The organism is Variovorax sp. UC74_104, from assembly GCF_044055375.1.
Classification (GTDB): Bacteria; Pseudomonadota; Gammaproteobacteria; order Burkholderiales; family Burkholderiaceae_C; genus Variovorax.
In genome coordinates, this window is sequence record NZ_CP171979.1 from 619375 (window position 1) to 674427 (window position 55053).

57 protein-coding genes and 1 pseudogene (2 of these 58 cut by a window edge) are annotated in these 55053 nt (G+C 66.2%); 18 read left to right on the forward strand and 40 right to left on the reverse strand.

The features are described 5' to 3' along the window. From ACHMXA_RS33550 to ACHMXA_RS33570, 5 genes are all read right to left on the reverse strand, one after another. Positions 1 to 701 carry the 5' portion of a putative zinc-binding metallopeptidase gene (locus tag ACHMXA_RS33550; protein WP_395322681.1) on the reverse strand. Its footprint begins 376 nt before the window's first position, so the window shows 701 of its 1077 coding nt (coding positions 1-701); it begins with the start codon at positions 699 to 701; its stop codon lies off the left edge, out of view. A 225-nt stretch (positions 702 to 926) separates the two neighbouring features. Then, a complete protein-coding gene (locus ACHMXA_RS33555) occupies positions 927 to 1274 on the reverse strand; it encodes a hypothetical protein (protein ID WP_395321698.1) in 348 nt (115 codons plus the stop codon). A 179-nt stretch (positions 1275 to 1453) separates the two neighbouring features. Then, positions 1454 to 3616, reverse strand: coding sequence for a glycogen debranching N-terminal domain-containing protein (locus tag ACHMXA_RS33560; RefSeq protein WP_395321700.1), 2163 nt, complete (start codon positions 3614 to 3616; stop codon positions 1454 to 1456). Then, positions 3613 to 4671 (reverse strand): glycosyltransferase family 4 protein, encoded by a 1059-nt coding sequence (locus ACHMXA_RS33565; RefSeq protein ID WP_395321701.1) that lies wholly within the window; start codon positions 4669 to 4671, stop codon positions 3613 to 3615. The genes ACHMXA_RS33560 and ACHMXA_RS33565 overlap by 4 nt, the downstream gene beginning before the upstream one ends. Before the next feature lie 63 nt (positions 4672 to 4734). After that, positions 4735 to 5142: a hypothetical protein gene (locus ACHMXA_RS33570; RefSeq protein WP_395321703.1), complete on the reverse strand. Its 408-nt coding sequence runs from the start codon at positions 5140 to 5142 to the stop codon at positions 4735 to 4737. Between the two features lie 415 nt (positions 5143 to 5557). Between ACHMXA_RS33570 and ACHMXA_RS33575 the strand changes: the two genes are divergently transcribed. From ACHMXA_RS33575 to ACHMXA_RS33605, 7 genes and pseudogenes are all read left to right on the forward strand, one after another. Further along, positions 5558 to 5779 carry a hypothetical protein gene (locus ACHMXA_RS33575; RefSeq protein ID WP_395321705.1) on the forward strand — a complete coding sequence of 74 codons (222 nt, stop codon included), beginning with the start codon at positions 5558 to 5560 and terminating at the stop codon, positions 5777 to 5779. Positions 5780 to 6008: 229 nt separating this feature from the next. After that, the gene (locus ACHMXA_RS33580; RefSeq protein WP_395321707.1) at positions 6009 to 6803 is read left to right on the forward strand and encodes a LuxR C-terminal-related transcriptional regulator; all 795 of its coding nucleotides are present in this window, start codon (positions 6009 to 6011) and stop codon (positions 6801 to 6803) included. A 246-nt stretch (positions 6804 to 7049) separates the two neighbouring features. Next, a complete protein-coding gene (locus ACHMXA_RS33585) occupies positions 7050 to 8174 on the forward strand; it encodes a sensor histidine kinase (RefSeq protein ID WP_395321709.1) in 1125 nt (374 codons plus the stop codon). Between the two features lie 39 nt (positions 8175 to 8213). After that, positions 8214 to 8465 carry a hypothetical protein gene (locus ACHMXA_RS33590; protein ID WP_395321711.1) on the forward strand — a complete coding sequence of 84 codons (252 nt, stop codon included), beginning with the start codon at positions 8214 to 8216 and terminating at the stop codon, positions 8463 to 8465. Positions 8466 to 8607: 142 nt separating this feature from the next. Next, positions 8608 to 9324 carry a Crp/Fnr family transcriptional regulator gene (locus ACHMXA_RS33595; RefSeq protein WP_395321713.1) on the forward strand — a complete coding sequence of 239 codons (717 nt, stop codon included), beginning with the start codon at positions 8608 to 8610 and terminating at the stop codon, positions 9322 to 9324. A 205-nt stretch (positions 9325 to 9529) separates the two neighbouring features. Next, positions 9530 to 10138: a Crp/Fnr family transcriptional regulator gene (locus ACHMXA_RS33600; protein ID WP_395321715.1), complete on the forward strand. Its 609-nt coding sequence runs from the start codon at positions 9530 to 9532 to the stop codon at positions 10136 to 10138. 42 nt (positions 10139 to 10180) lie between these two features. Next, positions 10181 to 10816, forward strand: a pseudogene (locus ACHMXA_RS33605) (NRAMP family divalent metal transporter); the annotation flags it as partial. Positions 10817 to 10872: 56 nt separating this feature from the next. On the opposite strand, the gene ACHMXA_RS33610 reads toward ACHMXA_RS33605, so the two are convergent. From ACHMXA_RS33610 to ACHMXA_RS33630, 5 genes are all read right to left on the reverse strand, one after another. Then, positions 10873 to 12411, reverse strand: coding sequence for an IS3 family transposase (locus tag ACHMXA_RS33610; RefSeq protein WP_395321717.1), 1539 nt, complete (start codon positions 12409 to 12411; stop codon positions 10873 to 10875). A gap of 46 nt (positions 12412 to 12457) precedes the next feature. Beyond that, complete coding sequence (locus ACHMXA_RS33615; RefSeq protein ID WP_395321719.1) at positions 12458 to 12829, reverse strand: hypothetical protein; 372 nt, start codon at positions 12827 to 12829, stop codon at positions 12458 to 12460. A 33-nt stretch (positions 12830 to 12862) separates the two neighbouring features. Then, on the reverse strand, positions 12863 to 13063 hold the full coding sequence (locus ACHMXA_RS33620; RefSeq protein ID WP_395321720.1) for a hypothetical protein: 201 nt from the start codon (positions 13061 to 13063) through the stop codon (positions 12863 to 12865). A gap of 54 nt (positions 13064 to 13117) precedes the next feature. Then, the gene (locus ACHMXA_RS33625; RefSeq protein ID WP_395321722.1) at positions 13118 to 13390 is read right to left on the reverse strand and encodes a hypothetical protein; all 273 of its coding nucleotides are present in this window, start codon (positions 13388 to 13390) and stop codon (positions 13118 to 13120) included. Between the two features lie 136 nt (positions 13391 to 13526). Continuing rightward, positions 13527 to 13748, reverse strand: a complete 222-nt coding sequence (locus ACHMXA_RS33630; protein ID WP_395321723.1) for an SDR family oxidoreductase — start codon at positions 13746 to 13748, stop codon at positions 13527 to 13529. Between the two features lie 482 nt (positions 13749 to 14230). Between ACHMXA_RS33630 and ACHMXA_RS33635 the strand changes: the two genes are divergently transcribed. Both ACHMXA_RS33635 and ACHMXA_RS33640 read left to right on the forward strand, forming a co-directional pair. Beyond that, positions 14231 to 14575, forward strand: a complete 345-nt coding sequence (locus ACHMXA_RS33635) for a hypothetical protein (RefSeq protein WP_395321725.1) — start codon at positions 14231 to 14233, stop codon at positions 14573 to 14575. Positions 14576 to 14631: 56 nt separating this feature from the next. Beyond that, positions 14632 to 15414, forward strand: a complete 783-nt coding sequence (locus ACHMXA_RS33640; RefSeq protein WP_395321727.1) for an exodeoxyribonuclease III — start codon at positions 14632 to 14634, stop codon at positions 15412 to 15414. Between the two features lie 134 nt (positions 15415 to 15548). Here ACHMXA_RS33640 and ligD read toward each other — a convergent pair whose 3' ends face one another. The 10 genes from ligD to ACHMXA_RS33690 form a co-directional block, all read right to left on the reverse strand. Then, on the reverse strand, positions 15549 to 18086 hold the full coding sequence (gene ligD, locus ACHMXA_RS33645; RefSeq protein ID WP_395321729.1) for a DNA ligase D: 2538 nt from the start codon (positions 18084 to 18086) through the stop codon (positions 15549 to 15551). Between the two features lie 31 nt (positions 18087 to 18117). Next, positions 18118 to 19056, reverse strand: a complete 939-nt coding sequence (locus tag ACHMXA_RS33650) for a Ku protein (RefSeq protein ID WP_395321731.1) — start codon at positions 19054 to 19056, stop codon at positions 18118 to 18120. A gap of 350 nt (positions 19057 to 19406) precedes the next feature. Beyond that, positions 19407 to 20003 (reverse strand): nuclear transport factor 2 family protein, encoded by a 597-nt coding sequence (locus ACHMXA_RS33655; protein ID WP_395321733.1) that lies wholly within the window; start codon positions 20001 to 20003, stop codon positions 19407 to 19409. Between the two features lie 30 nt (positions 20004 to 20033). Then, positions 20034 to 21101 carry an SMP-30/gluconolactonase/LRE family protein gene (locus ACHMXA_RS33660; RefSeq protein WP_395321735.1) on the reverse strand — a complete coding sequence of 356 codons (1068 nt, stop codon included), beginning with the start codon at positions 21099 to 21101 and terminating at the stop codon, positions 20034 to 20036. A 23-nt stretch (positions 21102 to 21124) separates the two neighbouring features. Next, positions 21125 to 22015, reverse strand: coding sequence for an alpha/beta fold hydrolase (locus tag ACHMXA_RS33665; protein WP_395321736.1), 891 nt, complete (start codon positions 22013 to 22015; stop codon positions 21125 to 21127). Next, a complete protein-coding gene (locus ACHMXA_RS33670) occupies positions 22012 to 22827 on the reverse strand; it encodes a shikimate dehydrogenase family protein (protein ID WP_395321738.1) in 816 nt (271 codons plus the stop codon). Before ACHMXA_RS33670 ends, ACHMXA_RS33665 begins: the two co-directional genes overlap by 4 nt. Next, positions 22814 to 23632, reverse strand: a complete 819-nt coding sequence (locus ACHMXA_RS33675) for a sugar phosphate isomerase/epimerase family protein (RefSeq protein ID WP_395321740.1) — start codon at positions 23630 to 23632, stop codon at positions 22814 to 22816. Before ACHMXA_RS33675 ends, ACHMXA_RS33670 begins: the two co-directional genes overlap by 14 nt. Next, the gene (locus tag ACHMXA_RS33680; RefSeq protein WP_395321742.1) at positions 23629 to 25056 is read right to left on the reverse strand and encodes an FAD-dependent oxidoreductase; all 1428 of its coding nucleotides are present in this window, start codon (positions 25054 to 25056) and stop codon (positions 23629 to 23631) included. Before ACHMXA_RS33680 ends, ACHMXA_RS33675 begins: the two co-directional genes overlap by 4 nt. A 52-nt stretch (positions 25057 to 25108) precedes the next feature. Beyond that, positions 25109 to 25927, reverse strand: coding sequence for an alpha/beta fold hydrolase (locus tag ACHMXA_RS33685; RefSeq protein ID WP_395321744.1), 819 nt, complete (start codon positions 25925 to 25927; stop codon positions 25109 to 25111). Positions 25928 to 25937: 10 nt separating this feature from the next. Beyond that, positions 25938 to 26951: a tripartite tricarboxylate transporter substrate binding protein gene (locus tag ACHMXA_RS33690; RefSeq protein WP_176666395.1), complete on the reverse strand. Its 1014-nt coding sequence runs from the start codon at positions 26949 to 26951 to the stop codon at positions 25938 to 25940. A 112-nt stretch (positions 26952 to 27063) separates the two neighbouring features. Here ACHMXA_RS33690 and ACHMXA_RS33695 point away from each other — a divergent pair, with 112 nt between their 5' ends. Beyond that, positions 27064 to 27954 (forward strand): LysR substrate-binding domain-containing protein, encoded by an 891-nt coding sequence (locus ACHMXA_RS33695; RefSeq protein WP_176666394.1) that lies wholly within the window; start codon positions 27064 to 27066, stop codon positions 27952 to 27954. A gap of 150 nt (positions 27955 to 28104) precedes the next feature. Here ACHMXA_RS33695 and ACHMXA_RS33700 read toward each other — a convergent pair whose 3' ends face one another. The 5 genes from ACHMXA_RS33700 to ACHMXA_RS33720 form a co-directional block, all read right to left on the reverse strand. After that, positions 28105 to 29040: a LysR family transcriptional regulator gene (locus ACHMXA_RS33700; protein ID WP_176666393.1), complete on the reverse strand. Its 936-nt coding sequence runs from the start codon at positions 29038 to 29040 to the stop codon at positions 28105 to 28107. A gap of 53 nt (positions 29041 to 29093) precedes the next feature. Further along, positions 29094 to 30500 carry an efflux transporter outer membrane subunit gene (locus tag ACHMXA_RS33705; protein WP_395322683.1) on the reverse strand — a complete coding sequence of 469 codons (1407 nt, stop codon included), beginning with the start codon at positions 30498 to 30500 and terminating at the stop codon, positions 29094 to 29096. Positions 30501 to 30544: 44 nt separating this feature from the next. Continuing rightward, on the reverse strand, positions 30545 to 31468 hold the full coding sequence (locus ACHMXA_RS33710; RefSeq protein WP_395321747.1) for a biotin/lipoyl-binding protein: 924 nt from the start codon (positions 31466 to 31468) through the stop codon (positions 30545 to 30547). A gap of 90 nt (positions 31469 to 31558) precedes the next feature. Then, positions 31559 to 31765 carry a DUF1656 domain-containing protein gene (locus tag ACHMXA_RS33715; RefSeq protein WP_176666391.1) on the reverse strand — a complete coding sequence of 69 codons (207 nt, stop codon included), beginning with the start codon at positions 31763 to 31765 and terminating at the stop codon, positions 31559 to 31561. Beyond that, positions 31762 to 33792, reverse strand: a complete 2031-nt coding sequence (locus ACHMXA_RS33720; protein WP_395321749.1) for an FUSC family protein — start codon at positions 33790 to 33792, stop codon at positions 31762 to 31764. Before ACHMXA_RS33720 ends, ACHMXA_RS33715 begins: the two co-directional genes overlap by 4 nt. A 145-nt stretch (positions 33793 to 33937) precedes the next feature. On the opposite strand from ACHMXA_RS33720, the gene ACHMXA_RS33725 reads away from it, so the two are divergent. Continuing rightward, positions 33938 to 34744: a helix-turn-helix domain-containing protein gene (locus ACHMXA_RS33725; RefSeq protein WP_256099076.1), complete on the forward strand. Its 807-nt coding sequence runs from the start codon at positions 33938 to 33940 to the stop codon at positions 34742 to 34744. A 75-nt stretch (positions 34745 to 34819) separates the two neighbouring features. On the opposite strand, the gene ACHMXA_RS33730 is transcribed toward ACHMXA_RS33725, so the two are convergent. Both ACHMXA_RS33730 and ACHMXA_RS33735 read right to left on the reverse strand, forming a co-directional pair. After that, positions 34820 to 35599: an SDR family oxidoreductase gene (locus ACHMXA_RS33730; RefSeq protein ID WP_395321752.1), complete on the reverse strand. Its 780-nt coding sequence runs from the start codon at positions 35597 to 35599 to the stop codon at positions 34820 to 34822. Next, positions 35596 to 36789: a 2-methylaconitate cis-trans isomerase PrpF family protein gene (locus ACHMXA_RS33735; RefSeq protein WP_395321754.1), complete on the reverse strand. Its 1194-nt coding sequence runs from the start codon at positions 36787 to 36789 to the stop codon at positions 35596 to 35598. Before ACHMXA_RS33735 ends, ACHMXA_RS33730 begins: the two co-directional genes overlap by 4 nt. 187 nt (positions 36790 to 36976) lie before the next feature. On the opposite strand from ACHMXA_RS33735, the gene ACHMXA_RS33740 reads away from it, so the two are divergent. The 6 genes from ACHMXA_RS33740 to ACHMXA_RS33765 all read left to right on the forward strand — a co-directional run bounded on the left by ACHMXA_RS33740 (position 36977) and on the right by ACHMXA_RS33765 (position 42389). Next, positions 36977 to 37333: a Zn-ribbon domain-containing OB-fold protein gene (locus ACHMXA_RS33740; RefSeq protein WP_395321755.1), complete on the forward strand. Its 357-nt coding sequence runs from the start codon at positions 36977 to 36979 to the stop codon at positions 37331 to 37333. 6 nt (positions 37334 to 37339) lie between these two features. After that, positions 37340 to 38476 (forward strand): thiolase family protein, encoded by a 1137-nt coding sequence (locus ACHMXA_RS33745; protein WP_395321757.1) that lies wholly within the window; start codon positions 37340 to 37342, stop codon positions 38474 to 38476. Between the two features lie 11 nt (positions 38477 to 38487). Next, positions 38488 to 39267 carry an SDR family NAD(P)-dependent oxidoreductase gene (locus ACHMXA_RS33750; RefSeq protein WP_395321759.1) on the forward strand — a complete coding sequence of 260 codons (780 nt, stop codon included), beginning with the start codon at positions 38488 to 38490 and terminating at the stop codon, positions 39265 to 39267. Between the two features lie 43 nt (positions 39268 to 39310). Continuing rightward, the gene (locus tag ACHMXA_RS33755) at positions 39311 to 40501 is read left to right on the forward strand and encodes a CaiB/BaiF CoA-transferase family protein (protein WP_176666385.1); all 1191 of its coding nucleotides are present in this window, start codon (positions 39311 to 39313) and stop codon (positions 40499 to 40501) included. Between the two features lie 13 nt (positions 40502 to 40514). After that, entirely contained in the window at positions 40515 to 41291 is a 777-nt protein-coding gene (locus ACHMXA_RS33760) for an enoyl-CoA hydratase/isomerase family protein (protein WP_395321761.1), read from the forward strand. A 114-nt stretch (positions 41292 to 41405) separates the two neighbouring features. Then, positions 41406 to 42389 (forward strand): Bug family tripartite tricarboxylate transporter substrate binding protein, encoded by a 984-nt coding sequence (locus ACHMXA_RS33765; protein ID WP_395321763.1) that lies wholly within the window; start codon positions 41406 to 41408, stop codon positions 42387 to 42389. Between the two features lie 18 nt (positions 42390 to 42407). Here ACHMXA_RS33765 and ACHMXA_RS33770 read toward each other — a convergent pair whose 3' ends face one another. The 13 genes from ACHMXA_RS33770 to ACHMXA_RS33830 all read right to left on the reverse strand — a co-directional run bounded on the left by ACHMXA_RS33770 (position 42408) and on the right by ACHMXA_RS33830 (position 54152). After that, on the reverse strand, positions 42408 to 43280 hold the full coding sequence (locus tag ACHMXA_RS33770) for a LysR substrate-binding domain-containing protein (protein WP_395321764.1): 873 nt from the start codon (positions 43278 to 43280) through the stop codon (positions 42408 to 42410). A 103-nt stretch (positions 43281 to 43383) separates the two neighbouring features. After that, complete coding sequence (locus tag ACHMXA_RS33775; protein ID WP_395321766.1) at positions 43384 to 44106, reverse strand: ABC transporter ATP-binding protein; 723 nt, start codon at positions 44104 to 44106, stop codon at positions 43384 to 43386. After that, positions 44087 to 44854, reverse strand: a complete 768-nt coding sequence (locus ACHMXA_RS33780; RefSeq protein ID WP_395321768.1) for an ABC transporter ATP-binding protein — start codon at positions 44852 to 44854, stop codon at positions 44087 to 44089. The genes ACHMXA_RS33775 and ACHMXA_RS33780 overlap by 20 nt, the downstream gene beginning before the upstream one ends. Further along, on the reverse strand, positions 44851 to 45864 hold the full coding sequence (locus ACHMXA_RS33785; RefSeq protein WP_395321770.1) for a branched-chain amino acid ABC transporter permease: 1014 nt from the start codon (positions 45862 to 45864) through the stop codon (positions 44851 to 44853). The genes ACHMXA_RS33780 and ACHMXA_RS33785 overlap by 4 nt, the downstream gene beginning before the upstream one ends. Continuing rightward, positions 45861 to 46730, reverse strand: coding sequence for a branched-chain amino acid ABC transporter permease (locus tag ACHMXA_RS33790; protein WP_395321772.1), 870 nt, complete (start codon positions 46728 to 46730; stop codon positions 45861 to 45863). The genes ACHMXA_RS33785 and ACHMXA_RS33790 overlap by 4 nt, the downstream gene beginning before the upstream one ends. A 15-nt stretch (positions 46731 to 46745) precedes the next feature. After that, positions 46746 to 47924 (reverse strand): ABC transporter substrate-binding protein, encoded by a 1179-nt coding sequence (locus ACHMXA_RS33795; RefSeq protein WP_395321773.1) that lies wholly within the window; start codon positions 47922 to 47924, stop codon positions 46746 to 46748. Between the two features lie 89 nt (positions 47925 to 48013). Continuing rightward, positions 48014 to 48658: an isochorismatase family protein gene (locus tag ACHMXA_RS33800; protein ID WP_395321775.1), complete on the reverse strand. Its 645-nt coding sequence runs from the start codon at positions 48656 to 48658 to the stop codon at positions 48014 to 48016. After that, positions 48655 to 49698: a peptidase M29 gene (locus ACHMXA_RS33805; protein WP_019657120.1), complete on the reverse strand. Its 1044-nt coding sequence runs from the start codon at positions 49696 to 49698 to the stop codon at positions 48655 to 48657. The genes ACHMXA_RS33800 and ACHMXA_RS33805 overlap by 4 nt, the downstream gene beginning before the upstream one ends. A gap of 23 nt (positions 49699 to 49721) precedes the next feature. Beyond that, positions 49722 to 50717 (reverse strand): amidohydrolase family protein, encoded by a 996-nt coding sequence (locus ACHMXA_RS33810; protein WP_176666373.1) that lies wholly within the window; start codon positions 50715 to 50717, stop codon positions 49722 to 49724. A gap of 17 nt (positions 50718 to 50734) precedes the next feature. Further along, positions 50735 to 51250, reverse strand: a complete 516-nt coding sequence (locus ACHMXA_RS33815; protein ID WP_395321777.1) for an aromatic-ring-hydroxylating dioxygenase subunit beta — start codon at positions 51248 to 51250, stop codon at positions 50735 to 50737. Next, the gene (locus tag ACHMXA_RS33820; protein WP_176666371.1) at positions 51247 to 52557 is read right to left on the reverse strand and encodes an aromatic ring-hydroxylating dioxygenase subunit alpha; all 1311 of its coding nucleotides are present in this window, start codon (positions 52555 to 52557) and stop codon (positions 51247 to 51249) included. Before ACHMXA_RS33820 ends, ACHMXA_RS33815 begins: the two co-directional genes overlap by 4 nt. A gap of 9 nt (positions 52558 to 52566) precedes the next feature. Continuing rightward, positions 52567 to 53838, reverse strand: a complete 1272-nt coding sequence (locus ACHMXA_RS33825; protein ID WP_395321779.1) for an NAD(P)/FAD-dependent oxidoreductase — start codon at positions 53836 to 53838, stop codon at positions 52567 to 52569. Then, positions 53835 to 54152: a non-heme iron oxygenase ferredoxin subunit gene (locus ACHMXA_RS33830; protein ID WP_395321781.1), complete on the reverse strand. Its 318-nt coding sequence runs from the start codon at positions 54150 to 54152 to the stop codon at positions 53835 to 53837. Before ACHMXA_RS33830 ends, ACHMXA_RS33825 begins: the two co-directional genes overlap by 4 nt. 431 nt (positions 54153 to 54583) lie before the next feature. Here ACHMXA_RS33830 and ACHMXA_RS33835 point away from each other — a divergent pair, with 431 nt between their 5' ends. Then, positions 54584 to 55053 carry the 5' portion of a xanthine dehydrogenase family protein molybdopterin-binding subunit gene (locus tag ACHMXA_RS33835; RefSeq protein ID WP_395321783.1) on the forward strand. Its footprint extends 1912 nt past the window's final position, so 470 of the gene's 2382 nt are visible here — the first part of the coding sequence; its start codon is at positions 54584 to 54586; the stop codon falls past the right edge of the window.

Sequence of the window (55053 nt, forward strand, 5' to 3'; positions counted from 1 at the left end):
TGAGGCCAATCGAGGGCCGGCCATACATAGTGGGTGTTCAATGCCGAGTCATAGTCCGCGCGCTCGTCTCCGAAGAGCGATCGGTACTCCGTGGCCCATGGCGTATCGCGCACCAGCCGATCCCAGTAGTAGTGGCCAATCTCGTGGCGAAAGTGACCCAGCAGCGTGCGGCTGGGCTCGTGCATCGAAAGGCGGATGTGCTCGCGGCAGGCATCGTCCGCCTCGGCAATGTTGAGCGTGATGACGCCTTCGTCATGTCCGGTGAGCACCTGCTGCTGCGGGTGCATCTGCTCGAGAAACTCGAACGACAAGCCATTGACGGGGTCTTCGTGCTTGTTGGGTGTCGGCAGCCCGAGTTCGATGAGCGTGTAGAAGAGCCGGCGCTTGGCCTGTTCGAGTGCCGCCCAGTAGCCATGGTTTTCCGACTTGGTCAGCGCAGGAATCGTCTGGGTTGTTCGGCACGACAAACAAAGGCCATGGTCGGAGAGAGAGAGCGCCATCCAGTTGCATCCATTCGCCTTGCGATTGGCGCAAGGCCTGTATGCGGGACCTTCCGAGCCCAGGCGGTGCCATGAATCCTCATCCGAAATCTCGAAAGCAAGCATGCGCTGCGCGTCCGGAGCGTAGCCAAGGAACGAGCTGCAAACTTCGCAGCGGAGGTTTTCGAAGAACACGCGATTGCCGCACTCCGAGCAGATCATCTGCTTCACGTGGGCACCCTGGTATCGGCATCGAGCGTGCTTTTCAACGACGCTTCCTGATGCGCGTCGGCTTCCATGTTTCGATTCACAGTGGGGTTCCGTTCCGAGGTTGCCGAAGACGCGGTCGTCCCGGCTGTGCGGCCTGCTTGCGCGGTGATTCATCCCCTGAAAGGATCTTCCTCGACCAGAAGTGGGTGATTTCGATCTTCGGTACTTGCGTGCGAATCATTCTGCGCTCCCAACCTTGATGACGTCAGAGAAATTGGATCGCGTTGATGTGGGATGCGGTGCCATCCGGTCTGCTGCGGTTGGGCGCTGCAGGTTGGACAAGGTGCAGAAATCCGTTCGGCTCTTTCCATCAGCACCCATGGTGCCAGTGCCGTTGCGCTGGTGTCCTCGCAGGTCCATCATGCATGAAGTCAAGCTTTCGCGAATGGATCGGCGATGGAACAAATACAAAATCTCATACAGGTCGAAACCGGACCGCGCCATGTCATTCAAGGCACATACCAAGGGATCCGCATAGAAGTTGTCGCTGGCTACAGCATCGATACGGACGAGTGGCTGTTTCATGTGCGTATTCACGACAACCAGGGGTGTGCTGATCGCTTGACGGATTGCCCGACCACCCATCGGGCCCATGGGTTGCAAGACGCCTTTGATCTGGGCCTCGAGCTCGCCGTGTCACACCTGAAAAACCGCTGAGCTCCTGGAGCTCGCGAAGGCACGTTCGCGGTGGCAGCCGGCGCGCATCACAGGCGAAGATCGATCTGCAGGCTATCCGCCCCCAATCGACGTGAGGCCACCGCCTGCACCGTGCCGCCTCTGCGATGCAGGCGCAGGTCCGCAGTCCCCTGGGGCAACCACAAGTCACGCAGCACGAACTCATCGATCTCGCTGGGAAACACCGGTTGAGCCACCACGATGCGACCGTGCAAGGCATCGATGTCGATGCCCAGACAACCTTGCACCAGCATGAACACCGAGCCGGCGGCCCAGGCCTGCGGCAGGCAAGCCACCGGATAGGACACGGGCGCTTCGCCGCGCGCCCTTTCGAAACCGCAGAACAACTCGGGCAGGCGCATGCCGACCTGGCTGGCGCATTCGAACATTTCGCTCGTCAGCCGCGCCGTACTCTCTCGCTCACCGTAGCGCGCCATGCCGGCAGCACACAAGGCCACGTCATGCGGCCAGACCGAGCCGTTGTGGTACGACATGGGGTTGTAGCGGATGGCCTTGGATGACAGCGTGCGCAATCCCCAGCCCGACTCGAGCCCGGACGCCAGCAGCCGCCGTGCCACGGCGCGCCCGCGCGTCTCGCTGGGCAGCCCGGTGTACAGCAGGTGGCCCGCATTGGAGGTATAGACACGGCAGGGTGCACCAGCCCCATCCAGTGCGAGCGCGTAGAACTGCATGTCCTCCTGCCAGAAGCGCGATTCCACCCGTTCGGCCCAGGCTTCGGCGGCTTCCGCGTAAGGTGCGGCTTCCGCGTCGTTGCCGAGCCACTTCGCCAGCAGCGCCATGCCCCTGAGCGCGGCAACCGCATAGCCTTGCACCTCGACCAGAGCGATGGGGCCTTCGGGTGTACGCCCGTCTTCGTGGAAGATCGCGTCGTGGCTGTCCTTCCAGCCCTGGTTGGCCAAGCCGGATGCCTGGGCACGCGCGTAGGACAGAAACCCGCCGTGACGGCTGGCGTTGCGCTGGATCCAGCCCGTCGCCGCCACCAGCGCGGGCCATAGCCCCACGATGAAAGAACGGTCGGCGGTGCGCCGCGCATACGCCGCGGCCAGCGTAACAAACAGGGGCGTCGTGTCCACGCCGCCGTAGTAGCGCCCGAAGGGCAGCTCGCCCATGGCGGTCATTTCCCCTTTGCGCAGCTCGTGCATGATCTTGCCGGGCTCTGCATCGTGGAATGCCGAGGTTTCCTGCGCCTGGTGGCTGGCGAGGTACGCCAACACGCCACGCGCCAGCAATGGCTTGAGCCACAGCGTTTGCAGCGCGGTGATGATGGCATCGCGACCGAAGGGGGTGGAAAACCAAGGGATGCCTGCGTAAGGGTAGGGGCCCGTCGGCAATGCCGTGGTCAGCAGCGCGAGGTCGGCACCTGAGCGGTCCAGCCAGGCTTGGAACTGTCGGGACGAGGTCCGTATCCGCGCGCCGCCGCGCTGGCGGATGCGCATGCTGCGCCGGGCTGCCGCGCCCGCAGCCCTGAACTGCGCCCGCGCCGGGGCCGACGCGGCTGGGCCGATGTCCACGTACAGCGCGATATCCTCCCGGCCACCCAGGATGAGATCGAAGCGGCAGCGTCGCTCGTCGATGGCGGTGGGCTGGATCGAGAAAGCCAGCCGAGTGCGCCGCGTGAGGCCGTCCAACCCCCGGTAGCTCAGTTCGATGCTCGCGCCTTGCACTCGAGGCGCGAGAAACTCCCCCCGCTGCGGACGACGCTCTCCGCGTACCTCGAAGGTGTCGCTGAAATCCGCACCATAGACCAGGCCGAGCTGCAGCCGCGTGACCATCGTGCTGTAGTTGCTGAGTGTGATGCGCTCGCGCAGCAGACCGTCCCGAAGGAGGCGCCGCCGCTCGATGTGCACCACGCCTTGAGGCAATGAATCGCCGCCGAGAGGAGGCAGCGGTCGATTGGTGAGGTGCGCAGTGAAGAAGACGTTGTCACGGCTCACGTCGCTGGACAGCAGGGTCGGTCGTGCGCCCTCCAGCAGGAGGTGGAAGCACGACAACAGCCGCGTATCGTCCTGAAAGAAGCCATCGCCCGAGCCCGCGATGTCACCATAGGTGTCGGCCACCACAAAGCTGTCGCCATCCTTGAGAACGAAGAGGTGGTCGGGCGTGCGCGGCACCGAGGTGTCCGCCGTGGTGGATCTAGGGGGTTGAGTACCCTCGGGATGAGGTAGGGTCATGCCACCTCGCTCTCGTGAAGACGACGGGCACGCGCCAATTGCCAGTAGAGGCGGGCATAGCGCTTGGCCATCGCCTGCGCGGTGAAGCGCTCGTCGAACGCCCGGCGCACGCGCGCGCGAGACAGGCCGCCGATGCTGTGCACCGCCTTCACGGCCCCGGCGATGTCGTCGACGATGAGGCCCGAAATGCCGTGCTGCACGACCTCCGGAACGGAACCGCAGCGCCAGGCGATGACCGGCGTGCCGCATGCCATCGCCTCGATCATGACGAGCCCGAAGGGCTCGGGCCAGTCGATCGGAAACAGCAGGGCTCGTGCGCCGCCAAGAAAGGCACTCTTCTGAGCGTCGCCGATCTCGCCCACGAACTCGATCAGCGGATGATCCAGCATCGGTCGGATGCGGGTGTCGAAGTAGATGCGGTCAGCGGCGTCCACCTTGGCCGCGATCTTCAGGGGCACGCCGGCGGCCTTCGCTATCTCGATCGCCCGATCGGGCCGCTTCTCCGGCGAGATCCGCCCGAGAAAGGCGAGGTAGCCGTCCTGTGCCTGCGGGCTGAACCGGTATTGGTCGGGCAGCATGCCGTGCTGCACCGTGGCATACCAGTTGGCATCTGGCAGCGGGGCGCGCTGGCTGCGGGAAATGGATACCAGCGGGTACAAGGGCCAGCGCGCATAGACGTCGCGCAGATCGTCGATGTCGAGCCGGCCATGCAGCGTCGTGAGCGTACGTTCCGGCATGCCCTCAAAGAAGGGAAAGTGGATCAGGTCGACGTGAAAGTGAATGACGTCGAATGCATCGGCCCGCTGCCGTACCTCATGGATCATCGCGAGGTGGCTCGCCAGGTCCGAGTTGAGGCGCCCGCTATCCAGCCGCAGCGGTTGGGCACGCGTCGCTACCAGGCGGGCCTTGGTCTGGGTCTCACCCGCGGCGAACAGCGTGACTTCGTGTCCCTGGTCAACCAATGCGTCGGTGAGGTGCGCTACGACCCGCTCAGTGCCGCCGTACAGCTTGGGCGGCACTGCCTCAAACAGCGGGGCTACCTGTGCAATTCTCATGCTGTCGCTCCTGCGTCCGCGCCTTCGAGCATGAGGATCAAGAACATCACAGGCCCACGCGTTTCAAGCTTGCGTCACCATCGCCCTGCGCGAGCGGATCAGCTCGGCATGGTCGATCGCGTCGAAGAACCGGTCATAGCGATAGCCCTCGAACGTGTACTGGTGGCCGTCGAAGCCGATTGCCGGGTCCTTCATCCGGGAGGCCGCCGCCGCGGGTTCACTGGCCAGGTCGACTCTTGGCGCGTGAGGCTCGAAACCGGCACCGCCGCCTTCGTCGAGGAGCGAGTCCTTGGCCTGGATGGCCTCGGGCGAGCTATTGCCGGGGGGCCAACGAGCCCATGGGAAGGTCAGGCCGAATGCGGGCACGCCCTGCGTGAATCGCAGGTAGTACCAGCTCGCGATGACGTCCAGCAGAGGAATGCTGCATGCCGCGATCAGCAGTGCAAGCATGAGATAGGTGAACAAGGTCATGTGACCTCCAAAAAGATAGCCGTCCGCACCAGCGGAGAACGCCGAGGCACGCAGCGGGTTGCGTGCCCCGCTCACCGTGGCCGAACTACCGCTTGCGGACCTTTCAGCTGGAGCAGAGGGAAGGCATGGAAGCCTTCACGGGAAGATCGCCGGCGATGGTGTTGGCGAGACATTGCTGTCTCCTTCGGGTGACATGCCGAATGGCATGCGGCAGATCATCATCCGCCTATAGCCGCCAATCACCTAGCATTGCTTTGACCTATCTTTTGTGGTGCCAATGCGATCCGATTGTTGGTGGTTGCGTGGCGCGCATGGACCTGCTCTCGAGGAAAGTAGCGTGCCTTGTGTACGGCAACGCACAGACCGATTTTCTCGACTTTCCTAACGTGCCAGCGCACTCAAGGGAAGAAAATCAATGGCAAGGAAAGTCATCCATAGCGCAACCATCACTCTGAAGCTGCCGCTCGACACGAGTGTTGAAGAAGAAGAGGCAGCGTTGCAGGCCGCCGGCATTCCCGTCGACGCGATCGGCAATGCGGCGTCCGGCTTTCTGTTCATTCGGTACACGAGCGATTGGAAGAATCCGGCCAAGATCTTTCGCTGGTTTGCCACCGGCGTCGGGCACGTCGCCACCTAGCCAATGCGCCTATGTTCGCTGGCGAACCGTTTCATGCCTGGAATGCGCCTAATCTGAGGAGGCCTTCAAAGGATTCTCCATGAACCATTCACCACTGACTCTTGCGCTGCTCGGTGTACTGAGCTTGGCCGCACGCGATAGACCAGCAGCGGTTGTTTGTTGCACGGGCAATACGGCAAGCTTCCCAAGCTCTCTCCAGCAATACCGATGATCACAAAGGGAGCTGCAAATGGAGAGAGAAAACGATGACTCGGTGGTGAGCGAGGAAGGCCTGACGCGAAACTACTCCGGTCGCGGGCAATTTGAGGAGCCGGCCCCGCAAAGTGCGACCGCGGTTCAGTGGCCGCACTTTCTGGCCGGGCAACACGCTAAGCCGGTACGGGTTCTGCTGGTGGCTCCGAATCCCTCGATCCGACATGTGATCGCGCAGGAGTTGCTTGACGATCGTCGCATCCAGCTCGAAAACCAGGCGAACACCTTGCGCGAAGGGCGACGCTTGTTGATGCGACACGAGTTCGAGGTGTTGATGGTGGACGTTTGTCTCGTGGACGGCAGCGGTTTCGAACTGATTGAAGAGGCCAGGAAGCATCGCAGTGCGCCCGAAGTCATCGCCATTTCAGCGCACCTTGACGAGGCTCAGGCCCTGCATGCGTTTGAGCTCGGAGCCTCTGGCTACCTGGTCCAGGCCGCGTGGCTGCAGAGCTACGCACAGGCTGTCTTGCACGTGGTCAACGGCGGAGCCGCCGTCACTCCGACCCTGGCCCGCAGGTTGCTCGGGCACCTGAACCGCTCGCGCGCCAATGGCACTCCCATTCAGTCACCGACTGGCCGCGCGATATTGACCGAACGAGAACTGGATGTGCTGCGGCTTGTAGCGCTCGGGAACGTCGGCGCCGCTATCGCCAAACAACTCAGGATCAGCCCGCAAACTGTCAACGTCCACATAAAAAGCATCTACCGCAAGCTGCAGGTCCACACGCGCGCGCAGGCTGTGAGTTGTGCGACGGACAAGGGCCTTCTATAGAGAGGCTGCCAACTTCCTCAAAGGCGATCGATCGCGAGCCAGTCCTCGGGGCCTTGAATCCTGGAGCTTTCCATTGCTAGTCCCGGACATGGCCTGTGCTCCTACGGTGCGTCGTCAGATCGGACTATGTTCGATGCCGTACAGATGAAATTTTCTCGCGCAGGTAAAGATGGACTGGTACGCCCGAGAAGCAAGTCGGGCGACATTCATCGATGAACCCGGCGAAAGCCATCGAGGTCTCGGAACATGCGCAACTTTCTCACCAACAACCGGGAAGAGCTGGTTTCAAGGTGCAAATCGAAGGTTGCACGCAGACCACGGCGCGCCGCCACCGAACAGCAACTGGCAAACGGCATCCCGATGTTCCTCGAGCAACTGATCAGAACCCTTGCGGCCGAGGAGGACGATAAACCTGCGGACAGCATGAGGATCTCAGGTCCTTCCGGTGGCGATTCGCCGACTCTGTCAGAGATCGGGGTGACCGCCACAGCCCATGGAAAGGAACTGCTGCAGCTGGGGTACACGGTCGACCAGGTCGTTCACGACTATGGCGACCTTTGCCAGGCGATCACGGACCTCGCCTTCGAACGCGACGTGCCGTTCTCCATCGGAGAATTTCGGACGCTGAACCGCTGCCTGGACAACGCCATTGCCGATGCGGTAACCGAATTCAGCTGCCAGCGCGACACGCAGATCGCCCGCCAGCAGAGCCTGGACGCGGCAGAGCGTTTCGGTTTCCTGGTGCACGAACTGCGAAACGCCCTCGGAACAGCAACCCTTGCGATCCACGCCCTCGAACTCGGCAACATGACCGTGGGTGGTGCGACCGGGACCGTGCTGAAGCGCAGCCTGTCTGCAATGGGCGAGCTGATCGGCCGGGCGCTCGCCGAGATCCGCAATACCGCGTCAGAACAGCGGCAGACGTTCTCCCTCGCCGCGTTCATCAAGGAAGCCGAAGCTGCGGCCCAACTCGTCGCAGGCGCTGCAGGCTGCGCCTTCCAGGTGACGCCCGTCACCCCGATCCTGGCCATCCAGGGAAATCGCGAGTTGCTGCTCGCCGCATTGGGGAACCTCCTGCAGAACGCGTTCAAGTTCACGCACCCATGCACCGATGTCGCCTTGAGGATCCGCGAGTCCGACCAGCACGTCCTGATTGAGGTGGAAGATCACTGCGGAGGGTTGCCACAGGGAGTCGCCGCCAGGATGTTCGCCCCCTTCAGTCAACACAGCCACGACCGGTCGGGCCTGGGCCTGGGGCTTTCCATCGCCCGACAGAGCGTGGAGGCGGACTTCGGTACCCTGACCGTTCGGGATGTGCCGGGCACCGGTTGCATCTTCACGATCTGCCTGCCACGCCACGCTCTCCCATGACCGGCGCCTGCGCCGTTCCCCTTTCCCAAAGGACTCGCCATGGACATTCAATTGCTGATGCGGCTCGAACGCATGGCGCAGCCCCGGTGGCTCACGCTGTCGGCGGACGTGGCTGCGGCAAAACGCCTGGTTGCCAGCGGCATGATCGAAGCGACTCTTGAAACGCAATTCAGGTCGAGAGCATTCGCGACGGAAGCAGTGCATGTTCACGCGATCACCCGCGAAGGCGCGTTGGCCATCGCCAGCGAGAAATCCTGCTCGCGGAAGAAAACAGCGCTCCAGGCACCGTGATTTGGGTTGAACGGGTGGGGCATTCGCGAGAAGCGGATTTGTGCGATAGCGCACAAGAAATGCCACCGCTGCCTATACTGAAGGGGGCTCTGCGCCTGAACTCGGATCCCGAATAATCTCCAGAGCTCGTCTGGAGCACGCGATGTCTGTTGCGATCGACCCGAGAAGAAACAAACTGCTGGCGTCTCTGCCCGAGGCCGAATGGCAACGCTGGCGGCCGCAACTCGAAGCGGTGGAAATGCCGCTGGGTCAGGTGCTGTACGAATCGGGCATAGCACTGAGCCACGTCTACTTTCCAACCAGTGCCATCGTCTCGTTGCTGTATGTGATGGAGAACGGTGCATCGGCCGAAATCGCTGTGGTCGGCAACGAGGGCATCGTCGGCATCTCGCTGTTCATGGGTGGCGAATCCACGCCTAGCCGCGCCGTCGTGCAGAGCGCGGGGCAGGGCTTCCGGCTGCGGGCGCAGGCCATCAAGGAAGAATTCACGCGCCCTCCCATCCTCCACCTGCTGCTGCGCTACACCCAGGCACTGATCACGCAGATGGCACAGACGGCGGTGTGCAACCGACACCATTCTCTGGATCAACAGCTCTGCCGTTGGCTGCTGCTGAGCCTGGACCGGCTGGAAGGGAGCGAGCTCGTGATGACACAGGAACTGATCGCCAACATGCTCGGTGTACGCCGCGAAGGCGTGACCGAGGGCGCGCTCAAGCTGCAGCGGGCCGGGCTGATCCGCTACGCCCGCGGTCGCATTTCGGTGCTGAATCGCCGGGGCCTGGAGCAACGCACCTGCGAGTGCTACGCGGTGGTCAAGAAGGAATACGACCGGCTTCTGCCGGACAGGAGCGCGTTGTAGGTGCTGCGGGCGGTGATGACCGGCGTCCGCGGACGCCGGCGCACTGTGTGCGCCATCGAACGGTGAAATCCCGGCGCTCGTTGCAGACTCGTTCGGACTGCCAACATAGCAGAGGGCGAGATCGACCACCGTAGAGAACCATCTGATCCAACGGCTTCCCGCGAAGGACCGGCGGCGCTTCCTCGCCCTCTGCGAACCTGCTCCCTTGATCTGGGCCGACGTGCTCTGCACGCCCGGAGAGCGCACGCGCTATGCCTATTTCCCCACCGAAGGCTTCATTTCGCTGCTGACCTTGACTGACGGCAGTCCCGAACTCGAAGTCGGCATGGTCGGGCACGAGGGCATGTTGGGCGTGCAACTGGTGCTGGGCATGGGCATGACGCCCCTGCGTGCGGTGGTGCAGGGCTCGGGGATGGCGTGGCGCATCGACGCTGGAGCCTTCCGAAAGGAACTCAAGCGCAGTCCGACGCTGCAACGCGTGCTGAATCGCTATCTCTACGTGCTGATGGCCCAACTGACAATTTCAGCCGGATGCCTTCGCTTCCATCAGATCGGCCCACGTCTGGCCCGGTGGCTTCTGATGAGCCAGGATCGCGCCCACGCCGACAGCTTTCGCGTGACGCATGAATTCCTGGCCTACATGCTCGGCGTGCGACGCGTGGGCATCACCGTAGCTGCCAACGCCTTGCAGCACAGCGGGCTGATTGCGTACCACCGTGGCGACCTCCAAGTACTCGACCGTCGCGGGCTGGAAGTAGCCGCATGTGGCTGCTATGCAGCCGAGCAGAAGGCCTACATCGACACGTTGCGCTGACACCGACCATCAGACGACCAGCCACGCGGAAAGCTCGACGCCATGCTTGACTCTCCAACCCGTGTCCACAGCGTTGAAAAATCCTGGCTCAGTAAGCTTGGGCCAGGGCTCATCACGGGCGCGGCCGACGACGATCCGAGCGGCATCGCCACCTACTCGCAAGCAGGCGCGCAGTTCGGGTTCGGCACGCTGTGGACAGTACTGCTGACATACCCGCTGATGGTCGGCATCCAGATGGCAAGCGCGAGGATCGGGCGGGTGAGCGGCCATGGACTGGCCACCAACATCCGTCGCCACTACCCGGCGTGGCTACTGTACGCAGTGGTCGGTCTTTTGCTGATCGCCAACACGATCAATATAGCCGCCGATGTTTCCTCCATGGGCGAGGCGCTGAAGCTGATCGTCGGCGGTACGGCGCAACTGTATGCCGTGGCCTTCGGAGTCGTCTCGCTGCTGCTGCAGGTTTTCATTCCCTACCGCCGCTATGTGCGCATTCTCAAATGGCTCACCCTGGGGTTGCTGGCGTACGTGGCAACGGCATTCGTCGTGCACATCCCCTGGCGGCAGGTCATTGTCAGCACGCTGGTGCCCAGCGGGTTCTGGAGCACGGATTACATCACCACCGTGGTGGCCATATTCGGCACCACCATCAGTCCCTATCTGTTCTTCTGGCAGGCTGTTGATTTCCATGGAATCCTGACCCGGCGGGGGTGCGGATAAAAACTTGGACTGGTTTATGCCGCAAGTCCAAGGCTCACCCGGTATTCGATAGGGCTGAGGGAGCCAAGGGAGATCTTGATCCGCTTCTCGTTGTACCAGCGGATGTACGAGTCGAGCGCCTCGATGAATTGCTCAATGGTGGCGTTCTTCCAGTCCCGAGGATAGAACAGCTCGTTCTTGAGCCGACCGAAGAAGCCTTCGCAAGCTGCGTTATCAGGTGAGCATGCCTTGCGAGACATCGAGCGGGTGAACTTCGCGTCGCTCATTCTTGATAGCCAGCCCGGCCAGCGGTAGTGGCCCCCTCGGTCGGAGTGGACCACGGGCCGATCAGCTGTGTTCGCCACCGTCTCGATGGCTGCATCCAGCATCGTGTTGACCAACTCAGCGTCCGGGCTGGTCCCGATGGTCCAGCTGACCACCATCCCATCGAAGCAATCAACCATGGGCGAGAGGTACACCTTGCCAGCCGGGATTTGGAACTCCGTGATGTCCGTGAGCCACTTCTTATTGGGGACCGCAGCCTGGAAGTCGCGGTTGATGAGGTTCTCAGGCGCTGGACTGATCTCGCCCAGGTATGACGCATACCTGCGCTTCCTGGGCTTCGGAACAACCAGGCTCTCTTGCTTCATCAGCCGCTGCACCACCTTCTCGGAGATCGCCACGTCCTGTCTGCTCAGGGATGCCTGCAGCCTGCGGTAGCCATAGCAGCGGTGGTTCGACTCAAAGATGTCGGTGATGGATTGCCGCACCTCCAGGTACTTGTCGCCCATCGCTGAACGAGCCCGATGATAGAAGTACGAACTGCGCGCCAGATCCAACTGTGCAAGGAGCTCCGGTAGGCCGTAGTGCTCCCTGAGGGCGTCAATCAGCAGTGTCTTCTCCCGGTTGGACAGGAGCTGCAGGTCGACGCCCAGGCCTTTTTTTAACAGTTCATTGGCCTTGTTCAAGAGATCCTGTTCAAGGCGAAGTTGCCTGACTTCGCGGCGCAGCGACTCGACCTGGCGCTCGAGCTCGTCGCGCTCTTGCGAAGGCGAGGATGGATGGGTGCGTTTCATGGATGCGGGTGCCTCACGTCCCAGAAGTTGGTTCTTCCAGTTGTACAGCGTTGGCCGACACACGCCGAACTTGTCGGCTACTGCCTGCGCACTTTCCTCGCGCGTGCAAAGCTCCATGACTCCCGCTTGCATCAGCTTCCCAGAGTACCTTCTTCGGCCCACGCTGCCAACGGCGGCCCTTCTGGCCTCAGGAACGGCCTCGCGAACCCAAGCGGTCAGTGTCCCTCTTCCGGGGTAGCCCAATGCCCTCATGGTGGCAGCAATGCAGCGGTCGTGGGTGAGGTAATGCTCGATAGCTGCCGCCTTCTGTTCCAGCGAGAACTTGGGTCTGCGGCCCGCATAGCCCATTGGCAAGTCGAGCTTCTGCTGATATTCGTTGTACCAGCCCTTCAGAGAATTCTTTGTTGGATAACCAAGCTGGCGGATGGTGGGCCGCACGCGTTTACCCAGCTTGATGTAGAGCTCAACGGCTCGAATCCGATCTTCGTAGGAATACATGAACTACCTCCTGGTAGTCCAAGTTTTCGTCCGCACCCCCACTGGGTCACTTCTGGATGGAAATCAACAACGCATGGGATCTGTCCTGAGACTTTTCTGCGCGATAGCCGGTGGAGGCTGATCGACGGCGAGAGAAGACCGGCAGACCCTGCGCATCACCCGGGGCACGGTTTTGCGCAAAGAATGGGCCGAGATTGATACGAAAGCACGGCCGAACTGGATCGCCCTGATCATATTTCACGCGGTCGAGATCCAAGTTTGTCCAACCAGTCAGTTGCTGACGATCGCGCGCGGAATCTGTACTGGAAATTTTCTGTGTGTTAGCCGGTGGCTGATCGACGGCGAGGAGGGCAAGAACTCCCAGTCGCTTTCCCGAGCGACGCGCCTTGATTTCTGCGAATGCGAATCGCGTTGTCAAAAGATTTACTTCGCGTTTGTCAAAAGATTTACTTCACCCGTCTGGATGCCTTCGCGCACGCCAGTCGAACCAGGTGCGCGCCGGGAGGTCGGGCACGTTCTCGGCGAGTGGCGGAAATGGCACGCCGTTGTCGTGTTCGCCTTGTGCGCCGGCTTCGAACTGCATGGAGACGAACACCACCAGGCGGATTCCGTCGGGCCAGAAACTGCGCCGGGGTGCATGAAATGTGGACATATCAATCTTTCGTGGAATGGAATGAGAAGAGAAGAAGACAAGGGGTCTCGTCTTTCAGTGGACGGCGGTCACCAGCTCGACCACCTGCCCCTCTGGAATCGCGATGAAGAACTGACGCTCGCCCCTTCCAGGCACGTTCGCTTCGTGGTACGACCAGGCACAATCCTTCAGCCGCTGGCGGATTGCCCGCGCATCGGCGATCCGGAAAGCCACGTGATCCACCACGCCGGCGCCCGGAGCGCGCAGGGCACCTACCTGCGCCGCAGGCCGGCGATTGTCCCGGCGCAGCGCGAGGTGTACGAGGGCCTGCGCCCCCGCGTAGAGCACCAGCCGGGGAAGCGAAATGCCGGACGAGGCCCGATGCGCAGGCCGACTACGTCCGTCAGGAACGAGAGCGTCGTCTGCGCGTTCCGCACAACGAGCAGCACATGATCAAGCCGGGGATGCGCCGCGGACGCCATGCTCAGGCCACCAGCGCGCCACTGTCGATGTCGATCACCGCGCCCGTGAGCGCTCGCGCCTGCATCGCAAACAGGTAGCCCGCGGCGGTATCGTCTTCGTCGGCCGCGAAGCCCACGGGCAGCGTACCGTCGAGCCTCGCGAACATCGCGGTCCTACTGGCGTCGTCCATCAGCCGCCAGCTCGGCGTATTCACCGGACCAGGGCTGATGGCGTAGACACGCACGGGAGCGAGCTCGCGTGCCAACTGCCGGGCGGCGGCTTCCAGCGCCGCATGACGGCGGTCTTCACGACCGCATGAGGCGAAGGCTTGCGCGCCAGGACGCCGGAAGATCAATGGGCTCGCATCCCAATTCGTCCGAGCAACGGCAAGAAAGTCGAGAAGGCTCTGACCTTGGCCGGGACGTGGGACCGACCGGGATGGCAGACACGGGGCGTCGAAGGGGGCGCACGCGTCCTGCGCATGTCAGCCAAGCCGTTTTTCCAGGCCGGCGATTCCAGGTCACCGCATTACGCAGCCGAGCTGAAAGCCGCTCTTCGTGGCGATCGGCAATCCGGCCACGGAACCGGTGGGCTCATGAACCATGTTGCTGTCAGGCCGAGGAGAACCGCATGACGGCGCATTCGGGCGAACCTTGGCGGCGGCGGACTACAAGCGACTTTGGGCAGCCCTTTAGATTCACCGCGCAACACCACCGAAGGAAACCGATGGCCGAAGAAGCCAACCACGCTGCTTTCATTGACTGGTTGACGGCGGAAGCCGCCGCCTACACGGCCATCCATCAGCTTCACCAGCGCACGCAGGGCGGACGCCGGAGCATTCCGAACCACCGCATCGAGCAGATTGCCAAGCTGCGCAAGGAGGCGGACCTTCGGTTCGCCGGCTTGGCGAAGACGTTGGGCGCGACGTTGCCACAGCCCGCAACGGTCGCGCCAGTGCGGCGCGAGCACAGGTCGCGCCCAGCCTTCGAGCTTCTCTCGCGCGTGCCTGTCGAACGGTCGAGGACCACCTTGGACGGCGCCTGCGCTCCTGTCCAGCGATCGGCGGGATAGAGGGCGCGCGATTTCGCGCCTGTTCGCCCCGCCATTCCGTCCCTTGGTTGGGCCTGATGAAGATCGCAACATTCAACGTCAACGGCATCAACAGCCGCCTTGCACGCCTGCTCGAATGGCTGGCCGATTCGAAGCCCGATGTCGCATGCCTGCAGGAACTCAAGAGCCCCGATGGCAACCTGCCCATCGATGCGATCCAGGGCGCGGGCTACGGCATCGTCGCACTCGGGCAGCGCGCCTGGAACGGGGTCGCCATCCTCGCGCGCGGAAAAACGCCGATCGACATCGGACGTGGCCTGCCGGGCATGGAAGCCGACACGCAGAGCCGCTACGTCGAGGCGGTGGTCGACGGCATCCTGATCGGCTGCCTCTACCTTCCCAACGGCAATCCTCAGCCGGGGCCGAAGTTCGACTACAAGCTGCGGTGGTTCGAGGCCTTCAACAGGCATGCGAAGAAACTCTTCGCGAGCGGCATGCCCGTCGTGCTGGCCGGTGACTACAACGTCGTGCCGACAGATGCCGACATCTACAGCCCCGCCTCATGGCGCGACGACGCGCTGCTGCAACCCGAAAGCCGGGCGGCGTTCGCACAGCTTCTCAAGCAAGGCTGGACCGACGCGATCCGCACGTGCCATCCCGACCGCGCACCGTTCACCTTTTGGACCTACTGGCGCAACCGCTATTCACGCGACGCCGGGCTTCGCATCGACCATTTGCTGCTGAACGCGGAACTCGCGCCGATGCTTCGCAATGCTGGCGTGGACCGCGACGTGCGCGGGCGCACCGGTGCGAGCGACCATGCGCCGGCCTGGATCGAACTCGACATGCCAAAAGCGTAGACAAACGCGCCTGCATCGGCGTGGTCCTCGGCAGCGCGCAGGCTACGCTGGCGGGGCTCTGGCCAGAGGGGCGAACCTGCCGCTGGACAGAAGCGCCGTCGGCCTCGCGGCGCAAGGCGCGGCGATGGGCCTGCTTACGTCCTGTACCCGAGCCGCTTCATCGCTTCAGCGAGCGGCTGGCGCTTCTTCCAATAGCCTTCCCAGGGATCCTCCGCCTGAAAGGAAAGGTACTCGCGCGCGGTTCGGATGTTCCACTGCGAACCGCTCTTGAGCTGCCCCAGGTCGTCCCAGGCCACCGGCATCGAGACGCCGAGTCCGGGCCTGGCCCGCGCGGAAAACGCCACCGCCGTCGTCGCGCCATGGCCGTTGCGCAGATAGTCGACGAAGAGCTTGCCGACGCGATTGCTCGGTCCGCTCTTGGCCACGAAGCGCGCCGGGATCGTTCGCGCCAGGTGCTGGACGATGGCCTGCGAGAAACCCTTGACGGTCTCGTAGTCGTAGCGCGGCGCCAGCGGCACGACGACGTGCAGTCCCTTGCCGCCGCTGGTCTTGAGCCAGGCCTGCAGCCCCAGGGCGTCGAGCATCGCGCGCACGAGCGCCGCGGCCTCCTGGACATGTTCCCAGCTCGTGCCTTCGCCGGGGTCCAGGTCGAACACCATCCTGTCGGGCTTGTCGATGTTCTTCGCGGTGGAATTCCACGTATGGAACTCGATGACGTTCATCTGCGCCGCGCCTGCCAGCGCCTGGGCGCTGCCGATCTCCAGCAGCGCCGCATGGCCGGGCCACAGGTCCTCAGGCAGTTCGGTGATGCCGGGAATGCCGATCTTCTCGCCGTGCTTCTGGAAGAACAGTTCCCCACCCACTCCCGTAGGACCGCGCACGAGCGAGCACGGCCGCCCCTTCAGATGCGGCAGGATGAACTGGGCGACGGACTCGTAATAGCGCACCAGGTCCAGCTTGGTGGCGCCGGTGGCCGCGTCGATCACGCGCTCGCCATGGCTCACCTTGACGGAGGCCGCTGGCGATCCGCCAGCCTTCCCGCCAGGCGGCGCAGCGGACGTCCCGAACTGCCGGGGCCGCTCGCGCACGATGACCTTCGCGGGCTTGTCGTCGCGCAGTCCGATGAAGGACGCGTGCCGGATCTGGTCGTCAGGGGTCCACTCGGCGAAGCTCACCTCCGCCAGCAGCCGGGGCTTCACCCAACGCTCGCTGCCCGCCTTGCGCCTGGACCACCGGCCCGGCCTGGGATCGCCCTTGTCGAACGGGGACGTCGCCGCAGCCAGCGGCAGCAGCCTCTGCTTGAGCTCGCTGGCCTCCTCGCTGCTCCAGCCGGTGCCGACACTCCCCACGGACACCAGCTTGCCGCGGTCATCGTGGATGCCCAGCAGGAGGCTCCCGACCTGATCGGTACGGTCCGTCCGGTCGGTGTAGCCGCAGATCACGAACTCCTGGCGCAGCTTGCACTTGAGCTTGAGCCAGGTTTCGCTGCGCCGGGAAACGTACGGCGCATCGGCACGCTTGGCGATCACGCCTTCCATCTGCATCTGGCAAGCGGAGCGCAGCAGCGATGCGGGATCGGCTTCGAAGTCGTCGCTGAAGCGCACGTGGTCAGTGGCTTTTTCCGCGAGGAAATCGCGCAGCAGTTGGCGGCGTTGCGACAAGGGGAGCGAGCGCAGGTCGTGCCCCTCGAAGAAAGGCACGTCGAAGACAAAGAACACGACGTGCTCGGCACCCCGGCCGCGGTCGAAGGCGTTCTGCAGCGCATTGAAATCCGGCGCCCCATTGTCCCCGAGCACGACGATCTCCCCGTCCAGGAAGCTCGCGTGAAGGCCCAGCCCGGCGAGCTCCTGCACCAGCGTCGGCATGCGTGTCGACCAGTCGTGCCCACCGCGGGTGATGAGCGCGACCTTGCGCCTGTCGAACCGCGCCATCAACCGGTAACCGTCGAACTTGATCTCGAACAGCCATTCGCCACCTGGAGGAACGCCGGCGGCGAGGGTGGCGAGCTGCGGCTTGATCTCGGCGGGAAGCGCGGTCTTGCGCGCCGGCGTGGGTAGGCCGGGCGCCTTGCCGGCGCGTTTAGCCGCAGGCCTGGCCGCCTCGCGACCGGGCTGCTTGAGGGGATTGGCGATGACGCTGTCCGGCAGGGCCGTGATCACGTCGTACTCGGCATGGGCGCGCGCGAAGGCGTCCTTCTTCTTGAACAGGATCCAGGGCTCCTGGCGCTCGCCGCCCTTGGCGATCTTCACGAGCTCCCATAAACCTTCGAGCTTCTGGCCGTGCAGCCGGAACACCAGCTTCCCGGCGGCCAGGCTTGCACGGGGATCGCCCACCGGCTCCCACGTGCCGTTGTCCCAGACGATGACGGTTCCCGCGCCGTACTGCTTGGGCGGGATCGTGCCTTCGAACGAGGAATAGGAGATCGGATGGTCTTCCACGTGGACGGCCATCCGCTTTTCCTTTGGATCGAAGCTCGGGCCCTTGGGCACGGCCCACGACACCATCACCCCGTCGAGCTCGAGCCGGAAGTCGTAGTGCAGCCGCGAGGCGGCATGCTTTTGCACCACGAAGGTGAGCGCGTGCGGGCTCGGTCGGCCACCATCGGCGGGCTCTGCGGTGACGGCAAAGTTCCGCTTGGCCTTGTACGTGGACAGCGCATCGCTCTTGGCCATCGGGCGTCCTTCGCAGGGCCGGAGTGCGTGGTCAAGCCGCCTTTCGGGTGGGGGTCGCCGCCTTCTTCGAAGCCGCCTTCGAAGCGGTCTTCCGCGCGGTTCCGCCCGACTTGCCTGCCGCCTTGGCAGTGCGCTTCCTCGCGGCGGGAGCGTCGGCCTTGGGAGCCTTGCCACCCTTGAGACTGCGCTGGAGCAGCTCGGTCAGGTCGATCACGTTCGAGCTGTCCTCGGGCGCTTCTTCCTCGGGCTCGATCACGGTCTCGGTGTCGCCGGCCTTGACCTTCTTCTGGACGATCTTCATGACGGCGCTCTTGAACTCGTCCTTGAAGTCCTCCGGGTTCCATTTGCCCGACATGCTGTCGACCAGCTGCTCGGCCATCTTCATTTCAGCCGCGCTCACGTTGGCGCCCTTCATCCCCGCGGCAGGCAGATCGAGGCCTTCGAGCGTCTTGACCTCGTCGCCCCATCGCAGCAGGTTCAGCACCATCGCCTTGCCGGAGGGCACCAGCACGGCCAGATGCTGCTTGGTGGCGATCACCACCTTGGCCAGGCCGACCTTGCCGGTCTTCAGGAGCACCTCTCGCAACAGCGCATAGACCTTCTGGCCCTTGTTGATCGGCGCGACGTAGTAGGGGCGCTCCAGGTAGAGGAAGGGAAGCTCCTGTGCGTCGATGAAGCGCTGGATCTCGATCGTCTGGGTGGTGCGAGGGTAGACGGCTTCGATTTCCTCGGGCGAGATCACCACGTACTTGCCGTCCTCGTACTCGAAGCCCTTGACGATGTTGTCCTTGTCGATCTCCCGACCGGTCCTCTTGTTGATGCGCTTGTAGCCGACCGGGTCCATGCTGCGCTTGTCCAGCCAGTCGAAATCGATGCCCTGCTCGACGCTGGCGGTGTGCAGGCCCACCGGGATGTGGACGAGTCCGAAAGTGATGGCGCCTTTCCAGAGGGTTCTGCTGCCAGTGGCCATGTCGAGTTCCTTTTTTTCGCCGCGCGGGAGATGTAGCAAAACGAGGTGGCGTGCCGAAACCAACTCGTAACCTCGACTTTTCCGGATCGGGCCTCTGGTCCTTGTGGGACATGAGCGAACCCGGAGGGCAGATAAGTGCCAGTGCCATCGGCATTCGCCGCCGACGACGTATCCGTGGCCGGACACTCTGGCCACGCTGCCCGGCGGCGACATGGTTGTCACATCGAATGCGTCGAACGAGCACTTCGCAGGTTCGGTCAAGAGCGGCGAGGAGCGCTACGACCTTTGGCACCTACCGGTCGCCGGCATGCTTCATCTCCAGTTCGCCGCACCTTCCGCGCCAAAGACCACTACCTCCCCTGGTCCAGCCACGCCTGGCCGCGCGCATAGAGTGCCTCGACCTCCGCCCCCTGCAGCTGCGGCATGTCGCGTTTCACGGCATAGCCGATCTGGGTCTGGATATAGGCCAGGTGACGATAGCCCGCAGGAAAGGCGGCCAGGCGGCCAGTGTCGAGCTGCAGCGGCACGGCGGGGTCGACGGGGTCGATGCGGTCTTTCTCGTAGATGGGCTGGCGCACGACCAGGCCCCAGCGGCCATTGCGCTTCTCGAGGAAATCGTAGAAGCGCCCCGTGCACACCACGTCGCAAGGCACGCCCTGGACCTCCGCACGCTGCGAGATCGTCATCTTGGTCTGCGCGATGGCGCGCTGGCCCGCCAAATCGATCGACGTGCCGCCGAGAAAATGCAGGATGCTCACGCCCTTGGCCATCCCCTCCTGGGTGACCCGGATGAACTCGCGCGCAGGCCCCTGGAACCACGTCGCGTGCATGAAGCCGTCGTCGTGCCACACGGTGGCGAAGCGCTTCCAGTCGCCGGCATCGCGCCATACGGCCCAGTTCTCGATGAGCTCGCGAATCACGAGCTTGTCGCTCCATGCATCGGTCATGTCCATGTTCCTGTTCGACCTCAAAAAAACTCAACGCGGCGGCAGCGAGCCGGTCTTGCCGGTGCGCAAGCGATAGACCTTTCCTGCGCCGACGGTGGCGACATACAGCGTGCCCGCCTCCGGCCCCCGCCCGAACCCCAGGTTGACCGGGCTTTCGTCGTGGGGCAGCGCCAGGCGCGCGGCCAGCACGCCGGCCGGCGTCATCACATAGATGCCGGGTCCCGATGCGGCACTGGGCAGTGCGAGGTAGACGTTGCCTTCGTTGTCGGTGGCCATCCCGTCGACGCAGCCTGACTTCTCAAGATCGAGCAGCACGCGCGGCGCGCCCGGCCGGCCAGACTCATCGAGCGGGTACGCGACGAGGCCGCCCGCACCGGTACGGTCGAGCGCCGCCTTCCCTTGCTCACCGAGCGCATTCGTACCAGGGTCGCACAAGCCCACGTAGAGGGTCCGCTGGTCGGGCGAGAGCTCGATGCCGTTCATCTTCGAGTTGTCGCCGAGGATGCGCGTGAGCGGCCACAGCCCCTTGGCGCCGGCGCCGGGTGGATCGATCCTGTAGACGGCGTTGATGCGCTGCTCGATCGTCTCGGGGCCGAAGAGGCGCAGGTCCGAGAAATAGATGCGGCCCGCGCGATCGATTGCCACGTCGTTGGGCGCATTGAACTGGCGGTTCTCATGGAAATGCGCGACCACACGATAGGCGCCGGTGCGCAAGTCGGTGATCGAGACGCGGCGCCCCCCATAGTCGGCGCCCTCGGCAGTGACCATGCGGTCCTGCGCGTCAATGGCCAGGCCGGCGGCCATGTTGCTGGGCTCGCGGAAGATGCGCGGCCTGCCGCCGGGCGGTACGACCCAGATGCGACCGCCCTGCACGCCGCCCGCGTCGGAGCAGCCGACCGAACGCGTGATCTCGGTGAAATACGCGCTGCCATCCGAGGCGCTCGCGATGCCCTCCATCACGCCGCAGCCTCCCGAATGAACGAGTTCGAAGCTCGGCGCGGGGAAGAACTCCTGCTGCCGCGCCGGTGTCGGTGTCGGCACTTCGGCGTGGCTTTGCAGGACGCACAGCAGCGCCCAAAGGATCATCGACAGTCGCATGGCTCGGCCTCTCCTACGGATCGTCAGGCGTGACGCTGCAGGAACGGCAGCACATGCGCCAGCACCTCGTCGGGTGCCTCTTCCGCCATCAGGTGGCCGCAGTCGATGGCCGCGCCCTCCACGTGGTCGGCCCATTGGCGCCAGATCTCCACGGGGTCGGGCCGCGCGGTGTTCGATGCGCTCCACAGCACCTGCAGCGGACAGGCGATCCGTCGGCCCGCGGCGAGGTCTTCGTCGTCGTGGCGAAGATCGATCGACGCAGCAGCTCGGTAGTCCTCGATCATTGCGTGGCGCACCGACGCCTTGGCGAACGCACGGTGGTATTCGGCGAGCGCCTGGGGCGTGACCGCGTCGAACCGGAGCACCGCGCTGCGCAGCGACCAGTCGAGAAAGTACGCGGGATCCGCGTCCAGCAAGCGCTCGGGCAGGTCGAACGGCTGCGCGAACAGATACCAGTGAAACGCCTTGAGCCCGAAGTCCATGTTCGCGCGGCGCCACATCGCCTCGGTCGGCACCACCGTGAGCGAGGTGAAGGCACTGACCACGCCGGGCTGGTCGAGGCACAGCCGGTAGCCCACGCGTGCGCCGCGGTCGTGGCCGACGATGGCGAAGCGATCGAAGCCCAGCGTCTTCATGAGCCCGACCTGGTCCCCGCCAAGAGTGCGCTTGCAGTGATGGATGTGCAACGGATCGCCGCCGGGCCCCGTGCTGTCGCCGTAGCCGCGCAGGTCGGGTGCAACGACCGTGAAATGCCGGGCAAGTGCGGGCGCGATGCGGTGCCACGCCACATGCGTCTGCGGATAGCCGTGCAGCAGCAGCAACGGCGGGCCGCTGCCGCCGACCTCGGCGTGGATCGTGGCGTCGCCAAGCTCGGCGCGATGGACCTCGAAGCCGGGGAAGAACGGCGCGCTCATGTTTGCACCTCGCCGAAGAAGAAGTCGGCCATCGCCTCGAGCTGCTCGTTCATCATGTGACGGCCGTGGACGATGCGCGCGCCGCGTGCCTGCGCCTGCACCAGCAAAGGTGTGGTGGCGGGCTCCATGATGACCTCCGCGACCGTCTGCCCGGCCTGGATCGCCGAGAGTGCGAACGGCAAGGCATCGCCTGGCTTCATGCCCATGGGCGTCGCGTTGACGACGAGCTCGCGAGGACTCGCTGCATCCCAATGGCCCGCCGCGTGTCCGAGCGCGCGCAGGCGCTCGACCAGCTCCGCGCACTTCGCGGCATCGACGTCGTGCACGTCGATCGACGCCGCGCCCGCCGCCGCCAGGGCCAGGCCGATCGCGCTGCCCGCGCCCCCCGCACCGGCCATCCCCACACTGCGCCCCTTCACGTGGAAGCCGTTGCGCGCGAGCCCTGCGACGAACCCCGCGCCGTCGAGCAGGTCACCCTGCCAGCCGTCGCTGGTGCGGCGAAGGACGTTCACAGCCTGTGCCTGCCTTGCCGAGGGCATCAGCTCGATCGACAGACCGGCCACGCGCTGCTTGTGCGGCACCGTGACGACGATGCCCGCGACGTTGTGCACTGCATGCAGCGCGCTCAGCAACGCCGCGACCCCGTTGCCGTGCACATGCAGCGGCACCAACACCGCGTTGATGCCCCGCGCCTGCAGCAAGCGCGTCAACGGCAGGGGTGCCTTCACCTGCGCAATGGGGTCGCCGATGATGCCCAGGACGGTCGTTTGGCCGTCCAGTCGCAGTCCGCCGAGGGTGTCATTCGTGGTCATGGCCATGTCCTTGCAAGAAATCCCGGGTGGCACGGCTCGCCGCCGCCGCGCGCGCATGCACGTCCAGCGTGGCCGTGCGGATGGCGCTCGGCGCCTCGATCGAGAGGGTGGCGTCGTCGTTCAATTGCGCCAGCAGGCGGTGCACGGGCAGCTCGCCCTCCCCAGGGAACAGCCGGTGCGCACGGCCCTCCTCGGCGGGCGACAGGCCCGGGTGGCGCCGCGCGAGCGCATCATTGACCTGCATGAAATCGCGATCGATGTACGGGCCGGCCATCTCGTCGGGCACGCCGCCCGCGCGAAAGAAATGCAGTGCGTCGACGAGCACGCGAACCGCAGGGGAACCCGAAGCGATGGCGAGCTCACGCGCGATGCGCAGCGAGCGTGCCGCCGTGTAGATCATGAACTCGAGGCCCAGCGTGAGGCCGTGCGACTGGGCGCGGGCGGCCAATGCCCCGATGTTGTCCGCCGCGCGCACCAGGTCCGGATCGTCCACGTTGACCATGAGCCTGCGTGCGCCCAGCCGCTGAGCCGAGGCGAGCACGCCCGACAGCGCCTGCACGTCGAAGTCCGGCCTGACCCGCACGATCTCGATGTCATGCACCGTCACGCCGAGGTCGCGCACGCGTGCAAGCGTCTCGCGCAGCATCGGCCCGCCCTCTTCCATCGGGAACGCGGCTTCGCCAGGCCGCGCCGGCTGAAGGCGGATGCCGACCCCGCGCAAGCCCGCCGCATGCGCGGCCTCGACCAGCAGCGGCGGAGACGCATCGAGCATGCCCAGGTGCGCGAGCGAGAGACGGAACTTCATGCCGCCACCGTGACGCTGGCCTCGCGCAGCGGCACGCCCTGTGCGCGCAGCAGGGACTGCAGCCGGGCCACATCCACGTCGCGCGGCAGCACGCCGCTGTCGGCCGCCAGCGCCGCAGCCGTGCCGGCCGCCTGGCCCGTGAGCCAGCATTGGGGGATCTCGCGCAGGAAGCCATGAGAGTTGGTGTCGCAGGCGATGTGCTTGCCGGCCGCAAGCACACCGTCGAGCGACGCGGGCACCAGCGCGCCGTAGGGCACGGAGATCGATGGAAAGCGCGGCGACGGGCTCGGGCTGATGCCGATCTCGTCGGGCTCCACCGCGCCCGCATCCCACGCGCTGCGCAGCACGCGCTTCACACCCACCAGGCGCCGGCCATGGCGGGTGCCGATCTGCGGGGCCATCAGCATGACCCACGCCTTCTCGAAGCCCGGGGCATGCGCCCGATAGAAAGCCAGGTGCTCGTTCATGCTCTGGCGCGACTCCCATTCGACCTGCGTCATCTCGTCCACGTCGAGCGCGCTGTAGCCTGCCTTGCGCGGTCCGAGGAAGGTGGCGACGTCGGGGCGCCACGAGACGATCGGCTTCTCGAAGCTGCCCAGCGCTTCACGCCCACGCGCCATGAAGGCCGAGAAGGCCTCGGGTTCGCCTGCCCTGAAGTCAAGCCAGCGCTGCATGTCCACCCCTGCGAACAGCCACGAGGTATTGATGCAATGGTGGATGTCGTGCGCGTCGATGTCGGATTCGAAGGCTGCGCCCGCCGCCGCGTAGAGATCCCCCTCTCCGGTGGTATCCACCACCACGTTCGCCAGGATCGCGCGACGACCCTGCTTGCTCTCGAAGATCGCCCCCTTCACGCGTCCCCTGTCCTGGATCGGCGCAGCCATCCAGGCATGCAGGATCAGGTCAACGCCCGCCTCGCGGACCATCTGGTGATACACGCCTTTGAGCATCTCGGGGTCGATGGTCGGCGAATGCGTGACCACGCCGTGGAAGGCGGCCGTGCGCAGGCCCCAATAGGCGGCGGCGTCGGGGTCCTGCGAGCCCCATTCGTCGCGCGGCGGGCCGGCCACGGCCTCGGCACCCATGCGCGCCATGAACTCCGCGGCGAGCCCCTGGATGACATGCTGGCCCTGCCAGTCGCTCATGCGATCGATCCAGATCACGAGGCCGCCCGTCGAAAGGCCGCCCAGGTGGTTGTAGCGCTCCAGCAGGACCACGCGCGCACCGTTGCGCGCGGCCGCCACGGCAGCGGCCACCCCCGACGGCCCGCCGCCCAGGACGAGCACGTCGCACTCCGTGTGCACGGGCACGTCACGCGCGGGCTCACTGACATGGCCGCCCGTTGCGCGCTGCCGGCGCTGGCTCTGGCGGGCATTGACGTCGGAGCGAAAGAAATAGCGTTCTTCGGAGGTGAGGGTTCCCATCGCGGGCTTTCGAGAAGAAGGAATGTGGATGTGAATGAATGGATGAAGGGGATCAGGCAGCGAGCTCGCTCAGCAGCATGTCGCTCAGCGGGCCCGGCGCAATGACCATCGCGTCGTGGCCCGTGGCAAGGGTGCGTGTGCGCCACCCCGCGTCCGCACGCACGCGCGCCTTGGTGGGCTCCAGCGTCGCGATCGGCTCGGTGGTGCATTCGATGTAGGTCTTCGGCAGGCCGTTGCCCAACGGCGCCCTCAGCTGCAGCGGCTGCAGGTAGGTGCCCACAGGCTGCGGCGTCATGCGTCGCTGCACCCAGGCCGCATCGGCGGGGTCTTTCACACCGAAGGCGGACGGCGGCAACGCAGGGGCGGCGCCCACGCCTGCACCGGTTTCGCGGATCGTCTTCAGGCGCTGCTGCACCACGGCATCGGGGAAGTCCGAGAACAGGCTCTTGCCGGAATCGAGCAGCAGGGCATCCAGGAACACGAGTTGGCGCAGTCGGTCGCGGGCGCGGTCCGCCGCGCCCGAGATCACGATTCCCCCATAGCTGTGGCCCACGAGCACGACGTTCTGCAGCTCCTCGCACTCGAGCAGATTGACGACGTCGGCGATGTGCGTGTCGAGGTTGACCTGCGGCGACAGCAGATGCCGCCGCTCGCCGAGACCCGTGAGCGTGGGGGTATGCACCGCGTGTCCCGCCGCGCGCAGCCGTGCCGCCACGCGCGACCAGCACCAGCCGCCATGCCAGGCACCGTGCACAAGCACGAAGGCCGGCCTGGACGCTGGATCGGCCGCAATCTCGGCCGCCCGCACAGGCGGCACGAGCGCAGCGGCGGCGCCGGCAAGGCCGGCGGTGAAGACCTGCCTGCGTTGCATCGCACGCCTCCTATTCGGCGCGCGCGCCGGTCAGGCGGATCACGCCGCCCCACATCGCGGTGTCCTCGGCGATCTTGTGCGCGAGGACGCCCGGCGCGCTGCCGGCCGCGAGCCAGCCCTGTTCGAGCAGGCGCTGCTTCACCTCGTTCGTCTGCAGGATGCGCGCGATCTCCTGCGAGAGCCGCTCGGCCAAAGGTGCGGGCAGGTTCACCGGACCGAAGACCGCGTTCCACGAGGCGACGTCGAAGCCTTGCCTGTCGAGCGCCGACTGGATCGGCGGCACGTCGCCCGAGCCGGGGAACGCCGCGGCCGTGCTGACGCCATACAGGCGCAGCCGCCCATTCTTTGCCTGCGGTACGGCGATCGACGGAATCATGAACGAGAGATCGATCTGCTTGCCCATCAGCGCCGTCGCCACCTGCGGAAAGCCGGGGAACGGCACGTGCACGGCGCGGATGCCCGTGTGCGTCTTCAGCAGCTCCATCGCGAGGTGCGAGCCCGAGCCCGGCCCGATGGAGCCGTAGCTGAGCTTGTCGCCCTGCGCCTTGGCGAAATCGAGGAAGCCGCGCAGGTCGGTGGCCGGCATCGCCATGCTTCCGGCCAGCACGAAGGGACTGGTGGCCACGAGCGAGATGGGGCGCAGGTCGCGCGCCACGTCGTAGGGTGTGGAAGGCGTGAGCGCCTTGGCCGTGGTCAGCGGACCGTTGCCCGTGAGGCCGATGGTGTAGCCATCGGTGGCCCGCGCCACGGACGCCACGCCGATGCTGCCCGCGGCGCCGACCTTGTTGTCGACGATGACCGGCTGCCCCAGCGCCTGGCCGAGCGGTTCGGCCACGGCGCGCGCCAGCATGTCCGGCGACGAGCCCGGCGGAAAACCGACGATCAGGCGCAGCGGCTTTTGCGGCCAGGTGCCCGCCGCTGCGCTCGCGGCTGCAGGCACGAGCGAGGCCGGTAGGACCGAGGCGGCGAGCGTGCCGCACAGCAGGCGGCGCCGGCGCGAGAAAAAGTCGGAATCGGTGTGCATGGCTGTCTCCGTCACTTGTTGTTGAACGCATTCTTGGCCCGTCATGCAGCGTGCGACGTGATACTTTATGATCCCTCGCATCACGTTTCGTGATGCCTTGCCCGGGAGCCCTGTGCCCGCATCCACCCCGCCTCGCGCTCCGCGCAGCCATACCGTCGACATCGATCTGCTGCGCGTGCTCGACACCGTGCTGCGCGTGGGCAGCTTCACCACGGCGGCCAAGGCGCTGTCGCGCACGCAGTCGGCGGTGAGCATGCAGCTCAAGCGGCTCGAAGAGCAGCTGGGCGTGCAGCTCGTGGAGCGCGGCACGCGCAAGCTCGCTGCGACGCTGGAGGGCCAGCAGCTGCTGCCGCTCGCGCGCCAGATGCTGAGCCTGAACGATCAGCTCTTTCATGACATCGACGCGCAGGAGGTCTCGGGCAGCATCCGCATCGGCGCCATCGAACACTACGCCACGCGCGTGCTGCCTGCGCTCATCGCGGAGTTCTGCAAGCTCCATCCGCGCATCCACGTCGAGTTGCAGCACGGCGTGTCGGCGCTGATGCACAGGGAACTCGGCGCACGCTACGACCTCGTGATCGGCATCGGACCGGTGGGTTCGGGCGAAGGCCTTCGGCTTTCGAAGTCGCGCGTGGTGTGGGCTTCGACCGCGGGTTCCACCACGCACCTGCAGCGCCCGCTGCCGCTGGCGCTGAACCCCGAGGGAGCGATGCTGCGCGACTGGGCTACGCACGCGCTCGACCAGGCGGGCATTCCATGGCGCATCGCCTACACGAGCACGACGGTCACGGGGCTGGAGGCCGCCGTGCGCGCGGGGATCGCGATCGGCGTCTTCCGGGAGGCCACGATCTCGCAGCGGCTCAAGGTGCTGGGTGCGCGCGAGGGCATGCCCGGGATGCCCGAATGCGAAGTGTGGCTGGCGGCCACTCCGGGTCCGGGGCGCAAGGCGGTCGAGCTGCTGGAGGCGTTCCTGATCCACAAGCTGCGCAGGGCAAGGCGCTGAGCCAGCGGCAGTCGCGAAAAGCCGCGCCGACGATGGGCTCTCTCGTCGTGGCATCGGTCCGCCCGGCAGCGGCCTCCATGCGCCCTGCAGCATCCTCCTCGGCCGAACGCCCCGGATCGGGGCTCGAATGGGGGAAGCTTTGGTCTACCCTCAAGCAGGCGGCGCAGCTGCAGCGCCTGCCAAGGCCGCAGGGGAAGGCACGCTGTCCCGCATGCGAAGTTCCAGCATCTCGAGCAGCGCACGCAGCGCGGCGCTGTTCTGGCGGCGCTGTGTATAGGCCGCATAGAGCCAGATGTCGCTGGGCATGAAATCCTGGAGAACCGGGACCAGGTGGGCGCCTTCCACGTAGGGCTGCGCAAGCAGGTCGGGAACGCACACCGCGCCGATGTCCGCCAGTGCTGCGCCGATCAACGCACTCGCATCGTTGGCGTCCATGCGTCCCCGGATGGGCACGTTGTACGGCTGGCCGTCCACTTCGAATGCGATCTGTGGAGGCCCTGGCGTGACCGAGTATGCGAGGACATCGTGCTTTCGCATGTCATCAGGCTGTAGCGGGATGCCGCGCCGCGCCCAGTAGCGCGGCGTCGCGCAAAGTGTGAGCCCCATCCGGCGCAGGCGCCGTACGATCAGGTTCTCGTCGCCGATCCGCCCGAAGCGCAAAGCGATGTCGACTCCTTCGTCGACCAGGTCGATCATGCGGTTGCTCAGCTTCAGGTCGAGCTGCACGTCGGGATAGCGGGTGAGGAAATCTCCCAGCAGGCGCGGAAACGCGGTCTGGACCATTCCGTGGGGCGCGGTGATCAGCAGGCGACCGCTGGGGTGCGAGCCACGTGCCTGCAGCTCGCTCGTGGTCTGCTCGATCATCTCCATCAGGGGCGCACATCGCGCCTGCAGCAAGCGGCCTGCATCGGTGAGGGAGACTGAACGCGTCGAGCGGTTGAGCAAGCGGACATTGAAGCGGGACTCCAGTGCTGCAACGTGCTTGCTCACGCTGGCCTTCGAGATACCGAGCCTGCCGGCCGCGCGCGAGAAGCTGCCTTGGAAGGCCACTTCCGCAAAGGTCCTGAGAAGCTCGAATCCGTCCATCTTTCATCCCGTCACTTGCAAAGCGGCCCATTGCAGACGACTGCGCTTCGCCCTCACTGGTGCGGCGCAGCGGAGCCGCTCTCCCATCCGCCACCCAAGGCCATGAATACGCCGACTTGGTACTCTGCCAACCGGGCGTCCGACTCAGCCAGCGCGGCTTCGTGCGAGGCCAGGGTGCGTTGGGCGTCCAGCGCATCGAGCTGGCCGACCTTCCCGTTGATCAGCAGCGCCCGCGCCTGATCGGCCACGGTCAGGCTCTGGTCGCGTGCGGCAGCAAGAGCCGCATGGCGATCGAGTTCGCGGGCGTAGGTGTCCAGCGCGGCTTCGGCTTCGCGCAGCGCATTCAGCACGGTTCCGTCGAATCGCGCGACTGCGCCGCGAGCCGTTGCTTCGGCCTGGGTGATGCGCGCTCGCGCGACACCCGTGTTGGGAAAAGACCAGCTGATCAGCGGCCCCACGCTGTAGCTGAAGGTCTCGCGGTTGGCGAACCGTTCGACAAAGCCGGCGGACGCCGATGAGAGGCCCAGCGTCACCTTGGGATAGAGATCGCCCGTCGCGACACCGATTCGCGCCGTCGCGGAGGCCAGGCTTCGTTCGGCCTGCCGCACGTCGGGGCGCCGGGCAAGCAGCGCAGCGCCGTCGCCCACAGGCAGCAACCCGGCCACGCGTGGAGGCTGCTCGCAATGGCTGAGGGCCTCGGGAAAGTCGCGCGGCGGCGAACCCGTGAGCACGGCGAGCCGGTACAGCGCCTGCTGGCGCCGGGCTTCCAACGGGGGAATCGCGGCACGCAGGGTTTCGAGCTGGGCGCGCGCACGCGCGGCGTCCATGGTTCCGGCCTTGCCCGCGCGCTGCAGCCGCCGCGTCAGCCCGAGAGCGTCCTCCTGCAGGCGCATGGATGCCTGTGCCACGCGCAACTGCAGCCCGGTGGCGCACACCGCGCCATATGCCTGCGCCGTGCCGCCGGCAACGCTCACGCGCACCAAGTCCACCGCGGCGCGCGCGGCGCCGGCATCCGCTTCGGCAGCTTCGATGGCGCGATGCAACTGGCCGAAGAGGTCCAGCTGGTAGGACACGCCCATGCCCATGCTGTAGTTGAGCCGGCTCGGCGGCGCATGGTCGGCTTGCAGCACCGACAAACCCGAGACATGACCGAAGCTCGGACCGCCATTGAGGGTGATCGATGGTTGTTCGCTTCCGTGCGCCTCGGCCTCGCGGGCCATGGCACGCTCGAAGGTGGCCAGGGCTTGCCGCAGATCGGTGTTGTGCGCCAGGGCCCGGGCGATCAGGCCGTCGAGCTGCGGGTCGTCGAAAAGGCGCCACCAGTGCGCGGGCATCGTTGCATCCGATGTGGCCGCGCCTCCGGAGAGGAAGGGGCCGGCCGAAGCGGACTGCGCTGCGGTGAGCGCGGCCGGTGCGACGTAGTCGGGGCCGACGGGGCCATGGGCGCAGCCAGCCAGCATCACACATGCGGCGGCGGTTGCAAGAGCGAGGACGCGAGGTGGCTTCATGACCTCGGCTCCTGAACGCGGGCCGCGGCGGCGGTGGAAGCTTCCCGAGCCTCCATCACCTCGACGGAGACAGTCTGCCCGACGATCAGGCGAGCATTGGCCGGCAGCGGGTCGAGCTTCACCCGCACCGGAACGCGCTGGGCGAGCCGCACCCAGTTGAATGTGGGATTCACGCTGGACAGCAGGTTGGCACCGGTGCTGCGGTCGCGGTCGCCGATGCCGGCGGCAATGCTGTCGACCTCGCCTTCGAGCGAGGGCGCGTCCATGGGGGTCACACGCACCCGGTCGCCCAGCCGAATGCGCGACAGCTTGTTTTCCTCGAAGTAGCCCTCGACGTAGATCGAGCCGTCAGCCACGAGTGCCAGTGCGGGGTGGCCTGCGGTCGCATAGGCGCCCTGGCGCAGATCGAGATTGGTGACACGGCCCGCCGCCGGCGCGCGCACTTCGGCGCGTTGCAGGTTCAGGCGCGCCACATCGAGCGCCACCTGCGCTTGGCGCAGGGCCGTTTCAGCCGCCAGCAGCGCACCCCTGGCCTGCTCGACACGCAGGCGCGACTGCTCGCGCACCTCCTGCGCGACAAGGCCCTCCAGTTCGTCGTTGCGGCGGCGCTCGCGCTGCGCCTGGGCCAGCGCGACCCGCTGGTTGTCGATGACGATGCGCTGCGCCGCGACTGCAGCCTCGGCCTGCTGCAGCGCCAGCGTGAAGCGGGCTTCGTCGATCGAGAAGAGCAACTCGCCCGCCATGACGGGCTGGTTGTCGCGCACCGCCACGACGGCCACCATGCCGGAAACATCGGGAGCCACCTGGACCACATCGGCCCGCACCCGGCCGTTGCGCGTCCAAGGCGCCAGCTCATAGTGGTCCCAGAGTTGCTGAGCAGCCCAGCAGGCGCCGGCAGCGACGAGCGCGGTCAACAGCATGCGCAAGAAGGATGGAGCCGGGCGCGACAGCCAGGCGGGAAGACGGACGGATTTGGTATTCATGGTCGAGCAGCAGGGCAACGGATCAGTTCAGGAGGAGATGGCGCCGGCCAGCCGGACGAGCGCATAGAGCAACAGGACGTACAGCCCCAGATCGAAGAGCGGTGGATGCCACACCCACCGGTAGACCCCCAGCAGCGCCAGCAGGCGGCGAACCCACCAGGCACAAGCCATCGCGCCCCCGGCGAGCAGGAGCGGGCCGGGAACGTAGATACCGAACAAGCTTGTTTCGATCATGGTTGGAGGTCCGAAGGCGCAGAAGCAAAGAGGTCCCTGCGCAAGCCCACGAGGGCCGAGACAGCGGGCTCGCACGCGGTGCTTGCGAGGCAAAGGGCCAGTAACCGATCGATCTGCGGCAACAGCGCGTCGAGCCGGGACGGCGATGCCTTGGCCTGGAGGAGGAAGGCCCGCTCGAGCGCGGCCAGCAGCTCGCGCACAGGCATTTCGGGCAGCAGGTGGCGATGCTGCTGAAGGAGGCCAATGCTCGCGCCGATGCGAAGTTCGCGCATGGCGAGCCGCGCCGCCTCGCTGCCCTGGTCCGCGGCGCCGCCAGCCGTGCGCGGAACCAGCAGCGCGATGCGGTCCAGCATGCGGCCGGCGAATGCGTCACGCGCCAGCGCGCGTTTCGGGCGCGCTGCCCTCCTGGACATCGTGGAAAGATCGCGCCAGGTGGCCCGGTGGATGCGCCGCGCGCTCCATTCGCTGCTCACGCTGCGCACGATGGCGGTAACGCGTGCGGCAATCAGTGCACCCGCGAAGAGCGCCAGATTGCCCTCGATAAAGCTGACCCAGTCGGCGCTGGCAATGTCGTGCAGGGCCAGCGTGCCGGCCACGCCGAAAAACATGCCCAGTGCCGTGAGGCTGCTTGCCGGACGAGCCAGGTAGCCGCCCACGACCAGGAACAGGGGCGCAATACACAGCACCAGCATGCCGAAGTCATGCGCCAGCGGCATGACGCCAAGGATGTAGAAGGCAGACACCGGCATAGACCACAGCAGGGCGATCAGGAACTTGTGCATGCCCGGCACGGGGTCGTCCATGGTGGCGAAGAAACTGCAGAAGACCGCTGCCGCCATGGCCATCGACGATCCCGCGCGCCAACCGCTGAAGATCCACGCCGTGCATGCAGTGCAGGTGGAAAGCACGACCGTGAATGCGGAGCGCAGCGCCAGGCCCCTGTCCACGTGGAGGACCGAAGGCCGCGAAGCCTCTGCCCGCTTCGGAGGCGACGCATGGCCGACCAGCCCGGCGGCGATGTCGGCGCGAAGCGCGTTGCACCGGCGCCATCGCGCGACCAGCTCGTCGACATGAGCGGCCACGTCGATGCTCAGCGCACGCACCCAGAGCGAATTCCGCCGGTCCACGCCCTCAGCCCGGACAGCGGCGAGGACGCCGTCCAAGGCGGCGGGTGGCGCCTCGGCATCGAGGCAGGCGCTGCCTTGCGCCATGGCCCGCGTGACCGGTTCGGGCACACCGCCTGTCGCATCGCGCAAGGCTGCGAGCCGGTCCTCCAGAGCCGAAAGCGATGGCGCCAGTGCCGCAAGGCCGTCGTGCAGGTCGCCCACGGCATGCCGAGTCCATCGCAGGCCGCCGGTATCGAAAGGCACGTGGGTTGCGAGCAGGCGCAACTGGGTGATGTCGGTGGCGATGCGCCGCCTGTCCTGTGCCAGCCGCTTGCGAACCTCCTCCTCGGCATCAGGGCTCATCAGGTCGCCGGCCCACCGGCGGACATCGCCCAGCGTGCGGTCGATCAGCCCGAGGAGCGAAGGCGCAAGGCTGGTGGGCAAGACGACGCTGTGCACGAGACTCGCGCAGACGATCCCGAGCGCGATCTCCTCGGTTCGGGCGATGGCGGTGTCGAACATCGCCGCAGGCGCGTCCACCAGCGGAAAGCCGATCAGCGCCGCAGAGTAGCCTCCGAGCATGAAGGCATAGGAGCGCGCGCTTCGGTCCATCAGCGACAGGTAGAGGCACGAGCCCACCCACAGCGCCAGCGCGAGCGACAGAAGCACCGGCGACCCGGACAGCGACGGGATCAGCACCACGGTGGCCGCACATCCCAGCACGGTGCCGCACAGGCGGTAGAGCGACTTCGAGCGCACATGGCCCGCCAGAGGATGGGCGACGATGTACGCGGTCATCATGGACCAGAAGGGTCGGGGCAGCCCGAAACGGCTGGACAGGTAAAGCGCGAGCATGGCCGCGAAAAAGCTCTTGAGCGAAAAGAGCCACTCCTGCCTGGAGAAACGAGGCCGCGTGATCATGCGGCGCGCCTGGGGATCGGGTTCGAAGGCGTCGATCCGGCCTGGAACTTGTTGCGAATCATTTGCATGTATCGATGCTAGGTATCCGCACGCGAGGCAGGAATCGTAAACTTGGACAAATGACTTCTCTTTTCGGTCATCCCGGATGAACCGCTCGGTCCGTACGGCGTCTCGCGCCAGTCTCGACCTGGATTACGAGCCGTCAGTCCCTGTCATGGCACATCGCGTGGATGTCGAGGAGCGCGAGCGCGAGGTTCCGATTCACATACATCGTTCCGGCCAGCTGGTCATGGCGCTGCGCGGGGCGGTCTCCTGCGACGTGCCCGGTGCGATGTGGATGGTCCCGCCCCAGGCGGGCGTGTGGATTCCGGGCGGAACGCCGCACAGCAACCACAGCACGGCGAACGCGGTGATCTTCTATCTGTTCGTTGCGCGCGATGCCGCGCCCTTGCCTGCCAGCTGCTGCACATTGCGCATCAGCCCGCTGCTCGGCGAGATGATCCAGTACCTGGCGGAACAACCGCCCTCCTATGAGCCCGGCGGTCCGACCGATCGGCTCGCCCATGTGCTGCTGGACCAGCTCTGCGCCATGCCGAAGGAGGAAGTCTCCTTGCCCATGCCCGAGGATGCGCGGCTGCGAAAGGTGTCGCGCGCCATGATGCGCGACCCGTCCGACCGCCGTACGCAGAAGGATTGGGCCCACCAGCTCGGCATGAGCGAGCGTACGCTGAACAGGCTGTGCACAGCCTCGACCGGCCTGAGCTTCGGACGCTGGCGGCGCCAGCTGCACATGATGGTCGCGTTGCGGGAACTGTCCGGGGGAGCGACCGTGCAGCAGGTCGCCTACGACCTCGGCTATGAGTCGCCCTCGGCCTTCATCACGATGTTCAAGAAGGCGTTCGGCAAGCCTCCCGCCACGTACATCAATGACCGGCTGATGGCCGGAGGATGAGAGTCGCCGGAGCGCCCCATCGGCCGGCATCACGCCGTGCCGGCATGAACGCAGCCGAAGTTCCGCCTCCGGACTTCACCGGTAGGGGCGCGCGTGGGTCACGCCGCCATCCACCACCAGGGTGGCACCCATCACGTAGTCTCCCGCCCGCGAGGCCAGGAATATGGCGGCGCCTGCGATGTCGTCCGGCGTGCCGATGCGACGGGCGGGAATGTGCTCCGACAGCGCCTCCCCATGGTCGCGGGCATTGCGGTTCATCTCGGAGGGGAATGCCCCTGGCGCAATGGCGCTGACCGCGATGTTGTCCTGCGCCAGGCGCATCGCCATGCGCCGCGTCAGGTGAACCAGTCCTGCCTTGCTCGCCACGTAGGAGTAGTTCTCCTGCGGGTTGAGTCCGATGCCGTCAGTGGAAGCGATGTTGATGATCTTCCCGACCCGCGCCTTGGCCGCGGCGCGCAGTGGTCCAGCGAGCGCCTTCGTCAGAAAGAAAGGCGTCTTCAGGTTCAGGTCGACCACCTTGTCCCAGCCGCTCTCCGGAAAAGCATCGAAGTCTTCTCCCCATGCAGCCCCGGCGTTGTTGACCAGGATGTCCAGCATCGATTCATGGCGGGCGTAGGCGTCGGCCATCGCCTGGCAGCCCGCGACCGTGGACACGTCGTGCGGCAGCGATACGCAGTAGCCCGCGCTCGCGAGCTCCCGCGCGGCCAGGTCGCAGGCCTCGGCCTTTCGCGCGCTGATGTAGACGCGTGCGCCGCGCGCCAGGAACCCCTCGGCGATCATGCGGCCGATGCCTCGCGAGCCACCGGTGATGAGCGCCGTGCGGCCCTGCAGCGAGAAAAGATCCTGGGCACTCATGGCGACGTCACCGCCGTACTCGCGCGCATGGACGTGCCTTCTTCTGCGGGGGCCTCGAGGCGCGATCGCCGCACATAGGCCGTTCCGTCGAACAGGCGCCGCGCCGTGCGCGTGAAGTGCACTTCGCGCACCGTCCATTCATTCTCGCCCGCATGCTCGACATTCGCGAAGATCTTGAGCACCCCGCTCGGATGGCCGATGCGGATGCGCGTCGGGCCCGCATGCGTGCCCCGCGCTTCAGCCGGAACGGTTCCTGCGATCTGCGCTGCGACCGAGAGGCACACCGAGCCCCCGCCAGGGAACGCCTTGTGCATGGCGCCACCGTTGAGCACCATGCGCGCGACGAAGTCGATCTCCGATGACTGCACGACGCGGTCGCCGGCGATGGTCCGGTAGTCCTGCGCTTCGCTGATCAGGATCTGGTACGGCGTCAGGATCCCGGACGACGGAAGATTGCAGCGTTCGACGACCCAGCGCCTCACCTCCTCGGCCATCTCGTAGATCTCGGGGCCGAGCTGGCCCGGCAGTTCCGTGCCAGTGATGCCCAGGTCCGCCGCGCGGATGAACACGCACGCCGTGCCGACGTCAACCACCGACACCGGTATTTCACGGCCGAGCTTCGACACGTGGACCCAATCGCGCGCCTGCCCCGTGGGCAGCAGCTTGCCGGTCGTGGAGCCGCTGGTGTCGGAGTAGTCCAGTGCCACCTCTGCACCGGTGCCGGGCACGCCATCCACTTCGCTATCGCCCTCCACGCGCGGCTCCCCGTCGGCGCATTGCACGGCCATCCGGAGGATCTTTCCGGTGTTCGTGTTGTGGACCCGAACGGTGGTGACGGGTTCCTGTACCGCAACCAGCTTCTCCTGCAACGCATAGACCCCCGTGGCCGACGAAATGTTGCCGCAGACGATCTCGAAGCTGACCGTGGGCTGGTCGATGCCGATCTGCACGAAGGTGTAGTCGATGTCCGCGTCCGGGCGCGAAGGCGGCCCGATGATGGCGCACTTGCTCGTCAGGATATCGGCGCCGCCGAGCCCGTCGATCTGGCGCACGTCGGGGCTGCCGAACAGAGCAAGAAGAAATCGGAGACGCGCTTGTGGGTCGGTGGGCACGTCGTGCTGCGAGAGAAAAACAGCCTTGCTGGTGCCACCGCGCATCAAGGTGACCGGTACGCGAATTTGTTCTTTCATCGGCTCAGTATGCAGATCGCGCTGGCCGCTGTCCTTTCAGTTCTGCTGGCCATTGTTTAGCTGGACTGCATGCGTCGAATCGTTAAGCGCCGCTAAAGAGCGCCCAGCAGAAATCCAATGACCGAGGCGACCTGGATCTCGATACTTTCCTTCGCTGTGGCGAGCTCCACACGAACAGGAGACACCTTTGAAGATCATCAAGCGAACGGAATCCCCCTTCCGTGAAACCCCCGGCGGCATGGTGCTCGTCGCGACCCGCGTGGCCGGCCAGCCGGCCCAGTTCCCGCCCATCGAATTCACCCACGACGACCAGACAGTCGAAGACATCGAGCTCGGACCCACCGGCTCCCTCTACAGCTTCACGATCGTTCACCCGGGCAAGGACAAGCAGCCCTATGGCCTTGCCATGGTCGACTTCGAACCCGGCGTGCGCGCGTTCGGCCGGCTGCTGTACAGCGCCGAGCCGCCAGCCATCGGTGCCCGCCTGCGGGTGGTGCCCTTCGCGTTGCCTGACGGCACGCCCGACTATGCATTCCAGGAGTGACGCGCCATGAAGCAACCACTGATCACCGGCGTCGGCATCACTGACTTCGGCCGCTTCCCCGAATTGACCGAAGAGGCGATGGCCCAGGCGGCCATCCTCGACGCACTGGCCGATGCCGGCACGCAGCTTGGCGAGGTGCAGGCGTTCTACTGCGGCAACGCGCTCGGTGCCATGCTGCCCGGGCAGCGAGCATTGCGCGAACTGCATGTCGGCGGCGGCGCGGTCTACAACGTGGACAACGCCTGCTCCAGCGGGGCCACCGCGCTGAATCTCGCGCTGCAGGCGCTCAAGGTCGGCCAGTACGACACCGTGGTGGTGTTCGGCATGGACCACCTGAGCAGCCTCGGCGGCGGCCCGCTGCAGCTCAGCCAGAAGGACTGGAACAACAGGCGCGGGATGATCATGCCCGCCCTGTACGCCATGCGTGCCAAGCGCTACATGCACGATCACGGCCTCGCGCTGGAGACCCTGGCGGACATCTCCGTGAAGAACCGCAAGCACGGGGCCTTGAACCCGATCGCCAAGTTCGCCAAGCTGGCGAGCCGCGAGGAAGTGCTGGCGTCCCGCCCGGTGGCCGAGCCGCTCACGCTGCTGCAGTGCTGCCCCGCCGTGGTGGACGGGGCCGCGGCCCTCGTGCTCAGCACCAGGCCCTCCGGAGGTACCGCCAAGCCTGTGCGTGTGCTGGCGTCCGTGGTGCAGTCGGGCTTGTTCGAGACCACGCCGGTCGACATGACCGAAGCCGAGATCACCGCGCGTGCCGCCCGGCTGGCCTACGAGCAGGCCGGCATCGGGCCTGAAGATCTCAGCCTGCTGGAAGTGCACGACGCGTTCACCATTTCCGAGCTGCTCTATTACGAGGCCCTCGGCCTTTGCAGGCGCGGCGATGCGGCGAACCTGCTGCAAAGCGGCGCGACCGCGCTGGGCGGCCGCGTGCCGGTCAACCCCAGCGGCGGACTGATCGCCAAAGGTCACCCGCCGGGTGCGACCGGTGTCGCGCAGGTCGTGGAGGTCTGTGAACAACTACAGGGCCGTGCCGGCGCGCGGCAGGTGCAGGGCGCGCGCATCGGCCTCACGCAGGTCACGGGCGGCGGCATCTGGGGCGTCGATCACGCCGCCTGCTCGATCAACATTCTTTCGCTCTGATGGCACTCCCCATGAACCAGACAAACACCACCGCCCCCGCCTCGCTGCAGGGCCTCGTCGCCGTCGTGACCGGCGGCGCCAAGGGCATCGGCCTGGGCATCGCGCGCGAGCTTGCACAGGGGGGCTGCCGCATCGCGCTGTGGGACTTCGACGACGCCGCGCTGAACGAGGCCGAGCGGACGTTGTCGAGCGAAGGCGCCGACGTGACCACCTTCAAGGTCGACGTCAGCTCCGTGGATCAGGTGGAGGCCGCCGTTGCCCGGCTGCTGGCATCGCATGAACGCATCGACATCCTGGTCAACAACGCAGGCATCGGCGGCGACAAGCTGGTCTCCAAGATGGATCTCGCGTTCTGGAGCCGCGTCATCGAGATCAACCTGAATTCGCAGTTCATCTGCACCAAGGCGGTCCTGGCGCAGATGGCGCAGAACCGGTTCGGGCGCATCATCAACATCGGCTCTCGCGCATGGCTGGGCAACCGTGGCCAGGCGGCGTACTCGGCCTCCAAGGGCGCCGTGGTGAGCCTGACCCGCTCGCTGGCGCTCGAATATGCGCGCAAGGGCATCACCGTCAACGCCGTCGCGCCGGGCATCGTGGAGACGCCGCTGTTCGCGACGCTCACCGAAGAAGTGCGCCAGAGCCTCCACAAGACCGTGCCGATGGAGCGCATCGGCCAGCCGCAGGACATCGCCCGAGCGGTGCGGTTCTTCGCGGAACCCGGCTCGAGCTACGTCACCGGCCAGCTCCTGTACGTCTGCGGCGGCCGCAGCCTCGGCAGCCCCTCGGTATAGAGCCGGATCGCGCCGACAGAAATCGAACAAGGCTGAAGATCGCATGCTCGCGAATGCATTGACCGGTTTGAAAGTGATCGACTTCACGCAGGTGATGGCCGGGCCGACCTGCACGTTGTGTCTGGCCGACCTCGGCGCCGACGTGGTGAAAGTCGAGACGCCCACGGGCGATCTCTCGCGGGCCCTTTCGCCATGGGTCAACGGCGAAGGCGTCGCCTTCCTGGCGCTGAACCGCAACAAGCGCGGGATCGTGCTCGATCTGAAGCAGCCGTCGCATCGGCAGGCCGCGCAGGAGCTGATCGCGCAGGCGGATGTGCTGGTCGAGAGCTTCCGTCCCGGCGTCATGGCGCGGTTCGGGCTCGACTACGCCACGGTGTCCGCGGACAACCCGCGGCTCATCTACTGCTCGGTCTCGGCATACGGCCAGCATGGCGCCAGCAGGGATCTGCCCGGCGTGGACGGTGTGCTGCAGGCCGTGAGCGGCCTGATGAGTGTCACCGGGGCGCCCGATGGAGAGCCTTGCAAGGTGCCGGTGCCGGTCGTCGACCTGGTCACCGGCTCGCTGGCGGCCATCTCGGTGCTGGCCGCCCTTCAGGAGCGGCAACGCACGGGCCTCGGCCAGCACGTCGAGGCCAGCATGTTCGCCAGCGCCATCGCACTCCAGCACGTGAGTTTCGCGTCCTACTTCGCGGACGGCATCGTGCCCGGACCGCAGGGCAACGCGGCGCCCTATTCGACGCCCAACGAGGCCCTGCGATGCGCCGACGGGTGGATCATGGTCGCGGCCTATCACCCTGCCCGATGGCAGGCGCTGTGTGCCGCCATCGGCGCACCGGAACTCGCCTGCGATCCGCGCTTCGCAGAGAACAAGAGCCGGCTGCAGCATCGCCAGGCGCTGCTGCGCCTGCTGGAAGCTCGCATGCTCGCGCATCCGCGCGCCTTCTGGCTGGAGAAGTTCACTGCGGTGGACATCATCTGCGGCCCCATCAACGACTATGCCGAGGTGGCGCAGTCGGCCCCCTTCGTCGAGGCGGCGCTCGCGGAAAGCGTGCAGCATCCTGTCGCCGGCACCTTGACGCTGACGCGCAGCGTGCTCGGCGCAGTGGGCGAGCGGCCGCGTGCGCGACGCGCCGCCCCCACGCTCGGCGAACACACCCGCGAGGTGCTGGCCGCGCTGGGCATGCCAGCCGGCGCCATCGACTCGGTGGCCGCAGCCAGCCCTTCCCAGACCTGAAGAACGGAAAACCATGCCCATCGTCTACACAGTCCAGGATGGCGTCGCCATCGTCACCCTGAATCGGCCCGAGGCCATGAACTCCATCGACCCGGAGTCCAACGAGCAGCTGCTCGGCATCTGGGACCGGGTCTGCAATGAGGAGGACGTTCGCGTGCTCGTCCTCACCGGTGCGGGCGAGCGTGCCTTCTGCACGGGGGCGGACCTCAAGAAGACGATGCCGTCGGGCGATGGCGTCGCGCGGGAAGTCTTTCGCGGCGGCAACCGGCACTTCAACTTCGGCACGCTGCACACCGACAAGCCCGTCGTCGCGGCGATCAACGGCTACGCCCTCGGCGGCGGACTCGAGCTGGCCCTGCTGGCGGACATCCGCATCTGTTCGGACAACGCCCAGTTCGGCTTGCCGGAGGTGCGCGTCGGCAGCATCCCGGGGGCGGGCGGGACGCAGCGCCTGATCCGCGCGGTAGGCCAGTCCGATGCCATGTGGATGCTGCTGACGGGTGAACGCATCGATGCCGCCGAAGCGCTGCGCATCGGTCTGGTCAGCAAGGTGGTGCCGCTTTCGGCATTGCAGGAAACGGCCATCGGGCTCGCGCGCAAGATGGCCGCCAATGCGCCGCTGGCGATGACGGCCGCCAAGCGCCTCGCGATGAACGGGCGCGAACTGCCCCTGGCCGGCGGGCTTGCGCTGGAACGCCAGGCGTTCGGGCTGCTCAGGGACAGCGAGGACCGGTTGGAGGGGCGCCGCGCCTTCGCCGAGAAGCGCGCTCCGGTATTCCGTGGTCGCTGAGTTCCTCGAACGGAGGACGACGGCGTCGACGAAGACGCCGCCTCCGGTCCGCCCGCCCTGCCCTGCACTGCCTGCATCCGGACAACCGATCCGACCTTCCTCCTGGAGCATCTCGTGAAGACACTGTCTGCTTCCTGGCGCTGCAGCCTCGCACTCGCCATCGCCGCCTTCGTCGGCGCACCGCCGGCCATCGCCCAGCAAGCCAGCCGGCCGCCAGTCAGGATCCTCGTGGGCTTCTCGCCAGGCGGCACCCTCGACGTGGTGACGCGTGCGCTCGCGGACCAGCTGCACGACCCGCTCCACCGCACGGTCGTGGTAGAGAACAAGCCGGGCGCCGGCGGAAGGATCGCGATCGACGCGATGCGCGCCGCACCGGCCGACGGCAGCGTGGCCATGCTGTGCCCCGACTTCCTCACGTCGATCTACCCCTTCGTCTTCAACAAGCTCAACTACGACCCGCAGCGCGACATCCTTCCGGTGTCGACCGTCGTCGAGTTCGCGATGGCTCTCGCCGTGCCCTCGTCTTCACCGGTGAAGTCCTTCGGCGAATACGCCCAGTGGGTGCGCGCGCATCCCCAGAGCGCCAACTTCGGCCATGCGGCATCGGGCGGGCCTACGCATTTCCTGGGGCTGCAGATCGGCAAGATCATTGGAACGCCGCTGCAGGACGTTCCTTTCCAGGGCGCGGCCCCGATGATCGTGAACCTTGCCGGCGCCAACATCGGAGCGGGCACTTCCACGGTCGGCGACTTCGCGCAGCACCACGAGGCCGGCAAGCTGCGCGTGCTTGCCGTCACCTCGTCCCAACGCTCTGCGCTCCTGCCGAACGTGCCGACCTTCGCCGAGCTCGGCCGCAAGGAACTCACCACGGTCGGCGTGCTGGCCATCTGCCTGGCACCCGGGACGCCTGCACCCGTCGTCGCTGAATGGAGCGACGCCGTGCGAAAGGCGGTTGCGACGGAGCAGTTCGCGAAGAAGGTCGGCGCGCTCGGTTTCGTGAACGCGGGAAGCTCACCCACCGATGCACGCGCCAGGTTCGCAGAGATGCGCGCATTCTGGGAGCCCGTGGTCAAGGCCTCGGGCTTCAAGGCCGACTAGCAGGCCCCCGGGGCACGACTAGCGGACCGACCGGATCCACTCCCTGAACAGCCGCACCGGGGCGGTAGCCGCCTTCATCGGGTCGCAGACGAGGTAGTAGCCGAGTTCCGTCCGTGCCATGTGGTCGACAGCGACCACCAGGCGGCCGGTTCGAAGGTCGTCTTCCACGTAGGCACGCTGGGCCATCGCGATGCCCAGGCCATCGGCCGCGGCCTGATAGCACAACGCGGCATTCGCCAGCGTGATGCCGCGCGAACGGGCGGGATCCGCAAGGCCAGCGGAGCCGAACCAGAGCGGCCACGCTTGCGGCCGCATCATGGAGTGCAGCAGGTTGGCCTGCAGCAGGTCGCGAGGTGTCTGCAACGGCCCCGCCTGGCCCGGTGCGCAGACCGGGACGAACTCGTCATCGAAGAGATGGTCCAGCTCGACGTCGGCCCACTCGCCCATGCCATGGCGGATGGCGCAATCTGCGCCTTCGAGCCGCATGTCGTCGGCCATGGCGATCGTTGCGATCTCCAGTGCGATGTCGGGGTGCTTTGCGTAGAAGCCATGCAGGCGCGGAACAAGCCAGCGGATGGCCAGGCTCGGTGTCACCTTGAGGCGCAGCCTTCTTTCACTCCGATGCTCGGCCAGGTCGCCGAGTGCGTCCTGCAGGCGGTCGAAGGCATCGCAGACGCGGTGGGCAAGCCTTTCGCCCGCCGCCGTGAACCCGATCTCGCGGCCGGACCGCTGGAACAGCTGCACGCCCAGCCCGGCCTCGAGCTGCTTGATCTGCTGACTCACGGCCCCGGGCGTGACGTGAAGCAGCTGGGCTGCCCGCGAGACTCCCTTGGCCCGGTACACCGCATCGAAAGCCCGCAGCGGGCTCAGGAGAGCGCGAAGGTTCTGCATGGCGGATCGGACCCGTGCCGCATTCAGCCGCCGCTGCCGACGAGGGCGCGAGCCGGCGCCGGCTCGCGCAGCCACGATAGCGATCGCGCAGCAGGCATCCGCTTCAGCATTTCTGGATCCCGATGGTGCGGTTCAGGAGTTCCTCGTCCTCGCGCAGCGCGGCTGCCGAACCGGCATAAGCGGCGACGCCGCGCTCCAGCACGATGACGTTCGTCGAGAAGTCGAGAACGACGTCCACGTGCTGTTCCACGAGGATGCATCCGACGCCGAGCTTGTCGCTCATGCGGACGATGGCGTCCATCAGCTCCTCGCGCACCATCGGGGCCAGGCCCTCCAGTGGCTCGTCGAGCAGCAGGATGCGCGGCTGCCCGACGAGCGCCCGCGCCACGGACAGCATCTGCTGCTCGCCGCCCGACAGCTGGGTGCCACCATTGCGCCGCCGCTCCTTCAATCGCGGGAACAGTTCATAGACCGCAGGAAGCGCCACGGCCGCCGAGCGCCCCTGGAGGCCCGACAGCAGGTTCTCCTCCACCGTGAGCGAAGGGAAGATGTCGCGGCTCTGCGGCACGTAGCCGAGGCCGGCGCGAGCGCGTGCGAAGGTGCTGACGCCGCTGATGTCCTTGCCGCCGAAATGGACGCGCCCCTTCATCAGATCGGCCAGGCCCGTCGCGGTCGCCAGCGTCGTCGTCTTGCCGGCGCCGTTGCGCCCGATCAGCCCCAGGCGCTCGCCTTCGCGCACGCTGAAGCTCAGATGCTCGACCACGGGCACGCCGGCGTAGCCGGTCGTGACGTCGTCGAACCGAAGTTCAATGGGGGTGCTGGGCATGGTGGCCGTCCCGTCCGAAGTAGATTTGCTTGACTTGTTCGTTGGCCGCGACTTCCTGCGGCGACCCCTCCACCATCACCGCGCCGGCAACCAGGACGATGATGTGCGAGGCGAAGCGGAACACCAGGTCCATGTCGTGCTCGATGAGCAGCACCGACAGGTCCTTCGGAAGACTCTCGATGGCACTCATGATGCGGCCGCCTTCCCCCTGCGGCACGCCGGCGCCGGGCTCGTCCAGCAGCAGCACCTCGGGTTTCATGGCGAGCGCGAGCGCGATCTCCGCAAGCCGCTGCTCGCCGAGCGCCAGACGCCCCACCACCCGATCCGCAAAGGGGTTCAGGCCCAGCATGCCGAGGGTCTCGTGGACCTCGTCGTGCACGCGCGCGGAACGCGCCGGCGAAGGCCACCACTGCATGGAGGCGCGCAGCCGCTGAAGCACCGCGACCTTAACGTTGTCCGCCACGGTCAAGTCCTTGAACAGGCGGCTGATCTGGAACGTGCGCACGATGCCGCTGCGCACGCGTGCGTACTGCGGCAACTGCACGATCGAGCGGCCGTCGAGCTGGATGTCGCCGGACTTCGGACGGATCGCTCCGCTGAGCAGGTTGACCAGCGTGGTCTTGCCGGCACCGTTCGGCCCGATCAGCGCCGTGCGAGCGCCCTGCGGGAGGGACAGCGTGACGTTCTGCGTGACGGCCAGGCCGCCGAAGGAGTGGCACAGGTTGCGGGTTTGCAGCCGGGGAGTCATCGGGTTCCTCCTTTGCCGCCCAGACGCCTGGCGTACGCCGCGGCCCGGTCCAGGAGTCCGACCAGACCTTCGGGCAGGACGATGAGCACGAAGATCAGCATCGAACCGATCACGAAGAGCCAGTGGTACGGATTCAACGTCGATGCGATGTGGTGGATGGTCATGTAGGCGACGGTGCCGAGCACCGCACCCGACAGGCGACGCGTGCCGCCCAGGACGATCATGACCACGACACCCGCGGACGTCGTGAAGTCCAGCATGAAGAGATTGGCCACCTTGCTGGTCTGTGCGGTCAATGCGCCAGCCAGGCCTGCCACGACGCCGCCGATGGTGTAGACGGCCAGCAGGTGCAGGTACACGCGCCCGCCCAGCGCCTGGACGCGGCCCAGGTCCTGTCGGATCGCCCTGGCCGTCAGGCCGAAGGGCGACTCGACCAGGTTGCGCACGAGGAAGTACACCAGTACCAGCGCGCCCAGCGCGTAGAAATAGCCGGTGTGGCCCATGAAGTTGAACTCCCAGATGCCGAACAGCGGGGCAACTTCGAAGCCGGCGAGTCCGTCGTCGCCGCCGGTGAGCCATCGTGCCCAGTTGGCGAGCTCGAGCAGCAACTGCGCCACGGCAATGGTGAGCATGACCAGCGTGAGCTTGGTCGAGCGCAGCATCACGGCACCGCTGAGCAGCGCGATCAGCCCTCCGCCCAGGCCGCCGAGGAGCACCCCGACGACCGGATCGGCCGTCAGGTACAGCGCGGTCCAGCCCGCGACGTAGGCACCGGTCCCGTACAGCGCGGCCTGGCCCAGGGTCGCGATGCCCGCCTGCCCGAGCACGAGGCTCAGCGACAGCGCGAAGATGGACATCGTTGCCATGTTGGTCAGCAACCCGAGGTCCTGCGGGAACAGCACGAAGGCCAGCAGCCCGGCCAGCGTCAGGACGATCTCGGCGCGCAAGTGCTTCCACGGGCGGGTGCGGGGCGCAGCAGCCATCGCCATGGGCGGAATCACTGCGCTCATGCCTGCCTCCCGAACAGCCCCTGGGGCCGGAACAGCAGGACGACGATCATCGTCAGGAAGAAGGCAGCCGATGCCAACTGGGGAACCATGTATTTCATCGAGGTCTCCACGATGCCGAGCAGCAATGCTGCGAAGAAAGAGCCAAACAGATTTCCGTTTCCTCCCACGGCCACGACGGCCAGGAGGATCACGAGGTACTTGGAGGCGTAGTTCGGCTCCATCGGCAGCATCTCGGCACCGGCGATGCCGCCCAGCGCCGCGAGCGCGGCACCGATCGCGAAGGTGGCTGCGTAGATCTTCGTCGTGTCGATGCCGATGGCCCGGGCGATGGGCGCGTTGTCGACCGCTGCGCGCACGCGAATGCCGAAGGACGACCGGTCCACGGCGAGCCACAGGACGACGACCACCAGCAGCCCGCAGGCGACGACGATGAGCCGGTGCCGGGGAATGGAGCGAAAGCCCAGGTCCACCGAGCCGCCGAATGCCTCGGGAAGCGCGACGGAGGTCACCGACGATCCGAACATCAGGTTGACCGCCGCGGTCGCGACGAACATCAGCCCGATCGTCACCAGCATCTGGTCGAGATCGTCGCGACGGTAGAAGCGGCGCAGCAGGGTGCGCTCGAAGATCACGGCCAGGAGGGCCACGACGGCGATCGCCAGCACGAAGCCCAGCCCGATGGGCACGCCCAGGCGCTGCGGAATGCTCGCCGCGAGAAAGCCGCCGAGCATCGCGAAGGCGCCATGGGCCAGGTTCACCACACGCATCAGGCCCATCGTCATCGACAGGCCCACGGTGATCATGAACAGGATCATGGCGTACGTCACGCCGTCGATCAGGATGCTGCTGAGAAGCGCGAAAGACATGCTGCAGTCTCTGCGTTACTTGGCCGCGCCCTGGATGCGTCCGTAGTCGGGCTGCATCTCGAAGGTCCGGAACTCGCGGTTGACGAAGCGCCCCGACGAATCCTTCTCGACCACCCGCATGTAGACGTTCTGCACGAACTCGCGGGAGGCGGGGTCGATCTTCACCGGGCCGCGCGGGCTCTCCCACGAGAAGCCCTTGGCGGCGGCAAGGGCCTTGGGCCCGTCGCGCTTGCCGTCCGTTGCCTTGACCATGTGATAGATCACATGCAGGCCGTCGTACGCATTCGCGAGCTGGACGGTCGGGATGGCCTTGGGTGCCACCTCGGCCAGCGCCTTGACCGCGGCATTGTTCAGCGGCGAGTTGTGCGTCGCCGAATAGAACATGCCGGTCTCGATTCCCAGCAGCTCGGGTCCGATCGCGCGCAGCTGGTCTTCATCCGTCTCGCCCGTGCCCAGGAAGCGCACGCCCGCGGCCTTCAACCCTGCTTCGTTGTAGGCCTTGATCATTGCGTAGGTGGCCGGCCCTCCAGGACCGAAGACGTACAGCGCATCGGGCTTGAGCGCCTTCACGCGCTGCATCAGGGGGCCGAAGTCCGTCGTCTTCAGCGGCGCGCGGATGGCCTCGAGCAGCTTGCCGCCTCCGGCGACGAACGCGGTGTTGAAGGCCTTCTCGGCGTCGAGGCCGGGACCGAAGTCGCTGACCAGCGACACGACGTTCTTCACGTTCTTCTCGAGCGCGTACTTGGCCACCGGCACGGCCATCTGCGGCAGCGTGTAGGAGGTGCGCAGCAGGTAGTCGGACTTCTCGAGAAGCGACGAGGTCGACGCGTTGAAGATCACGACCGGCACCTTCGCCTCCTGCGCGAGCGCGGCGACAGCCAGCGTATCGGGCGTGAAGTACAGGCCGGCGATGTACTGGGCGCCTTCCTTGATGATGAGCTCCTGGGCCAGTGCCTTGGCCTGCGCGGGATTGATGTCAGGCAGGTCGCGGTAGATGACCTCGATCGTGTGCCCGCCCGCGGTGGTGCCGTTGAGCTTCTGGTAGGCCTTGGTCGCCCCTTCCCAGGTCTGCCCCACCGCGGAGAAGGATCCGGACATGGGTGCGATCACACCCACCTTGATGACGTCGGCGCGGCTTTGCAGCGCGAGCGTCGCGAGTGAGACCGCGATCGCGGCAACGAGTTTGAGGGTCATCTTCTTCTCCAGGTAGTGGGGGTCGCTGGCGGGGCATTCGCCCGGGTTTTGACGAGAGGTGGGTCGGGAATCGTGGGCCAGGGCTGGCTTCAGGCCGGCACGCCGTGCGGCTGCGCTGCTTCAGTCGCCTGCAGTGCGGCGTCGCGGGGCATCAAGGTCGCGTACTTCTGGTCCATGTCGAAGAGGTTGGCCTCGTGCGCCTGCAACGACCGGTCGCCCACGCAGTCCGTGACGACCAGGGGTCGAAAGCCGTGGCACATGGCATCGACCACGCTGGCGCGGACGCACCCGCTGGTGGTGCATCCCGCGATCAGCAGCGTCTGCACGCCGCGTTGCGACAACCAGGAAGCCAGCGAGGTACCGAAGAAAGCCGACGGATGGATCTTGCGCAGCACCAGCTCGCCGCTGCGCGGCTGCAGCTGCGCGACGATCTGGCTTTGCGGCGCGTCCTCGCGCAGGGCCAGGATGGGCGGCACCTTGAGCGCGAAGATGTTGGCGTCGGCGCCATCGTCCTGGTACACGACCCGCGTGTGGACGATGGGCCATCCGCGCTCGCGCGCGGCGGCCAGCAGGCCGCGAGTGCATTCAATGGCCGGCTCGATGTTGCCGCCGCCGAACGTGAGCGGATCGGCGAATCCGTTGACGAAGTCGATGATCAGCAGGCCGTACGGCGCCTTCGGCGCGACGGCATTGCCGAAGCCCTGCTTCTGGTAGATGTCCGGATCGGCGCTCATCGGAAGGCCTCGTCGATGACCTTGCCGTCGCGAACCACGACGACGTCGTCGAGCTTCACCGTGCAGTTGCGCAAGGGAATGTCCAGGTGGCACGGCGTGGTGCGAGGCCCTCCGGCCTCGTTGTTGGGGCCCAGCGAGAACAGGAAGTTGCCTTCGAACGCACGCGCGTCCTGTCCGGAAGTGGCTTCGCGGTCCACCAGCGACAGCGTGTGCCAGTAGCAGCGCGGCTGCATCCCCCAGCCGATATGCGCGATGGCGTAGGCCTCGGGGTCCTTGTAGGCCTCCATGAACTCGCGCAGCAGGGCGGCGTCGATGTCACCCTCGATGCTGCGCACGAAGCCTTCGCGCAGCTGCATGGTGATCTTGTCGGAGACGTAGTTCTTCTGCGGCAGCAGGATGTCGCCGCGATCGATCACGATGGTGCCGTCGCTGCCGCCCTCGTTGGCGAAGGTGAAGAGGAAGCCGCTGGGCCAGTGGTCCCAGCGCCCGGGCTCCTCGCAGAAGCCGTACTCGGAGATGGTCGGGTAATCGCCGAGCTTGAAGGTCACGTCCGTGCCGGCCGGCGAAGTCACGTGCATCTTCCTGGCGGCCTTGAGCAGCTTCGATGCGGCGAGCACCCGCTCGCGATCGGCCTCCGTGGGCACAGCCCGCACCAGCACCTCGGGCGGTTCGACGGCCAGGAGGATCTTCGTCCCCGACTCGAGGATCTCCATCTGCTCGGGCGAGAACAGCAGCAGCATCAGGTCCAGGACGATGTCGCTGTTCTTCATGGCCGCGAGCGCGACCGGGTTGTTGGTGAGGGGCGTTTCCCCCAGGTAGTTCATCAGGTCGCGGCTGGGCGCCTTCTCCGCGTTGATGGGCTGTAGCTCGATCCGGGTGACGACCGCGCCCGCGGCCTGCGCCGCGATCGTGGCGGTCTGCAGCGTCTGCGGATGGGTGTGGGGACCGCACAGGATCGAGACCTTCTGTCCGCGCTCCACCTTGCTGAGCTTCAGAACCTCGTCCCAGGCCTTGACCATTTGATAATCGCTGACTGGCATGTTTCGTCCTCTGTTTGAAAGTGTCAGATCTGCAGGAGCGCAAGGTCCTGCGGGCTGCCGAGCTTGAAGAGCCGGCGCGCATTGCCGTGGCACACCAGCTCGCGGGTGCGTGCGTCAAGCGGCGCCTGCTCGATGAAGGCGCAGGCCTCGGCGGTGGATTCGTAGGGGTAGTCCACGGAGAACAGCACGGCCTGGGCGCCGAGCTCGCCGATGGCGCCCAGCAGCGCCGGCGCGGAGCACACGCCGGACGTCGTGATCAGGATGTTGCTGCCGATGTACTCGCTGGGCTTGCGTGCCAGCTTGATGCCTGAGGGATACGCGGCGAAGCGGCTGTCGATGCGCCAGCGTTGATACGGCAGTGCCTCGCCCATGTGGCCCAGCAGCAGCGTCAGCCGCGGGAAGCGGTCGAACACCCCGCCGAACAGCAGGCGCAATGCGTGCCCCGCCGTCTCCACGCCCCAGCCCCAGGTGGCCCCCTGAAGGACCGGCATGCCCTCCAGCAGCGCCGGCGGCTGGCTGAACGCGTTGGGGTGCAGATAGATGGGCACGCCGAGTGCCTCCGCGCGCTCCCAGAACACGTCGAATTCGCTGCCTTCGTAATAGCGGCCCAGGGTGTGGCCGTTGATCAGCGCGCCCTTGAAGCCGCACTCGACGACGGTGCGCTCGAGTTCTCGAGCTGCGGCCGCCGGGTCCTGGAGCGCGACGTGCGCGAAGGCGCCGAAGCGCTGCGGATGGCGTGCCACGCGCTCGGCGAGGAACTCGTTGTTCTCGCGCGCGCGCCGCACGGCGGCGGCGCCGTCCGTCTCGGCCTGTACGCCGGGCATCGTCTGCGACAGCACGGCGTACTCGATGTTGCCGGCGTCCATCTCGGCCAGGCGCTGGTCGTCGAAGTCGCCGAGCCTGGCGTCGAGCCGCGCCACGAAGTCGGCCGGCAGCGCTCGCGTGTACTTCGCGGAATAGGCGTCGAAGCCCGGGGCGCTGAAGTGCTCTTCGAGCGCGATCTTGGGGGTTGGATTCATTGGGGTCCTCAATGGATTCAGGCCGGGTACGCCAGGGCCGTGTCGAGAATTTCCGTGTCGTGCACCACCTCGCGGCTTGCGATGAGCAGCCGTTCGCCGTCGCGCACGAAGCGGTCGTGGTAGATGCCCGCGAGATGCACGGTGGAAGGCCCCTCGACCAGGGTCTGCATCAGGATGAAAGGCGTCTGCGAGCTGATCGTGTCGCCCGTGTCTTGAAGCACGCGCGTGATTCCCAGCACATGCAGCATGTGCCGTGGCGCGAACATCTGCGAATGCGCCACCGCGAGCGCGCGGTCGGTGATCATGTCCAGGCCCTCGCAGTAGACGAGGCCCACGGGCATGTCCAGCAGCGCGTTCTGGCGCGAGGTGATCCGGTAGGTCGCGTCCTTGCTGAAGAACTCGGGCCAGCGCTCGATGTCATTGGCATCGAGGGCGGCGCAGTACTCGACATGGAAGGAGTCGACCTCGGCGCGCAGCTCGGCCGCGCGGCGCGGCGAGATCGTGGACCTGGCGTAGGCGAGCCGCTCTTTCATGCTGCCATCTCCGCGACACGGATGCCCATGACTTCCCGGTAGTACTGGTAGAGCGACCGGATGCACGACTCCGAGATCAGGTTGCGCGCCGTTCCCTGGTGGCCCGCATCGAGCTTGACGACGTTGTTGTCGGTGGACGAATTGCGGATGCCCTCCTGCACGAACTTCAATGCCTCGTTGTCCTCGAGGCCCAGGAAGCCGGAGGGGCCCATCAGGTTGCCCTGCCGAAGGCGGTGCCGCGTCATCTCGGGCGTGTCGTCCTCATAGCCGAACATGGTCCACTGCATCACCATGCTGTTCGGGCCGTTCGGAATGATCTGGCGCACACCCATCGTGTTCATCTGGCGCTGCACGATCAGGTTCGGCCACATGGTCATCATGTTGGCGGACCAGGGCGAATCAAACTCGCGCACGTAGTCCAGGAACCGCTCGTCGCGCAGCCGGAGGTTGTCGCTGAACGACCGCATCTCCGCCTTGTCGTCGGCGGCGACGGTGGCATAGACCTGGTCGGGCTTGGACGACGCCATGTAGCCGTGGCGGCCATGTTCCTTGTCGGCGAAGACGATCGACTTGATGCCGGGCACCAGAAGGCCGAACACCACGAGGAACGAGTGCAGCAGCGTCGCGTGGTACGGGTCCTTGAGGTTCTCGTGGTACATCTTCCAGTTGCACGGAAGCTCGTTGCGGCAGTAGCCCAGGATCCTGAGCTTCTTGCCCGAGAACGGAACGTCGAACTCCTCGACGATCTCCTTGGTCATGTACTCCTCCAGCGGCGGAGTCTTGTCGGAGTAGGTGGCGAACACCACGCCGTTGCGCGTGGCCACGCGAAGCTGCCGGGTACCGTGTTCCGCGTTCTTGAAGTCCGGCGGCATGCCGCCAACCTTGTTGATTCCACGCTTGAACGGAACGCCCTGCAGGTTGCCCTTGAGGTCGTACGACCACTGGTGGTAGGGGCAGACGAACTCCTTCGCGTTGCCGTGGCTGGATCGGCAGAATTCGGCGCCGCGGTGGGCACAGCGGTTCTCGAAGACGGAGATCGTGTCGTCTTCCGCGCGAACGATCACCACGGCTGTGGCGCCGACGTAGCCTCGCTTGTAGTCGCCGGGGTTCGGGATCTCGGCTTCCAGCGCGACGAAGTTCCATGTGTCGCCGCGGAAGATGCGCTCGATCTCCTGGTCGTAGATGGCCTGGCTGGTGTAAACCCAGTCCGGAATGTTGTTGAGCGCGTCCGCGGGCCAGACGCACTGCTCCAGGGGCGGGTTCTTTCGGGCATTCGTGATGCCGATGACCGCCTGCGATTGATACATGAAAGCTCCTTAGGCTGTGAGAGGTCGTTGAACGGGGGAAGGGGTGCCGCCTCGCATCTGCTTGGCCCATGCGCGCAGATCGGTGGCGTCCCGCTGGAATTCGTCGAGCAACACCGGGCGCCGCTGCTCGAAGAGGGGCCGGATGGCGCGCAGATCGGCGCCGGCGTTGATGGCCACGCCGTGCAGCGGAACGCCACCGCAGTGGCCGATCCACAGCACCTTGCCGGTGGCCGGATCGCCCCGGCGCACGTATTCGAGACCGGGGCCCGCCAGGCCCAGCATCTGGATGTTGTGTTGGCCCTGGTCGGTCCAGAACCAGGGCACCGCCGGCGCTGGGCCGGCCGCACCGAGCATGGCGGCCGCGGCGGTGCGTGCCTGCTCGTTGGCGTTCTGCCAGGACTCCAGGCGCCTCGGCGTCGCGTGCCCCGGGCGTTGCTGGCTGGTGCAGTCGCCGCACGCGAACACGTGCTCGTCGCTGGTGCGACACTGCGCGTCTACGAGCACGCCGCCGCCCGCCGCGATCTCCAGGCCCGCATCGCGGGCCAGTGCGTCGTTGGGCGAGAGGCCGATGGCCACGACAATCTCGTCCGCCTCCAGATCGCCGGCATGGGTCGACAGGCGCATGCGGCCGTCGGGCAGAGGGTGGACGCCTTCGAGGGCAGTGCCGAGCAGGAGCCGCGCGCCTGCCTGCCGCAAACCGGATTCGAGCCACGCAGACGCTTCCGGCGGAAGAAACCGATCGAGCAGGGACGTCGCGCGCTCGATCACGGTCACCGCCGCGCCGGCCGACAACGCGGAGCTGGCGATCTCGAGGCCAAGAAAGCCGCCACCCAGGATCGCGACCCGTGGCTTGCCCTGAAGGGCCGCGCGCAACCGCCGCGCGTCGTCGAGGGTGCGCATGTAGTGCACGTGCGGCCGGCCCGCCGGTGCGCACGCCAGCGTGCTGGCCTCGCCGCCCGTGGCGATCAAACACATGTCGTACGTGAGCACCTGGCCGTCGGCAAGGCGAACCTGCCGCTTCGAGAGATCCAGGGCTACCGCATCGGCGTTGCTTCGCAGATCGATGTCGCCAAGTGCCCAGGCGTCCTGCGCGAGGACGTCGAGGCTCGGCTCCTCGGCCGCCACCAGCACGGCTTTGGACAACGGGGGGCGCTCATACGGCCTGTGACGCTCCCGCCCAAGCATCGTGATGCGTCCGCGGTAGCCGTGTTCGCGCAGCGCATGGGCGGCGACCGCCGCAGCCTGGCCCGCACCAACGATGACGATGCCGGGCGAAGTCATTTCGCGGCCGGCGACATCACGTAGATGTCATCGCCTTCCTGCTTCACGGCGTGAGTGCGCAGGTCCACGGTGACCGGCGCGCACATTGCCCTGCCCGTGCGGATGTCGAAGCGGCCCTGGTGCAGCGGGCATTCGACACAGCCGTCTTCGACATAGCCCTCCGACAGCAGCGCGGTGGCATGCGTGCACATGCTGTCCGTGGCGAAGAACTCGTCGTCGATACGAAACAGCGCGACGCCGTGGCCTTCGACGCTGACGGTTTTCGCTTCATCGTTTTTCAGCTCTCGCGCCGAAGCGACTTTGATCCAGTTCATGGCTCCATCCGGTGATTTCCGGACCCCTCAAGATTAGTCAGTGAACTGTCATATTAGTAGTACGAGCTTGTGATTTCAAGTACGGGTTTTTACTGTCCGACGCTGCACCAGATTGGATTCAGCATGCAGGAAGTAAACGCCACAAAGGGGCGAAAATGCCAACGTAGCTGCACCACTTTCGAGATATCGATCTGTTAGGGTTTGCATCAACAGCGGCTGTCTTCCATTGCGCCAACATCGGCCATATACTTGTGCCAGTGAACTGTCATATCGTGCGACTCAGATGTCGAAACGCACGTTGGCGGTCAAGGCCCTTGTGCGGGGTGCGGCGAAGGGACTTGTTCTTGCGCGTCGATCACCAGGGCAGTGCCGGGCATGGGCGGACTCGATGGAGTCCGGCACCAGGAAACCAGTCAAGGAAAAGGAAACGCATGGACCGAGCAGACATTCCGGCGAGGCTGTTGAAGCGCGAGGGCATCGGCGCCCGGGTGCCTCGCAAGGAGGACGCGCGCCACCTCGTGGGAAAAGGCAACTTCGTGGGCGACTTCGTGCTGCCGGGCCTGCAGGAGGTCGCGTTCCTGCGCAGCCCGCTCGCGCATGCGGTCGTCACCGGCGTCGAGATTCCCGAGGCGCTCGCGGGGAAGGTGTTCCTGCGCGACATGATGTCCGATGCGGCGGACATCGGATCGCCGTCTTCGGTGCCCACCTACCAGTACTCGGCACTGCCGCCGTTGGCGTCGGGCAAGGTCCGTCACGTCGGCGAGGCCATCGCGATGGCGGTGGCCCCGACGCGCGCCATGGCGGAAGACTTGCTGGAAGAAGTGCAGGTCTCGTACGACGAACTGCCCGTGTACCACAGCGCGGATTCCGCGCTCGCGGCCACGGGGGAGTTCATGCACCC

Bases quoted from the DNA above. Each gene is read 5' to 3' on its own strand.
- ACHMXA_RS33555 (WP_395321698.1), bottom strand. From the start codon at position 1,274: ATGAAACAGCCACTCGTCCGTATCGATGCTGTAGCCAGCGACAACTTC.
- ACHMXA_RS33560 (WP_395321700.1), bottom strand. From the start codon at position 3,616: ATGACCCTACCTCATCCCGAGGGTACTCAACCCCCTAGATCCACCACG.
- ACHMXA_RS33565 (WP_395321701.1), bottom strand. From the start codon at position 4,671: ATGAGAATTGCACAGGTAGCCCCGCTGTTTGAGGCAGTGCCGCCCAAG.
- ACHMXA_RS33570 (WP_395321703.1), bottom strand. From the start codon at position 5,142: ATGACCTTGTTCACCTATCTCATGCTTGCACTGCTGATCGCGGCATGC.
- ACHMXA_RS33575 (WP_395321705.1), top strand. From the start codon at position 5,558: ATGGCAAGGAAAGTCATCCATAGCGCAACCATCACTCTGAAGCTGCCG.
- ACHMXA_RS33580 (WP_395321707.1), top strand. From the start codon at position 6,009: ATGGAGAGAGAAAACGATGACTCGGTGGTGAGCGAGGAAGGCCTGACG.
- ACHMXA_RS33585 (WP_395321709.1), top strand. From the start codon at position 7,050: ATGCGCAACTTTCTCACCAACAACCGGGAAGAGCTGGTTTCAAGGTGC.
- ACHMXA_RS33590 (WP_395321711.1), top strand. From the start codon at position 8,214: ATGGACATTCAATTGCTGATGCGGCTCGAACGCATGGCGCAGCCCCGG.
- ACHMXA_RS33595 (WP_395321713.1), top strand. From the start codon at position 8,608: ATGTCTGTTGCGATCGACCCGAGAAGAAACAAACTGCTGGCGTCTCTG.
- ACHMXA_RS33610 (WP_395321717.1), bottom strand. From the start codon at position 12,411: ATGTATTCCTACGAAGATCGGATTCGAGCCGTTGAGCTCTACATCAAG.
- ACHMXA_RS33620 (WP_395321720.1), bottom strand. From the start codon at position 13,063: ATGTCCACATTTCATGCACCCCGGCGCAGTTTCTGGCCCGACGGAATC.
- ACHMXA_RS33635 (WP_395321725.1), top strand. From the start codon at position 14,231: ATGGCCGAAGAAGCCAACCACGCTGCTTTCATTGACTGGTTGACGGCG.
- ACHMXA_RS33640 (WP_395321727.1), top strand. From the start codon at position 14,632: ATGAAGATCGCAACATTCAACGTCAACGGCATCAACAGCCGCCTTGCA.
- ligD (WP_395321729.1), bottom strand. From the start codon at position 18,086: ATGGCCAAGAGCGATGCGCTGTCCACGTACAAGGCCAAGCGGAACTTT.
- ACHMXA_RS33650 (WP_395321731.1), bottom strand. From the start codon at position 19,056: ATGGCCACTGGCAGCAGAACCCTCTGGAAAGGCGCCATCACTTTCGGA.
- ACHMXA_RS33655 (WP_395321733.1), bottom strand. From the start codon at position 20,003: ATGACCGATGCATGGAGCGACAAGCTCGTGATTCGCGAGCTCATCGAG.
- ACHMXA_RS33660 (WP_395321735.1), bottom strand. From the start codon at position 21,101: ATGCGACTGTCGATGATCCTTTGGGCGCTGCTGTGCGTCCTGCAAAGC.
- ACHMXA_RS33665 (WP_395321736.1), bottom strand. From the start codon at position 22,015: ATGAGCGCGCCGTTCTTCCCCGGCTTCGAGGTCCATCGCGCCGAGCTT.
- ACHMXA_RS33670 (WP_395321738.1), bottom strand. From the start codon at position 22,827: ATGACCACGAATGACACCCTCGGCGGACTGCGACTGGACGGCCAAACG.
- ACHMXA_RS33675 (WP_395321740.1), bottom strand. From the start codon at position 23,632: ATGAAGTTCCGTCTCTCGCTCGCGCACCTGGGCATGCTCGATGCGTCT.
- ACHMXA_RS33680 (WP_395321742.1), bottom strand. From the start codon at position 25,056: ATGGGAACCCTCACCTCCGAAGAACGCTATTTCTTTCGCTCCGACGTC.
- ACHMXA_RS33685 (WP_395321744.1), bottom strand. From the start codon at position 25,927: ATGCAACGCAGGCAGGTCTTCACCGCCGGCCTTGCCGGCGCCGCCGCT.
- ACHMXA_RS33690 (WP_176666395.1), bottom strand. From the start codon at position 26,951: ATGCACACCGATTCCGACTTTTTCTCGCGCCGGCGCCGCCTGCTGTGC.
- ACHMXA_RS33700 (WP_176666393.1), bottom strand. From the start codon at position 29,040: ATGGACGGATTCGAGCTTCTCAGGACCTTTGCGGAAGTGGCCTTCCAA.
- ACHMXA_RS33705 (WP_395322683.1), bottom strand. From the start codon at position 30,500: ATGCTGGCTGGCTGCGCCCATGGCCCCGTCGGCCCCGACTACGTCGCA.
- ACHMXA_RS33710 (WP_395321747.1), bottom strand. From the start codon at position 31,468: ATGCTGTTGACCGCGCTCGTCGCTGCCGGCGCCTGCTGGGCTGCTCAG.
- ACHMXA_RS33715 (WP_176666391.1), bottom strand. From the start codon at position 31,765: ATGATCGAAACAAGCTTGTTCGGTATCTACGTTCCCGGCCCGCTCCTG.
- ACHMXA_RS33720 (WP_395321749.1), bottom strand. From the start codon at position 33,792: ATGATCACGCGGCCTCGTTTCTCCAGGCAGGAGTGGCTCTTTTCGCTC.
- ACHMXA_RS33725 (WP_256099076.1), top strand. From the start codon at position 33,938: ATGAACCGCTCGGTCCGTACGGCGTCTCGCGCCAGTCTCGACCTGGAT.
- ACHMXA_RS33730 (WP_395321752.1), bottom strand. From the start codon at position 35,599: ATGAGTGCCCAGGATCTTTTCTCGCTGCAGGGCCGCACGGCGCTCATC.
- ACHMXA_RS33735 (WP_395321754.1), bottom strand. From the start codon at position 36,789: ATGAAAGAACAAATTCGCGTACCGGTCACCTTGATGCGCGGTGGCACC.
- ACHMXA_RS33745 (WP_395321757.1), top strand. From the start codon at position 37,340: ATGAAGCAACCACTGATCACCGGCGTCGGCATCACTGACTTCGGCCGC.
- ACHMXA_RS33750 (WP_395321759.1), top strand. From the start codon at position 38,488: ATGAACCAGACAAACACCACCGCCCCCGCCTCGCTGCAGGGCCTCGTC.
- ACHMXA_RS33755 (WP_176666385.1), top strand. From the start codon at position 39,311: ATGCTCGCGAATGCATTGACCGGTTTGAAAGTGATCGACTTCACGCAG.
- ACHMXA_RS33760 (WP_395321761.1), top strand. From the start codon at position 40,515: ATGCCCATCGTCTACACAGTCCAGGATGGCGTCGCCATCGTCACCCTG.
- ACHMXA_RS33770 (WP_395321764.1), bottom strand. From the start codon at position 43,280: ATGCAGAACCTTCGCGCTCTCCTGAGCCCGCTGCGGGCTTTCGATGCG.
- ACHMXA_RS33775 (WP_395321766.1), bottom strand. From the start codon at position 44,106: ATGCCCAGCACCCCCATTGAACTTCGGTTCGACGACGTCACGACCGGC.
- ACHMXA_RS33780 (WP_395321768.1), bottom strand. From the start codon at position 44,854: ATGACTCCCCGGCTGCAAACCCGCAACCTGTGCCACTCCTTCGGCGGC.
- ACHMXA_RS33785 (WP_395321770.1), bottom strand. From the start codon at position 45,864: ATGAGCGCAGTGATTCCGCCCATGGCGATGGCTGCTGCGCCCCGCACC.
- ACHMXA_RS33790 (WP_395321772.1), bottom strand. From the start codon at position 46,730: ATGTCTTTCGCGCTTCTCAGCAGCATCCTGATCGACGGCGTGACGTAC.
- ACHMXA_RS33795 (WP_395321773.1), bottom strand. From the start codon at position 47,924: ATGACCCTCAAACTCGTTGCCGCGATCGCGGTCTCACTCGCGACGCTC.
- ACHMXA_RS33800 (WP_395321775.1), bottom strand. From the start codon at position 48,658: ATGAGCGCCGATCCGGACATCTACCAGAAGCAGGGCTTCGGCAATGCC.
- ACHMXA_RS33805 (WP_019657120.1), bottom strand. From the start codon at position 49,698: ATGCCAGTCAGCGATTATCAAATGGTCAAGGCCTGGGACGAGGTTCTG.
- ACHMXA_RS33810 (WP_176666373.1), bottom strand. From the start codon at position 50,717: ATGAATCCAACCCCCAAGATCGCGCTCGAAGAGCACTTCAGCGCCCCG.
- ACHMXA_RS33815 (WP_395321777.1), bottom strand. From the start codon at position 51,250: ATGAAAGAGCGGCTCGCCTACGCCAGGTCCACGATCTCGCCGCGCCGC.
- ACHMXA_RS33820 (WP_176666371.1), bottom strand. From the start codon at position 52,557: ATGTATCAATCGCAGGCGGTCATCGGCATCACGAATGCCCGAAAGAAC.
- ACHMXA_RS33825 (WP_395321779.1), bottom strand. From the start codon at position 53,838: ATGACTTCGCCCGGCATCGTCATCGTTGGTGCGGGCCAGGCTGCGGCG.
- ACHMXA_RS33830 (WP_395321781.1), bottom strand. From the start codon at position 54,152: ATGAACTGGATCAAAGTCGCTTCGGCGCGAGAGCTGAAAAACGATGAA.